Source organism: Xanthomonas codiaei (genome assembly GCF_002939785.1).
GTDB classification, from domain to species: Bacteria; Pseudomonadota; Gammaproteobacteria; order Xanthomonadales; family Xanthomonadaceae; genus Xanthomonas; species Xanthomonas codiaei.
Window position 1 is genome coordinate 171,810 of sequence record NZ_MDEC01000004.1, and the last position, 53,505, is coordinate 225,314.

The window sequence follows — 53,505 nt, forward strand, 5'->3', positions numbered from 1 at the left end:
CAGCACCTGCGGCAAGCAGGGTCTTGCGTTCGTCGGCAGTGACATGCAGTCGTTGCCCCAGCAGCGATCCGAGTGCGCCGCCGGTGGCGATGATGGGTCCTTCCGCACCGAATGGCCCGCCGGTGCCGATCGCCACGGCCGACGATGTCGGTTTGAGCCAGGTCATGATGGGCGGAATGCGGCTGTCGTTACGCAGCACCTGTTCCATCGCCTCGGGAATGCCGTGCCCCCGAATCGCACGCGACCCGTAGCGCGCCATCGCACCGACGATCACGCCACCGACCACCGGCACCGCAATCGCCCAGGCTCCCAAGACTTGCTTTGCCGGGCTGACCATCTCCACGCTCAGACGCCCGAAATACGCCAGGTTGGTGACCAACCCGATCAGCGCCGTCAGCACCTGCGCAACGCCCGCCACGACGAAGGCCAACATCAGGCAGAGACCGGCGATCCAGACCACGCGGCGATCCAGCGGCCGAAACCGAGCCGGCATCTGTGCCTGCGCCAGTGCTGGATCCAACGATGGGGCGAGCGGAATCGCCACGCGCGAGTGCGTGCTGGAGGTGGAATCAATCAAGGGGAGGACGCCAGAAGTGGGACGCGGCAAAGGCTACGCCGATCGTCTCGCAGTAGCTGGCTCAAACTTAAACCCGTGCGTCATGCGTCTGTCGGGACAAGCGTGCCTGGAACGGTCCGTGTGCATCCACCGCACCGCCACGATAGCCACTGCCGCAACACCGGCGGCGGCATCTGCGAAGGACCACATCGGCCTCGTCCTTGCCGCGTCTGTCGCGCCGCCTGCATCGAGGCACGCCGTCACGCCCATCCGTCTCCAGTGGTGCGCCGCGCGCCGCTCGTTCGGCGCCACAGCTCGCAGGGCAACCCGGCTAAGCTTGCGGTCCTGTTCCTCACTGGATTGACCATGAAGCTCTACACCAAGCCCGGCGCCTGCTCGCTCGCTGACCACATCGTCCTGCGCTGGTCCGGGTTGCCGTTCGACCTGGTGGTGGTCGATGCCTCCACCATGAAGTCGCCCGACTATCTGCAACTCAATCCGGCAGGTGCCGTGCCGTTGCTGGTCATCGACGATTGGGCGCTCACGCAGAACGCCGCCATCCTGAATTACATCGCCGATATCGCGCCGCTGACCGGCCTGGGCGGCGATGGCAGCGCGCGCAGCCGCGCCGAGATCAATCGCTGGATCGCATTTTGCAATGCCGATGTCCACCCCACCTTCAAGCCGATCTTCGGCAGCACCGCCTACCTGCAGGATCAGGCATTGATCGCGCGCAGCCACGACGATGCGCGCAGCAAGTTGCGCACGCTCTACGCACGTGCCGATGCGCATCTGCAGGGCCGCCAGTGGCTGGCCGGCGACAGCCATACCGGCGCCGATGCGTATCTGTTCGTGACCTTGCGCTGGGCCCGCAAGGCCGGCGTGGACGTGAGTGGGCTGACGGCACTGGATGCCTTCTTCCAGCGCATGCAGGCCGATGCCGACGTGCAGGCAGCGCTGAAGGCCGAAGGCCTGGAATAAGAGCGACTGACAGAACGACTGCAGCCGTGAGGCCTACACGGCCGGTACCCGGTGCGGCATGTACCACGCGCACCCTCCCGAGCGCGCCGTCCACACCCGCCTGCCGACGGCTCGCGACGTCCTGTTAGCCACTCCACGCGATGACGCGGCCAAGGCACGTACCTTGGCCGCCGAATCACCCAGCGCACGTGCGGCGCGTTGTCGCTGCACACAGCGCACTCCACGCAGCACCGCCGCGATGCCCACCCGCTGGTGTCACCGCTGGTGAGCAGACACAAAAAAACGCCGGGCAATGCCCGGCGTTCTGACTTGCAGCAACCCTGGTACTCAGCCCAGCAGATGCGACACGCCGCTGCGCTCTTCTTCCAGCTCGGCCAGGGTCTTGTCGATGTACTTCTGGCTGAAGTCGTCGATCGGCAGATCCTTGACCAGGGTGTACTGGCCATTCTCGGTGGTGACCGGGAAGCCGAAGATCACGCCTTCGGGAATACCGTAGGAGCCGTCGGACGGCACGCCCATGGTCACCCACTTGCCGTTGCTGCCCAGCACCCAGTCACGCACGTGATCGATGGCGGCGTTGGCGGCCGACGCAGCCGAGGACAGCCCGCGCGCTTCGATGATCGCCGCGCCGCGCTTGCCCACGGTCGGGATAAAGGTGTTGGCGTTCCATTCCTGGTCGTTGATCGCATCACCGATGGATGCGCCATCGGCGGTGGCGAAACGGTAGTCCGGGTACATGGTCGGGCTGTGGTTGCCCCATACCACCAGCTTCTCGATGCCGCCGACCGGCTTGCCGAGCTTGAGCGACAGCTGGCTCAGCGCGCGGTTGTGGTCCAGGCGCAGCATGGCGGTGAAGTTCTTCGGATTCAGATCGGGCGCCGACTTCATCGCAATGTAGGCATTGGTATTGGCCGGGTTACCGACCACCAGCACCTTGACGTCGCGCTTGGCCACCTTGTTCAACGCCGCGCCCTGCGCGGTGAAGATCTTGGCGTTTTCCAGCAGCAGGTCCTTGCGCTCCATGCCCGGGCCGCGCGGACGCGCGCCGACCAGCAGGGCCACGTCGATGTCCTTGAACGCCACTTCGGCGTCGTCGGTGCCGACCATGCCGGCCAGCAGCGGGAACGCGCAGTCTTCCAGCTCCATCATCACGCCCTTGAGCGCGGCCTGGGCCTTCTCGTTGGACAGTTCCAGCAATTGCAGGATCACCGGCTGATCCTTGCCCAGCATTTCGCCCGAGGCGATGCGGAACAGCAGGGCGTAGCCGATCTGGCCGGCAGCGCCGGTCACAGCAACACGAACAGGTGCTTTCATGGGGTGTTTCCTCTGCTAAAAAGCGTTGGTGGGGGTGGCGCGCTGGCGGGGCCGCAAGGCCTGGCGGCACGCATTGACAAGCAAACGGCCGCACGAGGCGGCCGTTCGACGGGGGTGGCGATCAGGCGGCGAGGATCTTGTTCCACTCCGCAACGCGGTCGGCCTTGGCGGCCAGCACGGCGTCGGTATCGCCTTCGATGGTGAGCGTGTTGATGGTGTCGCCCTGGGCAACGCTGTCCACCACGTCCAGGCCCTGGGTGACCTTGCCGAACACGGTGTGCTTGCCGTCCAGCCACGGGGTGGCGGTGTGGGTGATGAAGAACTGGCTGCCGTTGGTGTTGGGGCCGGCATTGGCCATGGACAGCACGCCGCGCTCGTGGCCCACGCCGTTATTGGTCTCGTCTTCGAAACGGTAGCCCGGGCCGCCGCGGCCGGAACCTTCCGGGCAACCGCCCTGGATCATGAAGTCGGCGATGACGCGGTGGAAGCTCAGGCCGTTGTAGAAGCCGCGCTTGGCCAGGTTGACGAAGTTGGCAACCGTCAGCGGAGCCTTTTCCGGGTACAGCTCGACAACGATCGGGCCGCGGGAGGTGTCGAAGGTGGCGATCAGGGACATGGAAATCCTTGCAGGTTCTGGGATGATCAACAGCCCATTAGGATACACCCGGGCGCGTGGCCGGCCGCGCGGTTACGACCATGGTCCAACGCTCGTGGCCGCCTGGAGACCAAGCCCGTCACGCTGGCTGAATGGGCGATCTGAACCGACTTGCGCCAATCCACAACGGCAACGCAACGAAACCGCTATAATGTCGGGCTTACCTCATCTCAAGACTGGCGCCAGACAGGGGCCCTTTCCGCATGTCCATCGAAAAACTCCGCAATATCGCCATCGTCGCGCACGTCGACCATGGCAAGACCACCCTCGTCGACTGCCTGCTGAAGCAGTCCGGCACCCTGTCCGAACGCACCGTCCTGGCTGAGCGCGTGATGGACAGCAACGACCAGGAAAAGGAACGTGGCATCACGATCCTGGCCAAGAACACCGCCATCACCTGGCAAGGCAACCGCATCAACATCGTCGACACCCCGGGACACGCCGACTTCGGTGGCGAAGTCGAGCGCGTGCTGTCGATGGTGGACTCGGTGCTGATCCTGGTCGACGCGATGGACGGCCCGATGCCGCAGACCCGCTTCGTCACCCAGAAGGCCTTCGCGATGGGCTTCAAGCCGATCGTGGTGGTCAACAAGATCGACCGTCCCGGCGCACGCCCGGACTGGGTGATCGACCAGGTGTTCGACCTGTTCGACAAGCTCGGTGCCACCGACGAGCAGTTGGACTTCCCGATCGTCTACACCTCGGCACTGAATGGCTACGCCAGCCTGGATTCGAACGTGCGCGACGGCGACATGACCCCGCTGTACGAAGCGATCATGCAGCACGTCTCGGCACCGGACGTCGATCCGGACGGCCCGTTCCAGATGCGCATCAGCCAGCTGGACTACAACAACTTCGTCGGCGTGATCGGCATCGGCCGCATCCAGCGCGGCGTGCTGAAGAAGAACATGCCGGTCAGCGTGATCGACCGCGAAGGCAAGAAGCGCCAGGGCAAGGTGCTGCAGGTGCTGGGCTTCCTGGGCCTGGAGCGCATCGAGCAGGACAGCGCCGAAGCCGGCGACATCGTCGCCATCTCGGGCATCCAGGAACTGACCATTTCCGACACCGTGTGCGCGCTCGACCACCCCGAGGCGCTGCCGGCGCTGACGGTGGACGAGCCCACCATCTCGATGACCTTCCAGGTCAACAACTCTCCGTTCGCCGGCAACAAGGACCTGTCCGGTGGCAAGTTCCTGACCAGCCGCCAGCTGCGCGACCGCCTGGACCGCGAGAAGGTGCACAACGTGGCGCTGAAGGTCGAGGAAGGCTCCGACGCCGACAAGTTCCTGGTCTCCGGCCGTGGCGAACTGCACTTGTCGGTGCTGATCGAGAACATGCGTCGTGAAGGCTATGAGCTGGCCGTGTCGCGCCCGGAAGTGATCATCAAAGAAATCGACGGCAAGCTGATGGAGCCGATCGAGCAGCTGGTGGTGGACATCGAAGAACAGCACCAGGGCGGCGTGATGGAAAAGCTGGGCACCCGCAAGGGCCAGCTGAAGAACATGGAACCGGACGGCAAGGGCCGCGTGCGCCTTGACTACATGATCCCGGCGCGCGGCCTGATCGGCTTCCAGAACGAGTTCCGCACCCTGACCCAGGGCTCGGGCCTGCTGTTCCACGTGTTCGACCATTACGGCCCGAAGGAACAGGGCGCCATCGCCAAGCGCCAGAACGGCGTGATGATCGCCAATGCACCGGGTGCAACCCCGGCCTATGCATTGGGGCCGCTGGAAGAGCGTGGCCGCCTGTTCGCCGCCGAAGGCGACAACGTGTACGAAGGCCAGCTGGTCGGCATCCACTCCAAGGACAACGACCTGACCGTCAACGCGATCAAGACCAAGCCGCTGACCAACATGCGCGCGTCGGGCAAGGATGATGCGATCAAGCTGACCCCGGCCATCAAGTACACGCTGGAGCAGGCCCTGGACTTCATCGAGGACGACGAGCTGGTCGAAGTCACTCCGAAGGAAATCCGCCTGCGCAAGAAGCACCTGACCGAGAACGAGCGCAAGCGCGCCGGCCGTTCCGGCTAAGCCCTGGCGTTCACGCTCGTGCAGCGCAAGCCCTATAGCCCGGATCCGCGTGCGCATCCGGGCCTTCATGCGATCGCCTTGCTCGAGGCGGTCAAGGGGGCGCTTGCGCTGTTGGCGGCGACGGGCCTGGAAATTCTGGGCCCACTCCCGCTGCAGAATGCGGTCAGTACGCTGATCCGCCGTTTCAATCTGGATCCCGAGCACGGCGCGCTGCCGTCGTTGCTCAAGACCATCAACCCCGATGCCGTGCATCTGGCTGCCGCAGCGATGCTGGCCTACGGCCTGCTGCATGTGGTGGAAGCCTGGGGCCTGTGGCGCGCCAAGGCCTGGGCCTCGCTGCTGGGCTGTCTGTCGGCCGCCATCTATTTGCCTTTCGATATCTACGCCATCGTCCGCCATCCCGGCTGGACCGCCTGGGCCGTGCTGGCGATCAACCTGATCGTGGTCGGCGTGCTGGCACGCGATCTGGTCCGGCGTCGCCGCTGACCCACCCTGCCCTGTCCACGCGGACGCGGCCATCCGTTGTCACCCCGATCCTGCGCCGTTAGCCTGCGCAGACTTCCCGGGGAACCCGCGCCGATGCGATCCACCACCTTGTCCCTTGCATTGCTGCTGGCGCTGTGCGGCTGTGCGCATGCCGACGCCCCGACGCGCCACACACCCGCCACGGCGGCCGGCGCCGAACCGCTCGATCTGGTCGAAGCCGATGTGGCCGGCCTGCAGGCGCGCATGCAGTCCGGCACCGCCACCAGCCTGGACCTGACCCGCGCCTACCTGCAACGCATCGCCAGCATCGACCGCGCCGGCCCGCGACTCAATGCGGTGATCGAACTCAATCCGCAGGCCGAAGCCGAGGCGCGCCGAATCGACGAGGAACGCCGCGCCGGCCGCGTGCGCGGCCCGCTGCACGGTATCCCGGTGCTGCTCAAGGACAATATCGACGCCGTGCCGATGGTCAACAGCGCCGGCTCGCTGGCACTGGCCGCGTTCCGCCCGGACCGCGATGGCTTCCTGGTGCAGCGCCTGCGCGCGGCCGGCGCAGTGATCCTGGGCAAGACCAACCTGAGCGAATGGGCCAACTTCCGCTCCACCCAGTCCAGCTCCGGCTGGAGCGCCCGCGGCGGGCTGACCCGCAATCCCTACGCGCTCGACCGCAACCCGTGCGGCTCCAGCGCCGGCACCGGCGCCGCCATCGCCGCCAGCCTGGCCACGGTGGGGATCGGCACCGAGACCGACGGCAGCATCGCCTGCCCGGCATCGGTCAACGGCCTGGTCGGACTCAAGCCGACCGTGGGCCTGGTCAGCCGCGACGGCATCATCCCGATCTCGGCCAGCCAGGACACCGCCGGGCCGATGACGCGCAACGTGGCCGACGCGGCCGCGGTGTTGCAGGCGATCGCCGCGCCCGATCCACAGGACCCGGCCACGCGCAGTGCGCCGTCGTCCCCTCCAGACTATCTCGCCCACCTCAAACCCGATGGCCTGCGCGGCGCGCGCCTGGGCCTGCTGCGCAATCCATTGCGCGAGGATCCCGCGATCGCTGCCGCACTGGATCGCGCCGTACAGACCTTGCGTGCGGCAGGTGCCACGGTGATTGAGACTGCCCTGGTCACGGATGGCAAGTGGGATGCTGCCGAGCAGATGGTCTTACTGGTCGAATTCAAGGCCGGCGTGAACGCCTATCTGCGCAGCCATGCGGCGCCGGTCAAGGACCTGGACGCGCTGATTGCCTTCAATCGCGCCAATGCGCAGCGCGAACTGCCTTACTTCGGCCAGGAGTTGTTCGAGCAGGCGCAGGCCGCGCCGGGCCTGGAAGACCTGGGCTATCTGAGCGCGCGCGCCAACGCCAGACGGCTCGCCGGCGAACAAGGTATCGACGCAGCCCTGAAGGCCGACCGCCTGGACGCGCTGATCGTACCGACCACCGGCGCTGCCTGGGTGACCACGCTAGGCAAAGGCGACACCTTTCCCGGTGCCGGCTACGGCGCCGCGGCAGTGGCCGGATATCCCAGCCTGAGCGTGCCGATGGGGCAGACCCAAGGCTTGCCGCTCGGATTGCTGTTCATGGGTACCGCCTGGAGCGAGCCACGGCTGATCGAGCTGGCCTACGCCTACGAGCAGCGTAGCCACGCGCGGTTCGCGCCCGGCTACGCGCCGAGCGCACCGCCAGCGACACCAGGCGCATCGCAACCGAAGACGGCAGACTGAGCGCACCGCAAGGCAGTACGCAGGCGGTACACGCATCGACGTCATGAGACAGCATCACCTGGACGTCGCGCTGCCAGCCGCCATGGCAGCTGCGCACCGCGAGCCGGCGACGTGCAGCATCGCGAACCGGTTGACCGCCCGCGCGCACCGACGCGACCACGCACGTCTGCGGGCAACGCTAGACCGATGCGGCAGGCTCGCCGTCTTCTGCGCCCGGCGAACGCACGCCGTCCGGCGCGATCGGCGCTGCGGCGCGCAGGGCCGGCTTTTCCTGCGCGGCGATCTCTGCACGGATCCTGGGCAAGGCGTAGGGATGTTCGCGGGTCAAAAAATCGATCATGCGCTCGCGCACCAGGCAGCGCAGGTCGAAGGCATCGCCGGAGTTGCGCGCACTCACCAGCAGGCGCACCTGGATGGTGTTGTCGCTGGTATCGGTGATCTGGGTGACGCACACGCGCCCGTCCCATAGCGGCTCGCCCTGGCAGATGCGCTCCAGCTCCGCACGCACCGCCGCGATCGGGGTGCGGTAATCCAGCCACAGGAAGGCGGTACCGAGCAGATCCGCGCTGGCGCGCGTCCAGTTCTGGAACGGGTTCTCGATGAACCAGGTGAGCGGCACCACCATGCGCCGCTCGTCCCAGATCCGCACCACCACATACGAGCTACCGATCTCCTCGATCCGGCCCCACTCGCCTTCCACGATCACCACATCGTCCAGCCGGATCGGCTGGGTCAAGGCGATCTGCAGGCCGGCGATCAGATTGCCGAATACCGGCTTGGCCGCGATGCCGGCCACCAGCCCGATGATGCCGGCCGAGGCCAGCAGCGTCTTGCCGATCTGGCGCACCTGCTCGAAGCCGAGCAGCACCACCGAGATGCCAAGCAGGATCACCGCGCCCATCACCACGCGGCTCAGCACCCGGGTCTGGGTCTGGATGCGGCGCGCGGTGAGATTGTCCGCTACTTCGATCGGGTTGCTGCGCAGGATCGCCGCCTCGCCAGCCGCCACCGCGCGCACCAGCAGCCAGGTCACGCAGCCGACGATGCCGACATGCAGCAGGTGCTGCACCGCCGCCAGTGCCTTGCCGGTCAATGGCGTGGCCTCGGTGGCCACGCCCAGAAACAGCAGCGGCAGGATGAAGGCCGCCGGCAAGGTGATCACGCGAATGATGCGTGCGCGTCGGTAATCGCGCCCTTGCATGCGGCGGAACAGCCACAGCATCAGCGACCAGGTGACGACGCCGGCAAGCAGCGCGGCGCCCAGCGGAATTGCGTATTCGCGAATGACGTTCCAATCGGCAGTCAAACCGTTCCTCCTGTGGGGGGAAAGAGGGATGGCTGCAGCAGCATGCCGCAAGCGGCATGAGCATCACGTCATGCGCACAGTCCGGTCAGCTTCCCAGCGGCTGCGATGCGGCCTGTTGCTGCTTGCGCACGATCGCCATCGCGATCTCCAGCGACTGCTCGTAGTTCAGGCGCGGATCCACGCTGGAGCGGTAGGCACGCTCCAGATCGCGCTCGGTCAACTCGCGCGCGCCGCCGGTGCACTCGGTGACATCTTCGCCGGTGAGCTCCAGATGCACACCGCCCAGCCGCGTACCGGCAGCGGCATGCAGGTCGAACGAGGTCTCCACCTCACCGCGGATGTTGTCGAAACGCCGGGTCTTGTAGCCATTCCCGGTGCTTTCGGTATTGCCGTGCATCGCATCGCACACCCACAGTACCCGGCGCCCGTCGCGCTTGACCGCATCCAGCAGCGGCGGCAACTTCTCGGCGATCTGTGCCGCGCCCATGCGATGGATGAAGCTCAGCCGTCCGGGTTCGTCCTCGGGATTGAGTACGTCGATCAACCGCAACAGCTGGTCCGGCTGCACCGACGGCCCCACCTTGATGGCGATCGGGTTGCGCACGCCGCGCAGATATTCCACATGCGCGCCATCCAGCGCCGCGGTGCGCATGCCGATCCACGGATAGTGCGTGCTGAGGTTGAACCAGCCCCATTGGCGCGGCACCTGGCGGGTCAGGCATTCCTCGTAGGGCAGCAGCAGCGCCTCGTGCGAGGTGTAGAAGTCGATGCGGTTGAGGTTGTAGACCTCGGCCCCGGACAGGGTTTCCATGAAGCGCACCGCATCGCCGATCGAGGACACCATCTTCTGGTAGTCCGCCGCCAGCGGCGAATAGCCCACCCAGTCCAGATTCCAGTATTCGGGGTGATGCAGGTCGGCAAAACCGCCATCGATCAGGGCACGCACGAAGTTCATCGTCATCGCCGAGCGCGAGTGCGCGGTGATCATGCGGCGTGGATCGGGCACCCGCGCGGCCTCGGTGAAAGCCGGTGCGTTGATCACATCGCCGCGATAGCTGGGCAAGGTCACCCCGTCGCGCGTTTCCGTATCGGCCGAGCGCGGCTTGGCATACTGCCCGGCAAAGCGCCCCACCCGCACCACCGGCAAGCGCAGGCCGTGCACCAGCACCAGGCTCATCTGCAGCAACACCTTCAGGCGGTTGGAAATGGTGCCCGATTCGCAATCGCTGAAATTCTCCGCGCAATCGCCACCCTGCAGCAGGAAGCGCTTGCCCTCCTGCGCTTCGGCCAGCTGGCGCTTGAGTGCGAAGATTTCCCACGAGGTCACCAGCGGCGGCAACTGACCCAACTCGTCCATTGCCGCCTGCAGCGCCACCTGGTCCGGATACGCTGGCAGCTGCAGCGCAGGTTTGCCACGCCAGCTCCCGGGTGCCCAGGTCAAGGCGGCGGGATCGCAGGCGGTTATCGGGGCGGAACGATTCATGACGGATCTCCTGGACAGCCTGCGATGGTGGCAGAGCCGGCGCGCCACGCAAAGCGCCGCCGCCGTGGCCGGGGCTTTGGCAGGGCGACGCCGTCCAGTCGCCGCCGGGTGAGCGCGACCGGACGGCAAGCGGCACACGGACACAGGCTCGGCGTTCGGCAGACACCACGCCGACCGCTGCGCGCCAGCGTCATGCCGCCGCGCCGTGCTGTCCGAAATGGCCCGCGCCAGCACAGGCCGTCGACCCACGCTATGGGCGCACAGGCGTCGTCAGCGGCGCCCCATCGACGGTGAGGCCATCGGTCCGTGTTCCTGGCGTGTCGCCGCACCCGACGGCAATCCAGCCATGCCGCGGCGACCTCACGCGACGTGCCGCATCCCGCTCCAGCCCTGCCGGCTTGGGACGACGCGCCTTCGCACCCTGCGCGGCGACGCACCGCCATCTGCTAGGTCTCTCACCAACCTGGCGCCTCTTGTGCGCCCGCAGCCAAACGCCCAGCCCAACGTCCTCCAGCCCCCCGGCCGGCGCCACCCCCAGGCATCGGGCCTCAGCGGTGCCCAGAACCGCGCCGTGCCCTGAAACCGGCGTACAGTGCCCACAGGGCCAATGCCACGAACCACACCATGCTCCACATCGGCATGCTCAGGCCCAGGAAGCGCCAGTCGATGTTGCCGCAGTCGCCGGTACCGGTCAGCACCGTGCGGAACACCTCGAACGGTCCCATCGTCTCGCTCAGAAAACTCAGCGGCGGGCCGCATGAAGACATCATGTCCTTGGGCCGGATCTGCACCCAGACGTGCCGCGTGGCGATGCCCATGCCCACGCCGGCGGCGATGAAGCTCAACACCCCATAGGCCTTATGCCCACCAGCTGCACGCGGCCCATGCAGGGCACCGAGCAGGAACAACACCGCCAGTGCCGCAAACGCGATCCGCTGGAAGATACACAGCGGGCAAGGCTCCAGCGCCAGATGCAGCTGCACATAGATCGCATAGGCCAGCAGTCCCGCACAGGCCAGAAAGCCCAGTAGAAACTGCGCCCGAAACCCCCAACGCAATGGATTCATCGTGACTGCTTGCCTAGGATCGAATCCGGATTATCAATCATCGCTGCGGCCCTGACCACGCATGCCCGGCCCTGCTCCGTCGCACACCGCAAAGCGCCATGCACCACCGCGGCTTCGCACTGCCAGGCGATGAGCTGCATGACCATCGGACAGGCATCAACGCGACCACGCCGGCAAGGAACCTTCGCATCCACCATCATGGCAACGCCACCGCCCTGGGCTCGGCCGGCACCCCAGGCGAGCATTGGCCAGGACGCCCCCACTTCCCCGAACGGCCGGTCCGACTCGGTGCCGCGCGTAACAAAAAGCCCGGCAATGCCGGGCTTTTTGGGAATCTTGATGGAGCGATCCTATTACTCGGCCACTTCCTCAGCCACGACCGGACGGTCGACCAGCTCCACATACGCCATCGGCGCATTGTCGCCAGCACGGAAACCGGCCTTCAGGATGCGCAGGTAGCCGCCGGGACGGGTCGCGTAACGCGGGCCCAGTTCGACGAACAGCTTGCCCACCGCTTCCTTGTCACGCAAGCGAGCGAACGCCAGACGACGATTGGCAACGCCATCGACCTTGCCGATGGTGATCAGCGGCTCGGCGACACGACGCAGTTCCTTGGCCTTCGGCAAGGTGGTCTTGATCAGCTCGTGCTTGAACAGCGAAGCGGCCATATTGCGGAACATGGCTTCGCGGTGCGCGCTGGTGCGGTTGAACTTACGACCGGATTTCTGGTGACGCATGAGTGTGATTTCCTAAGGAATGTTGAGACTGCTTGAGAGACGTTGTCGCCATCCTGGCGCTGTTGAATGGACTGCGGTTGGTCCGAACCGGCCGTCCCTCGACCGGTGTCACCGCGGGCTTCGGCCCGTCGATGAGGGAAAACGGCATGGGCGCCCGAAGACGCCCATGCAGTGACGCATCAACCAAGCATGCCGTGCTGGGCGACACCGGCCGGCGGCCAGTTCTCCAGCTTCATGCCCAATGCAAGGCCGCGCTGTGCCAGCACTTCCTTGATTTCGGTGAGCGACTTCTTGCCCAGATTCGGGGTCTTGAGCAGCTCCACTTCGGTCTTCTGGATCAGATCGCCGATGTAGTAGATGCTTTCGGCCTTCAGGCAGTTGGCCGAGCGCACGGTCAGCTCGAGGTCGTCGATCGGGCGCAGAAGCACCGGATCCACGCCGCTGGCAGCCGGCTTGGCCGCACCGCGATCGCGGTGGGTGAAATCGCCGAACACCGACAGCTGATCGCTAAGGATGTCGGCGGCGGTGCGCACGGCTTCCTCGGCATCGATCGTGCCGTTGGTTTCGATATCGATGACCAGCTTGTCGAGGTCGGTACGCTGTTCGACGCGCGCAGCTTCCACGGCGTAGGCAACGCGACGCACCGGCGAGAACGACGCATCCAGCATCAGACGACCGATGGTACGGGTCTCCTCATCCGGACGACGACGCGCAGCAGCCGGCTGATAGCCGAAGCCACGCTCGATCTTCAGGCGCATGTTCAGCGCGGTGTCCTTGGTCAGGTGGCAGATCACGTGGTCGCCGTTGATGATCTCAACGTTGTGATCGGTCCTGATGTCGGCCGCAGTGACCGTGCCCGGACCCTGCTTGGACAACGACAGCGTCGCGCTGTCGCCACTATGCATGCGAATGGCCACGTCTTTCAGGTTGAGCAGGACGTCCAGCACGTCTTCCTGCAAACCCTCGACCGTGGTGTACTCGTGCAGCACGCCGTCGATCTCGACCTCGGTGATCGCAAAACCGGGGATCGACGACAACAGCACACGACGCAGGGCATTGCCCAGCGTGTGCCCGTAACCGCGCTCCAAGGGTTCGATCACGACCTTGGCACGGTTGTCGGTAAGACGTTCGATCTGCGGACCACGAGGGCGCAGAACCTGGTTGGCGGTAACCGTCATGTTGCGGGGTCTCCTGCGAACCTCCGGCAGTGCCGGAGGTTCTCCAATGTGAATTACTTCGAATACAACTCGACGATCAGCGCTTCGTTGATATCCGAAGGCAGGTCAGCGCGATCCGGAACGGCCTTGAACACGCCGCTGAACTTCTTCGAATCGACTTCAACCCACGACGGCGTCATGTCGTGCTGCTCAGCCACGGTCAGGGCTTCCTGCACGCGGAGCTGTTTCTGTGCCTTTTCCGACAGCGTGATCGCATCGCCAGCCTTGATCTGGTACGAGGCCAGATTCACCGACTTGCCATTGACCAGCACGCCACGGTGCGACACCAGCTGGCGCGCGGCCGGACGGGTGACGGCAAAGCCCATGCGATAGCAGACGTTGTCCAGACGGGTTTCCAGCAACTGCAGCAGGTTCTCGCCGGTGTTGCCCTTCTTGGTCGAGGCCTTCTTGTAGTAGTTGCGGAACTGACGTTCCAGCAGACCGTAGATACGCTTGACCTTCTGCTTCTCGCGCAGCTGGGTGGCGTAGTCGGAGAGCTTGCCCTTGCGAGCCGCGCCGTGCTGGCCGGGCTTCTGCTCAAGCTTGCACTTGGAGTCCAGCGCACGCGCCGGGCTCTTGAGGGAAAGGTCGGCGCCTTCGCGGCGGGCGAGCTTACAGGTAGGACCGATATAACGAGCCATTTCTTATCGCTCCCTTTAGACGCGACGCTTCTTCGGCGGACGGCACCCGTTGTGCGGGATTGGCGTCACGTCGATGATGTTGGTGATCTTGTAGCCCACGTTGTTCAACGAACGCACGGCCGACTCACGGCCCGGACCCGGACCCTTGATACGTACTTCCAGCGACTTCACGCCGTAGTCGAGCGCAGCGCGGCCAGCCTTTTCGGCGGCAACCTGGGCAGCGAACGGGGTCGACTTGCGCGAACCACGGAAACCGGCGCCGCCGGAGGTAGCCCACGACAGCGCATTGCCCTGGCGATCGGTGATGGTGACGATGGTGTTGTTGAACGAAGCGTGGACGTGAGCAACGCCGTCGGTGATGACGCGCTTGATCTTCTTCTTCGTTTTCTTTTCTGCTGGCTTGGCCATGATCTATCCCTTACTTCCTGATCGCCTTGCGCGGACCCTTGCGGGTGCGGGCGTTGGTACGGGTGCGCTGACCACGCAGCGGGAGACCACGGCGATGACGCAGACCGCGATAGCAGCCCAGGTCCATCAGTCGCTTGATCGCGATACCGATTTCGCGGCGCAGGTCGCCTTCGACGACATACTTACCCACTTCGGCGCGCAGGCGCTCGATTTCGGGTTCGGACAGATCACGGATCTTCGTGGTCGAGGTCACACCTGCGGCTTCGCAGAGCTTCTTCGAACGGGTACGGCCGATGCCGTAAATGCTTTGCAACCCGACCCAGACATGCTTCTGGGCTGGCAGGTTGACGCCTGCAATACGCGCCATGACGCGATTCTCCAACTGAGTGATGGCCCGACGGCGCACAGGCGCCATCCGGCAGGATGGATCAAAAGTGAACTCGGAATTGTAGCAAGGCCTCGGATTGCTTTGAAGCCCGTGAAACCAGAGGTTCCATGGACCCGGCGTGGGGAGTGTGCCCTCGCTCCGGCGCCGGACGGTGTTGATCCAGAAAACTGCTCCGAATCGCCTGTGCTACTCCCGCACAGGACCACCCCGTCACACCCGCGCGCGAGACGTCGCGCGAGCCGCCCTTCTGATCGGAAGACCGTGGCCCGGGAACCAGGCCGTCTTCACGCAATGAAGATCTAGTGTACCACTTAACCGCGCGCAAGACCGCCGCGCGAGCCGCCCTTCAGGTTGGCCTTCTTCAGCAAGCTCTCATACTGGTGCGACATCAGGTGCGCCTGGATCTGCGCAATGAAGTCCATCACCACCACGACTGCGATCAGCAGCGAGGTGCCGCCGAAGTGGAACGAGGTGCCCAGCTGGGTCCGCATGATTTCCGGCAGCAGGCAGACGATCACCAGGTACAGCGAACCGGCCGCGGTCAGGCGGGTCAGCACGCCATCCACATAGTCGGCGGTCGCCTTGCCCGGACGGATACCCGGGATCAGCGCGCCCGACTTCTTGAGGTTGTCGGCGGTTTCCTGCGAGTTGAACACCAGCGCGGTGTAGAAGAACGCAAAACCGATGATCAGCGCAGCAAAGACCAGCATGTGCACCGGCTCGCCTGGCCCAAGCGCGTTGGCGATCTTCTGCAGCCACGATCCCACCCCACCCGACGCCGCCTGGCCCGACCACATCGACAGCGTGGCCGGGAAGGCCAGGATGCTGGAGGCGAAGATCGGCGGGATCACGCCAGCCATGTTGAGCTTGAGCGGCAGGAACGAGGTCTGGTTCATATACGCATTGCGACCGCCCTGTCGGCGCGCGTAGTTGACCGTGATGCGTCGCTGCCCACGCTCGACGAACACCACGAACAGCGTGAAAGCCAGAATGGTGATGACGATCAGCAGCAACGAAATGAAGCTCAGGTTGCCTTCGCGGAACGCTTCAACGGTCTGGATCGCTGCCGACGGAAGGCCTGCCACGATACCGGCGAAGATGATCAGCGACACGCCGTTGCCGATGCCGCGCTCGGTGACCTGCTCGCCGACCCACATCAGGAAGATGGTGCCCGCCGTCAGGGCGATCACCGCGGTCAGCACGAAGCCCATGCCCGGTGCATACACCACCGGAGCGCCGCCCGGGGCAGTCTGGTTCTGCAGTGCCAGCGCGATACTGCCGCCCTGCACCACCGCCAGCAACACCGCACCGATGCGCGAATACTGGGTGATCTTGCGCCGGCCCGACTCGCCTTCCTTCTGCATCGCCTTGAGGGCGGGAAAGATATGCGTGGCCAACTGGATCACGATCGATGCCGAGATGTACGGCATCACGTTCAACGCAAAAATACTGAAACGGTGCAGGGCGCCGCCCGAGAACATGTTGAACATGTCCACGATGCCGCCGCCCTGCGCCTGCATCAACGAAAGCATGGCATCGGGATTGACGCCCGGCACCGGCACGTAGCAGCCGATGCGATAGACGATCAATGCCCCGAGGACGAACAGTAGCCGCTGGCGAAGTTCCGTGAACTTGCCGAGCCCGCCACCGAGGTTACCAATGCCAGCCTGCGCCATCTGCCGATTACTCCTCTACGCTGCCGCCGGCAGCTTCGATTGCTGCCTTGGCGCCTGCGGTTGCCGCAACGCCCTTCAGCACGAACTTCTTGCTCAGCTCGCCCTTCAGCACGATCTTCGCCTTTTTGGCGCGGCTCGGGACCAGATTGGCCGCACGCAGCGCTGCGAAATCGACGTCACCGGCATCCAGCTTGTCCAGCTGGTAGGACAGCACTTCAGCGGTGTCGCGCGCCATCTTGGAGCGGAAACCGATCTTCGGCAGACGGCGCTGCATCGGGGTCTGGCCGCCTTCGAAGCCGGCCTTGATCTTGCCGCCACCCTTGCGGGCGAACGAACCCTTGTGACCGCGACCAGCGGTCTTGCCGAGACCCGAACCAATACCACGGCCGACGCGGGTGCGTTCGGTACGCGCGCCATCGGCGGGCTTGAGGTCATTAAGACGCAGAGTCATTGGATTACTCCTCAACCTTGACGAGGTAGTGAACCGTGTTGATCAGGCCACGCACCTGCGGGCTGTCCTTCAGTTCACGCACATCGTTGAGCTTATTCAGGCCCAACGCACGCACCGACAGCCGGTGACGCGACTGGGTTCCACGCAGGCCACGCACCAGGCGCACCTTCACGGTCTTGTTGGTGTCCTTAGCCATGGTTGAGCTCCTCCACCTTCTTGCCTCGCTTGGCCGCAACACGGGCCGGCGACTGCACTTCCGACAGACCCTTCAGGGTTGCGCGGACCAGGTTGATCGGATTACGCGAACCAACAGCCTTGGCCAGCACGTTCTTCACGCCAACCGCTTCGAGCACGGCGCGCATCGCACCGCCGGCGATGACGCCGGTACCTTCGGAAGCCGGCTGCATGTACACGCGTGCGGCGCCATGGCCGGACTTGACCGCATGCCACAAGGTGCCGTTGTTCAGATCCACAGTGGCCAGGTTCTTGCGCGCCTGCTCCATCGACTTCTGGATGGCGACCGGCACTTCGCGCGCCTTGCCATAGCCGAAACCGACCTTGCCCAGACCATCGCCGACCACGGTCAGCGCGGTGAAGGTGAACTGGCGACCGCCCTTGACCGTCTTGCTGACGCGGTTGACCGCGACCAGCTTCTCGATCATGCCATCGTCGACTTTCTCTTCGCGGTTACGGTCGCGATCACGACCCCGCGGCGCACGTTCTTCTGCCATCTTGATTCCTTGATTGATTGAGTATGTACGGCTCGAAGCCGCTTATGGTTGTGGAGTGACGCGGTGTTCCCGAATACCGCTGCAAAAGAGCGGGTCGGCCCGGCACTTACCTGCCGGCGGAACGCAGGGGCGGCCTGAGGCCACCCCTGCAGCAGTACTTAGAACTGCAGGCCACCTTCGCGAGCTGCATCGGCCAGCGCCTTGATGCGGCCATGGTAACGGTAGCCCGAGCGGTCGAAGGCGACCTTCTCGATGCCCGCCGCCTTGGCGCGCTCGGCGATCAACTTGCCGACCTTGGTGGCGGCGTCGCTGTTCTTGCCGTTCTTCAGGCCTTCCTTCACGTCGGCCTGCAGGGTGTTCGCCGCAGCGATCACCTTGGAGCCGTCGGCAGTGAAGACCTGCGCGTACAGGTGCTGACCGGTGCGCAGCACCGACAGACGCGCGACGCCCAGCTCGCGAATGTGTGCACGGGTCGACTTGGCGCGACGCAGGCGGGCGATGTTCTTGTTGATGCTCATGATATTTATCCTACGGAAGCTGAAGGAAAACAGGCTTGTACATTGAAAAGTCCGGCCATGGATGGCCGGGCTCCTCGCAGAGGGACCTGCCTTACGCCTTCTTGGCTTCCTTGCGAATGATGACTTCACCGGCGTACTTCACACCCTTGCCCTTGTAGGGCTCCGGCGGACGGAAACCGCGGATCTTGGCGGCAACTTCGCCGACGCGCTGCTTGTCGGCGCCCTGGACCACGATTTCGGTCTGGCTCGGGGTCGACAGCGTGATGCCTTCCGGCGCCACGAACACCAGCGGGTGCGAGAAACCGAGCGCCAGGCTCAGGTCCTTGCCCTGCATGGCAGCACGGTAACCGACGCCGACCAGCTCGAGCTTGCGCTCGAAGCCTTCGGACACGCCCTTGACCATATTGGCCAGGATGGCGCGCACGGTGCCGGTGATGGCGATCTGCGACGGGTCATTGGCCGACAGGGTCGCAACGTCGCCGTCGACGGCGATCTCGACGCCAACCGGCTTCGGCAGGGTCAACGTGCCCTTCGGGCCCTTGACGCTGACCAGGTCGGGCTGGACCTTCACTTCAACACCCTTCGGGAGGGACACGGGCTTCTTGGCTACACGGGACATGTTCGATTCCTTCCCTTAGGCCACGAAGCACAGGACTTCACCACCAACGCCGGCTTCGCGAGCCTGCGCATCGGTCATGATGCCCTTCGACGTGGAGATGATGGCGATGCCCAGGCCACCCAGGACCTTGGGCAGCTCGGTCTTGCCGCGGTACTGGCGCAGACCCGAGCGCGAGAAACGCTTCAGGGTCTCGATGACCGGACGGCCTTCGAAATACTTCAGCACGATTTCCAGCTCCGACTTGTTGTTTTCGGTGGCTGTAACGCGCAGGTCGGTGATGTAACCCTCGTCCTTCAGGACCTGGGCGATCGCAACCTTGATCTTGGACGACGGCAATTTCACCGTCTGCTTACCAACCGCTGCCGCATTCTTGATGCGAACCAGCAGGTCGGCGATGGGATCAGTCATGCTCATATGAGTACCTTTGAGTGCACCGATATCCGCTTTCGCGAAAATCTCGTGTTTTCCTGGGGACGGGCCAGGACCCTTGACGCAATGCCAGGCCCGAACGGGCAAGACAGGAGCGGGAGTATACGACAAAAGAGCCCGACTTGCGTCGGACTCCTTTGGTGAACAGAACAAACCTGTCCAGACCGGCCGCGAGCGGCCGGCGCGCTGTTACCAGCTTGCCTTGCGCAGCCCCGGAACGTCGCCGTTCATCGTGGCCTTGCGAAGCATGTTGCGACCCAGACCGAACTTGCGGTAGACACCGCGCGGACGACCGGACAGCTCGCACCGGTTGCGGTGGCGGCTCGGCGACGAATCGCGCGGCAGCTTCTGCAACTTGGTCGATGCATCGATCTTCTCTTCGTAGGACGCATCCTGGCTAGAGAGGATCTTCTTCAGCGCATCACGCTTGCCGGCAAATTTCTTCGCCAGCTTTGCACGCTTGATGTCGCGGTGGATCATGGAGGTCTTTGCCATTTCGGATGTCCTCTATGGTCAGTTACGGAACGGGAACTTGAACGCTGCCAGCAGCGCCTTCGCTTCCGCATCCGTCTTGGCGGTGGTGGTGATGGCGATATCCATACCGCGGATCGCGTCGACGGCGTCGAAGTCGATTTCCGGGAAGATGATCTGTTCCTTCACACCCATGTTGAAGTTGCCACGACCGTCGAAGGAGCGACCGGACACACCACGGAAGTCGCGCACGCGCGGCAGCGAGATGTTGATCAGGCGATCCAGGAACTCGTACATCTTGGCGCGACGCAAGGTGGTCTTGCAGCCGATCGGCCAACCGTCACGAATCTTGAACGATGCGACCGAAACGCGCGACTTGGTGACCACCGGCTTCTGACCGGAGATCTTGGACATGTCGGCGACCGCATTTTCCAGAATCTTCTTGTTGGTAGCCGCTTCGCCCACGCCCATGTTCAGCGTGACCTTGACCAGCTTCGGCACTTCCATCGGATTGGTGTAGCCGAATTCCTTCATCAGGGCCGGCACCACGTTTTCCTTGTAAAACTTTTCGAGACGAGTGTTCATGATCTCATTCCTCAGGCGTCGAGCGCCTCACCGCTGGAGCGGAACACACGCAATTTGCGTCCATCCTCCAGCACCTTGAAGCCAACGCGTTCGCCCTTGCCCGTTGCCGGGTTGACGACATTGACGTTGGAGATATGGATCGACGCTTCACGCTCGACCACGCCGCCGGCGACACCCGCCTGCGGGTTCGGCTTGGTGTGGCGCTTGATGACGTTGGCGTTGGAGACGATCACGCGATCGCCGTCCACACGCACCACTTCACCCTGCTTACCCTTGTCCTTGCCGGTGTTGATGACGACCTGGTCGCCCTTCTTGATACGGTTAGCCATGTGTATGTCCTCCGCTCACAGCACTTCGGGAGCGAGCGAGACGATCTTCATGAACTTCTCGGAACGCAGCTCGCGCGTCACAGGCCCGAAGATGCGGGTACCGATCGGCTCCTGCTTGTTGTTCAACAGCACAGCGGCATTGCCGTCGAAGCGGATCAGCGAACCGTCCGGACGGCGCACACCCTTGCGGGTACGCACCACGACGGCGTCGTAGACTTCGCCCTTCTTGACCTTGCCACGCGGAATGGCGTCCTTGACGGTCACCTTGATGATGTCGCCAATGTGTGCGTAACGGCGCTTTGAGCCGCCCAGCACCTTGATGCACATCACTTCCTTGGCACCGGAATTGTCGGCGACATCGAGGTAGCTCTGCATCTGGATCATGATTCAGATCTCCCTTATTCGGCCGAACGGGTGACGATTTCGACCACCCGCCAGTTCTTGGTCTTGGACATCGGAGCAATCTCGGTCACGCGCACGACATCGCCTTCGTTGCAGGCATTGTCGGCGTCGTGTGCGTGCAGCTTGGTCGAGCGCTTGATGTACTTGCCGTACAGAGCATGCTTGACTTGGCGCTCCACCAACACGGTGACCGTCTTGTCCATCTTGTTGCTGACGACACGGCCTTCGACCGTGCGCAGCGTTTGCTTTTCGTTGTTGTCGCTCATCGCGGCCGTCCTTACTTGGTGCTGCCGAGCAGGTGCTTGACGCGAGCGATCTCGCGGCGCACCCGGCGGGTTTCGTGGGTCTTCGGCAGCTGGCCGGTGACCTGCTGCATGCGGAGCGAGAACTGCTCCTTACGCAGATCGGTCAGGTGGGCCTTCAGTTCGTCAGCCGACTTTTCGCGGAGTTGTTTGATATCCATCAGCGCACCGTCCGGGTCACGAAAGTGGTGGTCACCGAGAGCTTGGCAGCGGCCAGGCGGAACGCCTCGCGTGCGGTCTCTTCGGGGATCCCCTCGATTTCATAGATCATGCGGCCCGGCTGAATCTGCGCGACCCAGTACTCCACGTTGCCCTTACCGGAGCCCATGCGGACTTCGATCGGCTTCTTGGTGATCGGCTTGTCGGGGAACACACGGATCCACATCTTGCCGCCCTTCTTGACGTGGCGGCTGATCGTGCGGCGTGCTGCTTCAATCTGGCGCGCGGTCAGCTGACCGTGCGCCGTGGCCTTGAGGCCGTATTCGCCGAAGCTGACGGCGTTTCCGCTCCATGCCAGGCCGTCGTTACGGCCCTTGTGCATCTTGCGATATTTGGTTCGCTTGGGTTGCAACATTGCCGTTACCTCGCTTCACGAGCCGGGCGCGACGGGCGGTCACCACGGTCGCCGCGATCGTTACGATCGTTGCGCGGGCTGTCGTCCTGCTTTTCCTGGCCAACCTGAGAGAAGTCGAAGACTTCGCCCTTATAGATCCAGACCTTGATGCCGATGATGCCGTACGTCGTGGACGCTTCGGCAAAACCGTAATCAATGTCGGCACGTAGCGTGTGCAGCGGCACGCGGCCTTCGCGGTACCACTCCGAACGGGCGATTTCTGCACCGTTGAGGCGGCCAGCCACGTTGACCTTGATGCCCAGGGCACCCAGGCGCATCGCGTTACCGACCGAGCGCTTCATTGCGCGGCGGAACATGATGCGACGCTCCAGCTGCTGCGCGATCGACTCGGCGACCAGCTGCGCGTCCAGCTCCGGCTTGCGCACTTCGGTGACGTTGATGTGCGCCGGAACGCCCATCAGCTCGCTCACTTCCTTACGCAGCTTTTCGATGTCCTCGCCACGCTTGCCGATCACCACGCCCGGACGGGCAGTGTGAATGGTCACGCGGGCGGTTTTGGCAGGGCGCTCGATCAAGATCTTGCTGATCCCTGCCTGCGCGAGCTTCTTGCGCAGCATTTCACGCACTTTCAGGTCGGCAGCCAGATAACCGGCGAACTCGGCCTTGTTTGCGTACCACTTGGAATTCCAGTCCTTGGCGATGCCCAGGCGAATTCCAGTCGGATGAACTTTATGACCCATGGTCTTTTCCTTTCCGCTTACTTGGCGGCGCCCACAACCACAGTGATGTGGCTGGTGCGCTTGAGGATGCGGGTACCGCGGCCTTTCGCCCGCGCCATGAAACGCTTCAGGGAGGGACCTTCATCAACCATGATGGTCTTGACCTTCAGCTCGTCGACATCCGCGCCCTGATTGTTCTCGGCATTGGCGATCGCCGACTCCACCACCTTCTTGATCAGGTGTGCAGCCTTCTTGTCCGAGAACTTCAGCAGATTGACCGCACGTTCGGCGGACAAACCACGCACCTGGTCAGCGACCAGGCGGGCCTTCTGCGGGGAGATGCGCGCGGTGCGCAGGATTGCTTTCGCTTCCATCGTCATCTCTCCTTACCTGCCCGACTTCTTGTCGCCACCGTGACCCTTGAAGGTCCGGGTGACGGCAAATTCGCCGAGCTTGTGGCCAACCATATTCTCGTTGACGAGCACCGGAATGTGGTTCTTGCCGTTATGCACGGCGATGGTGATGCCTACCATTTCCGGCAGGATCATCGAACGGCGCGACCAGGTCTTGATCGGCTTCTTGCTACCCGCAGCGGACTCCACCTTCTTTGCAAGGTGGTGATCGACGAACGGGCCCTTCTTGAGTGAACGTGCCATGGTCGATTAGCCCCTACGATCGCGGACGATGAACTGCTGGGTGCGCTTGTTCTTGCGCGTCTTGTAACCCTTGGTCGGAACACCCCACGGGGTGACCGGATGCGGATTACCCTGGCCAGCCTTCGCTTCACCACCACCGTGCGGGTGATCGACCGGGTTCATGGCCGCACCGCGAACGGTCGGGCGAACACCGCGCCAACGCTTGGCGCCGGCCTTGCCCAACTTCTCGAGGTTGTGCTCGTCGTTGCCGACTTCGCCGATGGTGGCGCGGCACTCGACCGGCACCTTGCGCATTTCGCCCGAGCGCAGACGCAGCGTGGCATAGATGCCTTCGCGAGCGACCAGCTGCACGGCTGCACCGGCAGCGCGTGCGATCTGAGCGCCCTTACCCGGCTTCAGCTCGATACCGTGGACCGTCGTACCGACCGGGATGTTGCGCAGCGGCAGCGTGTTACCGGTCTTGATCGGTGCATTGGCACCGGCAATGACCTGATCGCCAGCCTTCAGGCCCTTGGGGGCGATGATGTAGCGGCGCTCGCCATCGACGTAGCACAGCAGGGCGATATGGGCGGTACGGTTGGGATCGTATTCGATCCGCTCCACACGCGCCGGAATGCCTTCCTTGTTGCGCTTGAAGTCGATGATGCGGTAGTGCTGCTTGTGGCCACCACCGACGTGACGCACGGTGATGCGGCCATGGTGGTTACGACCACCGGACTTGCTCTGCGAATCGAGCAGCGCCGCGTGCGGTGCGCCCTTGTGCAGATCGGGAGTAACCACGCGCACGGCGGAACGACGGCCGGGAGAGGTGGGTTTGAACTTCATCAATGGCATGGGATGGACCTCAGGCCTTGGCCGTTACGTCGATGGACTGACCATCGACCAGGCGGACGTACGCCTTGCGCCAATTGCCACGGCTGCCAGCACGGTTACGGAAGGACTTGCTCTTGCCCTTGACGTTGACCACGTTGACTGCCTTGACCTTGACGTCGAACAGCTGCTCGACCGCGGCCTTTACATCGGCCTTGGTGGCTTCGTTCGAAACTTCGAAGACATACTGGTTGGAGATTTCCTGCAGGCGCGCGGTCTTTTCGGAGACTCGCGGAGCACGCAGCACGCTGAAGATTTTTTCGTTGCTGCTCATGCCAGCCACTCCTCGACCTTCTTGACCGCATCGGCGGTGATCACGACCGTATCGGCCCCGACCAGAGCGACCGGATCCAGACCCTGCACGTCACGCACCTGCACATACGGCAGATTGCGGGCGGACAGATACAGGTGCTCGGAGGCTTCTTCGGTGACGATCAGCGGGCGCTTGCCCACGTCCAGTCCCCTCAGCTTCTCGATCAGACCCTTGGTCTTGGTCGCTTCGAGGTCGAACGCGTCGACGATCATCAGACGACCCTGACGGTTCAACTCGGAGAAGATCGCGCAGATGGCCGCGCGGTACATCTTGCGGTTGACCTTCTGCTCGAAGCTGCGCGGCTTGGCCGCAAAGGTCACGCCGCCGCCGACGAAGATCGGAGCCGTCAGCGCGCCATGACGCGCACCGCCGCCCTTCTGCTTCTTCGACTTCTTGGTCGTGCCCGCAACTTCCGAACGCGTCTTCTGTGCCTTGGTACCGGCGCGACCGGCGTTGCGATAAGCGACGACGACCTGGTGGACCAGATCTTCGCTGAATTCGCGACCGAACACGGCATCGGAGACCGAGACCTTGTTGTTGCTACCCGTGATAACGAGTTCCATCGTCATCTCTCCTTATGCCTTGCTCGCCGGACGGACGATCACGTCGCCACCAGCTGCGCCAGGCACGGCGCCGCGGATAGCAATCAGACCACGCTCGACGTCGACCTTGACCACTTCCAGGTTCTGCGTGCTTTGCTGCACGGCGCCCATGTGGCCCGACATCTTCTTGCCCGGGAAAACGCGACCCGGGGTCTGGCGCTGACCCAACGAACCCGGCGCGCGATGCGACAGCGAGTTACCGTGGGTTGCGTCGCCCATACGGAAGTTGTAGCGCTTGATGGTGCCCTGGAAACCCTTACCCTTGGTGACGCCCTGGACGTCGACCTTCTGGCCGACCTCGAAGATGTCCGCCTTGATCTCGCCACCGACGGCGAAATCGCCGAGCTGAGCGTCTTCAACGCGGAATTCCCACAGGCCGCGACCCGCTTCCACCTTCGCCTTGGCGAAGTGGCCTGCAGCCGGCTTGTTGACCAGCGCGGCACGACGGGCGCCAACGGTAATCTGCACGGCGCTGTAGCCGTCGGTTTCGACGGTCTTGATCTGCGCGATGCGGTTCGGAGTTGCTTCGATCAGCGTAACCGGCACCGAGCGGCCGTCTTCAGTGAAGACGCGGCTCATGCCAGCCTTGCGGCCCACGAAGCCCAACGAATATTTCTTCGTCATGGTCGTAGTCCTCAGGTCAACTTGATCTGTACGTCGACGCCAGCCGCGAGTTCGAGCTTCATCAGCGCGTCCACGGTCTTGTCGTTGGGGTCGACGATATCGAGCACGCGCTTGTGCGTGCGGGTTTCGTACTGGTCACGCGCATCCTTGTCGGCATGCGGGGATACGAGGATGGTGTAACGTTCGATCTTGGTCGGCAGCGGGATCGGGCCACGCACTTGCGCGCCGGTCCGCTTGGCCGTTTCGACGATCTCGCTGGCCGAACGGTCGATCAAACGATGATCGAACGCCTTCAACCGAATCCGGATCTTTTGTTCCGACATGACGGAAGCTTCCTTCGTTAAAAGAGCGACGGGCAAGGCCTCTGGGATACCTGCCCCGATGTTCCTGCGTAGATGAGCGCCGCGCATCCTGCCGGCGAGGGCATTCCTCCGCCCAAAAACTGAGGCAGCCCGGTAAACCGGCCTGCCCAGACGGAAAAGTATAGTGCGCAACAAAAGCACGGTCAACAACGCGTGAGTTGTTGAGTGCTCCATGCAACGCGACCTTCCCGGTCTGGCGAACACGAGCGGCATCCTGCCGTTCTTTTCGCTGTAACTCAGCGCCCTACCCAGGGACACCGAGCCGCGCATTATAGCGAGCGTGATTCCGCCGTGCAAGCACCCTTTCAGCAGCTTGCGACCGCCCGCCCCGTCCGACTTTCCACGCAACAAAAAGGGGCCAGCTCGCGCTGACCCCTTCGCTGCATCGACTGCCGAAGCCGTCGAATTGCAGATGTCTTACTTGACGATCTTGGCAACCACGCCGGCGCCGACGGTGCGGCCGCCTTCGCGGATCGCGAAACGCAGGCCTTCGTCCATCGCGACCGGGTTGATCAGGGTCACGACCATCTTCACGTTGTCGCCCGGCATCACCATTTCCACACCTTCCGGCAGCTGGCAGGCGCCAGTGATGTCGGTGGTCCGGAAGTAGAACTGCGGACGGTAGCCCTTGAAGAACGGGGTATGACGGCCACCCTCATCCTTGGACAGCACGTAGACTTCGGCTTCGAACTCGGTGTGCGGCTTGATCGAACCCGGCTTGCACAGCACCTGGCCGCGCTCGACGTCGTCACGCTTGGTGCCGCGCAGCAGCAGACCGGCGTTGTCGCCTGCCTGACCCTGATCCAGCAGCTTGCGGAACATTTCCACGCCGGTGACGGTGGTCTTCTGCGTATCGCGGATACCGACGATTTCGATTTCGTCGCCCACCTTGATGATGCCGCGCTCGATACGACCGGTCACCACGGTGCCGCGGCCGGAGATCGAGAACACGTCTTCGACCGGCATCAGGAACGGACGATCCACGTCGCGGGTCGGCTCCGGAATGAAGCTATCCAGGGCATCGACCAGCTTCAGGATGGCCGGCACGCCGATCTCGCTCTGATCGCCGTCCAGCGCCAGACGGGCCGAACCGTGGATGATCGGAGTGTCGTCGCCCGGGAAGTCGTACTTGCTCAGCAGCTCGCGCACTTCCATTTCGACCAGCTCGAGCAGCTCGGCGTCGTCGACCATGTCGGCCTTGTTCAGGAACACCACGATGTGCGGCACACCGACCTGACGCGAGAGCAGGATGTGCTCGCGGGTCTGCGGCATCGGGCCGTCAGCGGCCGAGCACACCAGGATCGCGCCGTCCATCTGCGCCGCACCGGTGATCATGTTCTTGACGTAGTCGGCGTGGCCGGGGCAGTCGACGTGCGCGTAATGACGGGTCGGGGACTCGTATTCCACGTGCGCGGTCGAAATCGTGATGCCGCGCGCCTTCTCTTCCGGCGCTGCGTCGATCGCGTCGTACGCCTTGAACTCGCCACCGAAACGCTCTGCACCGATCTTGGTCAGCGCGGCGGTCAACGTGGTCTTGCCATGGTCGACGTGACCGATGGTGCCGACGTTCACGTGCGGCTTGGTGCGCTCGAATTTAGCTTTTGCCATGGGTGCAAGTTCTCGGTAATCGTTTGGAGTTAAGACGATTGAGTAATGGTGCTCACGAAAGGAATCGAACCTTCGACCTCCTCCTTACCAAGGAGGTGCTCTACCGACTGAGCTACGTGAGCGAGTTTTGCATTATGCCATGCATTTGCGTTCAATGGAGCGGGAGACGGGAATCGAACCCGCACCATCAGCTTGGAAGGCTGAGGTTCTACCGTTGAACTACTCCCGCGCCGGGAACTGCATGCCACAACGTGAAACTGGTGGAGGGAGGTGGATTCGAACCACCGAAGGCGTAAGCCAGCAGATTTACAGTCTGCCCCCGTTGGCCGCTTGGGTATCCCTCCAGCTTTTACTACCGGACCGTTGCGCCAGGAGGCGAATCGGTTCGGGGTGAAGCAGCCCGTTATTTTGTTGTGGGCGACGCCCGGTGTCAACAAAAATTTCGAGAAATCGTCACGACTGAATACGCACGCCGTGCAGGGCGGCGCGCTGCCGGTCAGACGTTGAAGCGGAAATGCAGCACATCGCCTTCCTGGACGCGGTATTCCTTGCCTTCCAGGCGCAGACGCCCGGCGTCGCGCGCACCGGCTTCGCCACGGTACTTGATGAAGTCGTCGAAGCCGATCGTCTCGGCGCGAATGAAGCCCTTCTCGAAATCGGTATGGATCACCGCTGCGGCCTGCGGCGCAGTGGAGCCCGCCCGAACCGTCCAGGCACGCACTTCCTTGACGCCTGCCGTGAAGTAGGTCTGCAGGCCCAACAGCGTGTAGGCCGCACGAATGACGCGATTGAGGCCGGGCTCGTCCAGGCCGAGATCGGCCAGGAAGGTGTCGCGGTCTTCGTCGTCGAGCTGGGACAGCTCTTCTTCGATGGCAGCCGAGACCGGCACCACTTCGGCGCCTTCGGCAGCGGCGTGCGCACGCACCGCATCCAGGTGCGGATTGTTCTCGAAGCCGTCTTCCAGCACGTTGGCGATGTACATCACCGGCTTGAGCGTCAACAGGAACAGGTCGCGCACCAGCGCCTTCTCTTCCTCGTCCAGACCGGCCGCACGCCCCGACTTGCCGTCGGCCAGCGCGGCCTGCAGCTTGGCCAGGACCGGCTTGCGCGCCGCTGCGTCCTTGTCGCCGCCCTTGGCGCTGCGCTCGGCGCGATTGAGCGCCTTTTCCACGCTGTCCAGGTCGGCCAGCGCCAGCTCGGTATCGATGGTTTCGATATCGGCGATCGGGTCGACCTTGTTGTTGACGTGGATGACGTCATCGTTCTCGAAGCAACGCACCACATGGGTGATCGCATCGACTTCGCGGATGTGCGCCAGGAACTTGTTGCCCAGCCCTTCCCCGCTGGCCGCACCGGCCACCAGGCCGGCGATGTCGACGAACTCGACCGCGGTGGGGATCAGCTTCTGCGGATTGACGATCTCGGCGAGCTGGTTGAGACGCGGATCGGGCACCGGCACGATGCCGACGTTCGGCTCGATGGTGCAGAACGGAAAATTGGCCGCAGCGATGCCCGCCTTGGTCAGCGCGTTGAACAGGGTCGACTTGCCGACATTGGGCAGGCCGACGATGCCGCATTTGATACCCATGGGTCACATCCGGGATTCGGGATTCGGGATTGGGGATTCGTCGCGACGCCTGGCCGCGAATCCCCAATCCCCAATCACGCGCCCCTGCTGGTATGCAGACGCTTCATCGCTTCGTTGAAATTGCCTTCCATCGCCAGCGGCAGCACGTCGATGGCTGCATCCACGGCCGCGCCGATCGCCGCATCGTCCTCGCGCCCTGCCCGCCCCAGCACCCATGGCACCACGCGGTCCTTGTGACCGGGATGGCCGATACCGACCCGCAACCGATGGAACTTGCCGTGCCCGAGCAGGCGGATGGTGTCGCGCAGGCCGTTCTGGCCGCCGTGACCGCCATCGAACTTGAGCCGTGCCGTGCCCGGTGCCAGATCCAGTTCGTCGTGTGCGACGAGCAGCTGCTCCGGCTCGATCTTCCAGAACCGCAATGCGGCGGTGATCGACTTGCCACTGAGATTCATGAAGGTGGCCGGTTTGAGCAGCCAGACCGGTTGCCCCGCAAGATCGACCTTGGCCGTCTCGCCGAACAGCTTGCTGTCCAGGCTCCAGCGGGCGCCACTGCGCTCGATGAGGGCATCGACGAAACGAAACCCGGCGTTGTGCCGGGTTTGCGCGTGTTCGGGACCGGGATTGCCCAGCCCGACGATCAGACGAAGTGCAGACATGCCAGTGACCGCAGCCGATTCCCCGCATGCGGCGAGGAATCGGCCAGCGGATTACTTGGTCTCTGCGCCTTCGCTGCCTTCTTCACCGGCAGCGTCTTCTTCCTCGACGCGCACGTGCTTGGCGGCGACCACGGCAACGTCGTGTTCCTTGCCCAGCTTCAGCTCGGGGATCTCGACACCGGCCGGCAGCTTGATCTCGGACAGGTGGATCACGTTGCCCACTTCCAGGTTGGCCAGATCGATCTCGATGAACTCCGGCAGGTCCTTCGGCAGGCACACCACCTGGACTTCGTTGAGCTCGTGGGTGACGACCACTTCGCTCGACTTGCCGGCCGGGGAGCTGGCTTCGTTGATGAAGTGCAACGGCACGGCGGCGCTGAGCTTCTCGTTGGCGCTGACGCGCTGGAAGTCGATGTGCATGATCAGCTGCTTGAACGGATGGCGCTGCATGTCACGCAGCAGCACCTGCTGCACGTCGCCATTGAGGTTCAGGTCCAGGATCGACGAGTAGAACCACTCGTTCTGCTGGGCGAGCCAGATCTGCTCATGGTTGAGCTGGATGCTGACCGGCTCCAGATCGCCACCGTAGACGATGGCCGGAATGACGCCAGCGTGACGCAGGCGGCGGCTCGCACCCTTCCCCTCGTCTGCGCGGCGCTCGACCTTGATTTCGTGAGTCTTTGCCATGTTGTTTCACTACCTAGATTGGAATACCGCCTCGCGGCGATGAAGCGTCTCACCCGCGACCAGGAGAGACGTGTTGCCGGCGCCCGCGCCTGCGGGCACCGAATGGGGTTAGTCGACGTAGAGCGAGCTGACCGACTCGCCGAAGGCGATGCGGCGGATGGTCTCGGCCAGCAGTTCGGCCACGCTCAGCTGGCGGATCTTCGCGCACGTGCGGGCGGCGGCGCTCAGCGGGATCGTGTCGGTGACCACCAGCTCGTCGAGCTGCGAATTGTTGATGTTGTCCACCGCCGGGCCGGACAGCACCGGGTGTGTGATGTAGGCCACCACCTTGAGCGCACCGCGCTGCTTGAGCGCTGCGGCGGCCGCACACAAGGTGCCGGCGGTATCGACCAGGTCGTCCACCAGCACGCAGGTCTTGCCCTGCACGTCGCCGATGATGTTCATCACGGTGGCGACGTTGGCGCGCGGACGGCGCTTGTCGATGATGGCCAGATCGGCATCGTCCAGACGCTTGGCGACGGCGCGCGCGCGCACCACGCCACCCACGTCCGGCGAGACCACGATCAGGTTGTCGGTGCCGTAGGCGCGCCAGATGTCGGCCAGCAGCAGCGGCGAGGCGTAGACGTTGTCCACCGGCACATCGAAGAAGCCCTGGATCTGGTCGGCATGCAGGTCCACCGTCAGCACGCGGTCGGCCTCCATCGCGCAGATCATCTTGGCGGCGACCTTGGCGGTGATCGGCACGCGCGAAGAACGCATGCGGCGATCCTGGCGCGAGTAGCCGAAGTACGGGATCACGGCAGTGACCGACGCGGCGCTGGCGCGCTTGAGCGCGTCGATCAGCACCAACAGTTCCATCAGGTTCTCGGCGCTGGGCGCGCAGGTCGGCTGGATGACGAACACTTCCTGCCGGCGCACGCTTTCTTCGATCTCGACCTGCACCTCGCCATCGGAGAAGCGGGTGACCAGCGCCTTGCCCATGCGCACGCCCAGTTCCTTGCAGATGCTCTGGGCAAGCGGCTTGTTGGCGTTGCCGGAGAACACCAGCAGGTTACGTTGGTCTTGCATGGGATCTCTCGGGCGGCGGCGAAGAGCGTGCGATGGTGGAGCTGGACAAAGCCGACCCAATGCCGGGCTTTTTGTCCAATCCCCGCACATGGATGTGCGGGCTTTTTGCAGAGGGACCTGCATCACTGCATCAATAACTGGCAGGGGCGGTAGGATTCGAACCTACGAATGCCAGGATCAAAACCTGGTGCCTTGGGCCTCTTGGCGACGCCCCTGCATCAAACCTGTCACGCGTCCAGTGCGTCGAGCAAGGGCGAGTGCACTGCACCCTCCACCACCCACGCCCGCAGGCTGCCCGGCAACTGCGCCAGCGCCTGCTCTGCAGCGGTGCGCGTGGCGAATTCGACGAAACAGCCGCTTCCCGACCCGGTCAAACGCGGCGTTCCGATCCTGGCCAGTGCCTGGAACACAGCCTCGACGGCAGGTTCCCGGCGCCGCAGGACCGGCTCGAACGCATTGTCGAGCAGAGAACCGGAAGCGAAGTCCGCTATTTTCGCGGGCGCGGCATCCCGCGTCAATTCCTGTGATCGAAATAGCGCCGGCGTGGGCACGTGAACGCCAGGATCCACCAGTACATAGGCCGCGTCCGCCAGCGTCATGGGAGTCAGCTTCTCCCCCACGCCCTCGGCCCAGGCGTTATGCCCGCGCACGAACACCGGCACGTCCGCACCCAGCTGCAAGCCCAGCCCGGCCAGTGCATCGACCGGCAAACCCAGGCCCCACAAGGCATTGAGCGCGACCAGCACGGTGGCCGCGTCCGATGAGCCGCCACCGAATCCGCCACCGGCGGGGATGCGCTTGTCGACGCGAATCTCGGCACCGGCCTGGGTGGCGGCGGCCGACTGCAGCAGGCGCGCAGCCCGGATCACCAGATCGTCGTCCTCAGCGATGCCCGGCAGGCTGTCGCCGATACGCCGGATCCGGCCGTCGTTGCGCACACGAAGATGAATGGTGTCCCCCCAGGCCAGCAGCCGGAATACGGTCTGCAGCAGGTGGTAGCCATCGGCGCGGCGCCCGATGATCCGCAGAAACAGATTCAGCTTGGCCGGCGCGGGCCACGCCGACCAGTCGCTACCCGGCGCGTCCATCAAGGCGACACTGTCCACTGGTCCACCAGCAGGCGCACCTTGGCCTCGCCCTGGCGAGCCTCGATGCGCTGCGGTAGTTCGGGCAGACCGTCGCCGGCCAGTGCCCAGGCCAGGAAATCGATGGTCCAGCCGTCCTGATGCACGGTGCGCAGGCGGCCGGCGGCGTCCAGGTCGACGCGCTGCGCGCCGGCCTCGGCGATCCGCAGCGCGCGCACCCAGTCCGGCATCCGGTTGACCGGGATGGTCCAGCCGGTGGCCTCGCGCAGCACCTGCTCGGCATCCGGCCCGCTGCGCGGCCCGCCGTCCAGCCCTTCGATGCGACCGGCACCGGTGGCACTATCGCCGGTGAGCACCCAGCTCTGCCGGGTCACTGGCGCACTGAGCTGGACGCGGTAGTGCGCGCCGTCCTGTTGCCAGTCGATGCGGCCACTGCCGCCGTCGCGGCCCTTGCTGATCGCCACCCGGCCCTGGAAGGACCACTGCGGATGCGCCTGCAGCCAGGCCTGGCGCGCCGCTTCCGCGGCGCGCGCGTCATCGGAGACGCGCTCGACCACGGCCGCACCGCTACCCTGCCCGCGCGGCACGCTGACGCAGCCGGACAACCCCGCCAGCACCAGTCCGCTCAGGGCCAGCGCCCGCAGCAAAACGCTCACAGGCCGAACTTCTCGATTGCGCGCTGCAAGGCGCGATTGTCCGGATCCAGCCGGCGCGCTTCGTCGAAGTAGCGCCGCGCCTCGTCCTGCCTGCCGCTGACCCACAGCACTTCGCCCACATGCGCGGCGATCTCCGGGTCCTTGACCAGCGCCCAGGCGCGGCGCAGCTGCACCAGCGCCTCCTTGGTACGACCCATGCGATACAGCACCCAGCCGTAGCTATCGACGATGGCCGGGTTGTCCGGATCGGCGGTGCGGGCGCGATCGATCAGCGCCAGCGCCTCCTTGTAGCGGGTGGTGCGGTCGGCCAGGGTGTAGCCCAGCGCGTTCAGCGCCGCGACGTTCTCTGGTTCGGCCACCAGGATCTTGCGCAGGTCGGCCTCCGCTCGCGGCACGTCGTCGCGCCGTTCCCAGGCCAGTCCGCGGGCGTACAGCAGCGCGCCGTCGTCCGGGTACGCGGCCAGGCCACGCTCGAAGGCGTCCAATTCGCCGGCGGCATCGTTGGCGCGCTGGTGCAGCTCGGCTTCCAGCACGTAGGCATCGCGGCGGGCGTCGTCGTCGGCGCTGGCATCGCCCTGCAGCGCGCGCACCTCGGCCAGCGCCTCGGGTTTGCGGCCCAGTTCGTACAGTGCGCTGGCGGCACGCAGGCGCGCCTCGCTCAGCTGCGGGCCACCGGGCACGCCGCGGTACCACTCCACCGCCTCGTCGTAACGCTTGAGGAATTCGGCGATCTTGCCCAGCAGCAGGCGGCGGTCCGGGTCCGGCTTGGTCGCGTTGCTCCTGAGCTCGCCGTACAACGCTTCCAGCGCGCTGCGGTCTTTCTCCTTGGCCAGCATGGAGGCACGCAAGCCGTAGGTCTGGGTGTCCTGCGGGCCGGTGGACAGCACCCGCGCGGCCGCTTCGGTCTGGCCCATGGCGTCATAGGCGAAGGCCAGTGCGCCGCGCAGTTCGGAGTCCTTGACCGCCTGCGGCTCGACAGCCTTCAGCAGCGCCAGGGCCTCGTCGTTCTTGCCCTCCTGCTGCAGCTGGGTGGCGTGCAGCAAGGCCACGCGCGGCTCTTCGGGGAAGCGGCGCACCACCTCGTCGACGATGCGCTTGGCCAGCGCCGGACGTTCCATGCGCAGCGCCAGCCGGCCGAATTCCTGCCAGGCCTCGATCTGGTTGGGGATGGCACCCGCCTTGACCAGGTCTTCGAGCACATCGGCCGAGGCCTCCGGCTCGCGGCCGCCATTGGCCAGTGCGATCAGCGCAAAGCGCCAGCCGCGCGGGTCCGGTTCCTTGAGCAGGCCGAGCAGATCGCGGCGCGCGGTGCGCAGATCGTTGCGGCGCAGGGCCAGCGAGGCCTCGGTGCTGCGCATGGACATCGACGAGGGCGCGCGGGCGCGCCACAGCGCCAGGGCTTCGATGGCACGCGGATCGTCGTTGGCCAGCATGGCGATGCGGGCGGCGCGCTCGGCCAGGCCGGCATCGCCGGCTTCGGCCTTGGCGGCGTCCAGGTAGGCACGGGCAGCCTCGTCCAGCTGACCGGCCTGCAAGGCGAACTCGCCTGCCAGCACGGGCTCCAGCGAGGAGCTGCCGGCACTGCCGGCGGCGGCGGTGGGCGCCGCTTTCTTCGGTGCTGCAGTGGCACTGGCGGAGACTGCGACCAGCAAAAGAACACACAGGATGCGAATCGGTACAGGCATCGGGAGCAACCGGGCCGTAAAATGGGGCCCTGAATGGCCGCCAGCTTATCGCAAGCAACTGAACAATGACGTTGTGGGTGCTCGGACTGAATCACCAGACCGCACCTGTGGACCTGCGCGAACGCGCGGCGTTCGCAGGTGATGCGCTGCCGCGCGCGCTCGAATCGCTGCGTGCGTTGCCGCAGGTGCGCGAGGCCGCGTTGCTGTCCACCTGCAACCGCACCGAGTTGTACGCGATGGCCGACGACGCTCACACGCTGGCCGGCTGGCTGGATGCGCAGGCGCCGGGATTGGGCGGCCATCTGTACCAGCACCAGGACGCCGCCGCGGTACGCCACCTGTTCCGGGTGGCGACCGGGCTGGACTCGATGGTGCTGGGCGAGCCGCAGATCCTGGGCCAGGTGAAGGATGCCTGGGCCGTGGCGCGTGCGCACGGTGCGCTGGGCAGCGGGCTGGATCGCCTGTTCCAGCAGACGTTCTCGGTCGCCAAGCGCGCGCGCACCGATACCCGCGTTGGCGCCAATCCGGTATCGGTGGCGTCCACCGCCGTGCGCCTTGCACAGGAGTCGTTTGCCCGGCTCAACGAATCGACCGTGCTGCTGGTCGGTGCCGGCGAGACCATCGAACTGGCCGCCAAGCACCTGAGCGAAGGCCGGGTGCGGCGCCTGCTGATCGCCAACCGCACCCTCGCCCATGCGCAGACCCTGGCCAGCCAGCATGGCGGCTACGCGCTGCCGCTGACCGACCTGGAGCGCCATCTGGCCGAAGCCGACGTGGTGTTTTCGGCCACTGCCGCGCGCGAGCCGGTGGTGACGCGGACGCAGGTGGAACAGGCGCTACGCGTGCGCAAACGCAAGCCGATGCTGCTGTTCGACCTGGCGGTGCCGCGCGATATCGAAGCCTCGGTGGCGGAATTGAGCGACGCCTACCTGTATACGGTGGACGACCTGGAGCGCGCGGTCGAAGACAACCGCCGCAGCCGTCGCGAGGCCGCCGACCAGGCCGAGGCCATCATCGACCTGCAGGTGGCGCGCTATGTCGAGACCGTACAGGCCAATGCGCGTCAGGCCCCGCTGAAGCGACTGCGCGCCTTCGGCGACAACACCCGCGACGAGCTGCTGGCCAAGGCGCGCCAGCAATTGCACAACGGCAAGCCGGCCGACGAAGTGCTGGAACAACTGGCGCATGCGCTGACCAACCGCCTGCTGCATCCGCCCACCGCAGCGTTGCGCGATGCCGCGCTCAACAACGACCTGGAACTGACCAGCGCAGCCGACCGGCTGTTCCCGGAAAAGCCCGGTTACCAACATCCCCCTGTAGCTACCCCGATCGTGAGGACTGATGACGCCGACCCTGCGCCGTAAGCTCGAAGCGCTGGCCGAGCGCCGCGAAGAACTGCAGCACCTGCTGTCCGATCCGGACGTGGTGGGCAACAACGACAGGTTCCGCACCCTGTCGCGCGAACTGTCGCAGTTGGAGCCGGTGGCCGTGGCACTGGAAGAGGAAGCGCGCGCCAAGGCCGATCTGAGCGCCGCCGAGGCCATGCGCAACGACCCGGAAATGCGCGAACTGGCCGAGGAAGAGATCGCCGCCGCACAGGCGCGCCTGGACGAACTGGACGCGCAGCTCGCGCTGCTGCTGGTGCCGCGCGACCCGCGCGACGACGGCAACCTGTTCCTGGAAGTGCGCGCCGGCACCGGCGGCGACGAAGCGGCGATCTTCGCCGGCGACCTGTTCCGCATGTACGCCCGCTATGCCGAGCGGCAGGGCTGGAAGGTGGAGATCGAATCGGACAGCCCCGGCGAACACGGCGGCTACAAGGAAGTGGTGGCGCGCGTGGTCGGGCGCGGCGCGTACTCGCGGCTGAAGTTCGAATCCGGCACCCATCGCGTGCAACGCGTGCCGGCCACCGAATCGCAGGGCCGTATCCATACTTCGGCGGCGACGGTGGCGATCATCCCCGAGGCCGACGACGTGGAAGAGATCGCGATCAATCCGGCCGACCTGAAGGTGGACACCTTTCGCTCCTCCGGCGCCGGCGGCCAGCACGTCAACAAGACCGAATCGGCGATCCGCATCACCCACGTGCCCAGTGGCGTGGTGGTGGAATGCCAGACCGAGCGCAGCCAGCACGCCAACCGCGACAAGGCGATGAAGCGGCTGAAGGCGCAGTTGCTGGAGACCGAGCGCAGCAAGGCCGCCGCCGCCGAAGCGCAGACACGCAAACTGCAGGTGGGCAGCGGCGACCGCAGCCAGCGCATCCGCACCTACAGCTTTCCGCAGGGCCGCATCACCGACCATCGCGTGGAAGGGCTGACCCTGTACGACCTGCCCAACATCATTGAAGGCGACCTGGATGGCTTGATCGGCCGGCTGATCCACGAGCACCAGGCCGACGAACTGGCGCGGTTGAGCGACAGCCCGTGAGTGCGCAGGTCCCGCGCGAGCTGCTGCAGCTGCGCGAGGCGGTACGGCACCGGCCCGGCGATTTCGTGGCCTGGTTGATGCTGGCCGATGCCGAACTCGGCATGGGCGCCATTGCGGCCGGTGAGCAGGCGGTGCAACGTGCAATGCTGCTGCAGCCGGGCCACCCGGAAGCGATCGCGCGGCTCGGGCGGGTGCGCTGGGCACAAGCGCGGCACGCCGAGGCGGCCGACCTGCTGCAGCAGGCGTCCGACCTGGTGCCGCAGCATCCGGGAATTGCGCTGTGGCTGGGCCATGCATTGGAAGATGCCGGCCAGCCGGAACAGGCCGCCGCGGCCTACGCGCGCGCGTACCGGCTGCTTCCCGACGAGCCCTACATCGCCGCGCAACTGCTCAACTGGCGGCGTCGCCTGTGCGATTGGCGCGATGTACAGGCGCTGTCCACGCAGGTACGTGCGGCAGTGGCGCAAGGCGCTGCGGCGGTGGAGCCGTTCGCGTTCCTCAGCGAAGACGCCAGCGCGGCCGAACAGCTGGCCTGCGCACGGACCCGCGCGCAGGCCATCGCGACGCTGTTGCAGCCGCTGCCGCCGGTGGCGCTGCGCCGCCAGGGCGCGTTGCGGATCGGGTTCGTCTCCAACGGCTTCGGTGCGCATCCCACCGGCTTGCTGACGGTGGCGCTGTTGGAAGCCTTGCAGCAGCGTCAGCCGGGGCTGCAGGTGCATCTGTTCGCCACCAGCCACGATGACGCAAGCGAGATCCGTGCGCGTCTTGCGCGTGCTACCACGCTGCACGATGTCACCACGCTGGGGCATGTGGATGCCGCCCGGCACATCCGTGCGCAGGGGATCGATCTGTTGTTCGACCTGCGCGGCTGGGGCGGCGGCGGACGCCCGGAAGTGTTCGCCTTGCGCCCGGCACCGCTGCAGTTCAACTGGCTGGCCTACCCCGGCACCTCCGGTGCGCCATGGATGGACTACGTGCTGGGCGATGCGTTCGCGTTACCGCCCTCGCTGGCACCGTTCTACAGCGAGCAGGTGCTGCGCCTGCCGCGCGTGTTTCAACCCTCGGATACCTCGCGCACGGTGGCCGCCCCGCCCTCGCGTGCGGAGTGCGGCCTGCCCGAGCACGGCGTGGTGCTGTGCTGCTTCAACAACAGCTACAAGCTCACTCCGCGCAGCATGGCGCGCATGCTGGCGGTGCTGCGTGCGGTACCGGGCAGCGTGCTGTGGCTGCTGTCCGGGCCAGGCCAGGCCGACGCGCGGCTGCGCGCGGCAGCGCAGGCGCAAGGCGTGGACGCGCAGCGCCTGGTGTTCATGCCGAAGCTGCCGCACCCGCAGTATCTGGCGCGTTACCGGCACGCGGATCTTTTCCTGGACACGCACCCGTACAACGCCCACACCACCGCCTCCGATGCGCTATGGGCAGGCTGCCCGGTGCTGACCACCCCGGGCGAGACCTTTGCCGCGCGCGTGGCAGGCAGCCTGAATCATCATCTGGGGCTGGACGAAATGAATGTGGTCGATGACGCTGCATTCGTGGCCAAAGCCACCGCGCTGGCGAACGATCCGGGCCTGCTGGCTGAGGTGCGGGCGCGTCTGGCCGAGCAACGACAGCGCAGCGGCGTTTTCGATATGGATGGGTTTGCCGACGATCTTGCGACGATGCTGCGGGCGCTGGCGCGGGAGCATGGTTGGTTGGGGGTTTAGAGCAGCCAACAGCATTCCCTGTGCAGCTGCTATGCAGTTGCCAGGCGCGCGGCGGATGATCGAAATTGTCGTGTGCCACGCGCACTCGGAGTCGGAAAGCGCTAACCGCGCTACTGACAACTGCTCGCTACGGTGTCGGCTGCGTTTGATGCGTGGTTGGTAGCTGGTGAAAAACTGCGCTGAAGCGGTGTTGCGGGTCGCCATGGCACTAGACGTCGCAATTGACTACATGCAACCTCTGCGACGGTTGCGCGACTAGTTCGTCCAGGAAATTCTCCATGCGGCTTCGCCCGTACCCTCACCCCAACCCCCGCTCCGCGCCCCAGCCCGCGCTTGCGGCGCGGGCGCTCCAAGGCACGCGCGCCAGTGGCGCGAAAAGCTGTGCCTTTCGCCCCGCAGGAGAGGGGCTTTGGTCAGCGTGCTACTGCCTGGCACGAGGGAGGCTTTGGTTACTGCGCTGGTGCCTGACCCGACTTCACACCGCGGCGCTGTACCCGGCTCGTCAGCCTCGCTAGGCTTGGCGCATGCCATCGACTCCCGACTTCATTCCCCTGCGCCTGTGCGTGCTGACCGTGTCCGACAGCCGCAGCCTGGCCGACGATCGCTCCGGCGACTACCTGGCCGATGCCCTCACCCGGGAAGGCCATCTGCTGCACGAGCGCGCGCTGTGTCCGGACGACCGTTACCGCATGCGTGCGATCGTGTCGGCCTGGATCGCCGATACGCAGATCGACGGCATCCTGGTCACCGGCGGCACCGGCTTCACCGGCCGTGACAGCACGCCGGAGGCGATCACGCCGCTGCTGGACAAGCTGATGCCCGGCTTCGGCGAGATGTTCCGTGCGGTCAGCGTGGACGAAATCGGCACCTCTTCGCTGCAATCGCGCGCGTTCGCGGGGCTGGCCAACCACAGCTTCGTGTTCTGCCTGCCCGGCTCCACCTCGGCCTGCCGCACGGCGTGGGAAAAGATCGTGCGCGCGCAGCTGGATGCACGCACCAGACCCTGCAACCTGGCGACACTGCGTCCACGTCTGGGGCAATAGCCTGCGCGCTCTGCACTTTTGCCGGAACGCGCATGTCGCATCTCAAACGCAAGGCCTACAAGAAACTGCTGGCGCCGCTGCAACTGGAACTGGTCGGCATGGCGCGCTGGCTGCAGCACACCGGCCAACGCGCCCTAGTGCTGATGGAGGGCCGCGACACCGCCGGCAAGGGCGGTGCGATCCAGACCATCGCCAGCCACCTCAATCCGCGGCAATGCCGGGTGGTGGCGCTGCCCAAGCCCAACGATCGCGAAAGCACGCAGTGGTACTTCCAGCGCTATGTCACCCATCTGCCGGCCGCCGGCGAGCTGGTGCTGATGGATCGCAGCTGGTACAACCGCGCCGGCGTGGAACGGGTGATGGGCTATTGCACCGATGCGCAGTACGAAACGTTCCTGCAGCAGGCGCCGGGCTTCGAGCAGATGCTGGTCGATGACGGCATCCTGCTGTTCAAGTACTGGTTGTGCGTGGATCAGGCCGAGCAGGAACAACGCTTTGCCGAGCGGCACGAAGACCCGCTCAAGGGCTGGAAGCTGTCGCCGGTGGACCTGCAGTCGCGCGACAAATACGAGGCCTACACCGAAGCGCGCGAGCGCATGCTCGAGGCGACCCATACCCCGGCGGCGCCGTGGACCCTGGTGGACTTCAACGACCAGAAGCGCGGCCGGCTGAGCCTGATCCGCAACCTGCTGGACCGGCTCCCGGACACCTCGGTACCCGAGGAACCGCTAGCGCTGCCGCCCTTGCACGGCAAGCCGCACAAGGAACGCTACGGCATGCTGGAACCGATCGACGATTACGCCGGCCAGTCCTGAGAGACTTCGTCGCTGGCCGCGGTGGCGCGCGGCAACGGATGCAGGCCGGCCTGACGTTCGGCCTGCTCGGCCTGCAGCACCAGCTGGCTCAGGCGCTGATTGAACAACTGCATGAAACCGCGATGCAGCGGACGCATCGCTTCCATGTAATCCACGTCGTCGGCCTGCGGGCCGAGCGGGCTGCACGACGACAGCAATACTTCGTCCAGGCGCAGCGCGCTGTCGGGCAGGCGCACCAGGGCGGCGCGGCGCAACCAGTCACGCATGCCTTCGCGGTATTCGGCGGCCAGGATGTAGGCCACTTCGACCTGGTCCAGGTCCACGTCCGGGTTCCAGGCCAGCACCTGGATCACCTGCGAGCGCTCGTCCAGCACGCGGCTCTCGGCCACCAGGGCGTGCAATTGCTGCAACAGGCGCCATTGTGTGCCGGCAGCATCGCGCTGCGTGGCGGGCATGGCCTCGATGGCCAGGGCCAGGCGGCGCGCGAACAATGCCGGCACATCGGCCAGCACGGCCGGGCCGGCGTCGGCGCCGAGCAGGAAACGTTCGGTGCGCAGCGCGGCCGTGTCGGGCAGATAGCCGTCCTGCAGCGGACGCATCACGCCGTGATCGAGCAGCGACAACACCACATCCAGCCAGTAGCGGCGCTCCTGTTGCAGCGCGCGGTTGGCAGAGGCGTTGTGCCAGGCACCACGCACCTCGTCCAGGCGGGCGATGCAGGCCTGGGCATCCATGCCGTCCCACGGCGTGCGGGTAGCGTCGTTGGGATCGAAGCTTTCCGCGCTGAGCATGCCGGCGCCGAAGCGATGCCAGGCCGCGCCGCGCTGGGTGCTGGTCGGGTCGAGCCTGGCCGCGCTCGCCGGGGCCGCAACCGCCGGGCGCAGCAATGCCGCGTAGGCATCGGCCCAGGACTCTGGCAGGCGCGCCGAGAGCGGATAGCTGGCGCTGGGCGCACCCAGACCATGCCGCGCCAGGCGCAGGCTCCACACCACTGCACCGATCACGATGCCGCCGAAGGTCCAGGCCAGCAGCCAACCGGCGGCCGCCTGCCCGGGGCGCAGCACCCGCGTCTGCGGCTGCTGGAACAACAGCCAGCCGATCCCCAGCAACGCAGCGAGATAGAGCCACGGCCCCCACTGCGCCAGGACCCGCGTGATGCCGTGGGCAGGCAGGTCGTGCCCGTGAGTGTGATCTTGAGATGGAGCAGCCATTGCATTCCCCTGAACGCCTGATCGCGTTGACAGGGTTATCGGCGAGGCGACCCAACTCTGTTGCCCCGCTGCGTTGGCGTGCGCTTAGCCAGTTACAAAGTCTTCAGACGGCGGCAGCGCACACGGCGTGCGCACCACCGTGGCCACGCTGGCCGCCGGTGGACCCTGCCACAGCCAGCGTTCCAGCGCATCCAGCGCCGCCGGGTCTCCGGCCGCGACGACCTCCACGCTGCCATCGGCCTGGTTGCGCGCATGCCCACGCAGGCCGAGCGCCCGCGCCTGCTCGCGGGTGGAAGCGCGATACCACACGCCCTGCACCACGCCGCTGACCACAAAGCGCGCGGCCTGCATCAGCCGGCCTTGCCGGTGATGCCCACCGCCGTTTCGATATCGCGTGCGGTGACCGGGCCGAGGAATTGCTTGGCCACCTTGCCGTCCGGGCCGATCAGGTAGGTCATCGGCAGGCCGCGCGGCGTGGCGAAGTCCTGCGGCGGCTGGTAGGGGTCGAGGATCGCCACCGGATAGGACACCGGGTGGTCCTTCAGGAATGCCTGCATATCGGCGGTGGTGATGTCTTCGTAGGCCAGGCCCACCACTTCGACGGTGTCGCGCATGGTGTGCAGGGCCGACAGCTCCGGCATCTCCTTCAGGCAGGGCGCGCACCAGGTGGCCCAGAAGTTGACCACCACCCACTTGCCGCGATGCGCGGCCAGGTCGTAGGTCTCGCCCGAGACGGTGGGCAGCGACAGCCTGGGCATCTGCGCGGTCTGCTGCACGACCGAGCTGCTGGCGGCGCCGGCAGGCTCCGGGGTGGCGGGCTTTTCCGCCGGCTGGGCAGGGGCCGCCGGCGCAGTGGTCGCCGGGCCGGCAGCGGGCGTGCCCTCGCCGGTGGGCTTGCAGGCGGTCAGCAACAACAGCGGCAACAGCAGCGCACAGGCGCCGCGCACGAGGCGCACGGTCATGGAGGATCTCCGGGGAGGTGGGTATAGAGGTCGCCGACCGGTTGCGCCAGCACGCTGCGCAGGGGTTGGCGCAGCTGTTCCAGCGCGGCGGCGGCGGCCTGGCCATAGGCATCGTCGCGGCAGGGCAAGGGGCGGTCTTCGATCGGCACGCGCAACTGGCAGTTCTCGTAGAGTTCGGCCAGCGGCACCACGTCCAGATCGCGCGCCAGCAGCCATTGGCCGCGCTCGTCGCGACGCAGCAGGCGGATGCGTTTGAGCTCGCACAGCAGCTCCTGCATCACGGTATCGGTCAGCATCGGTTCCAACGCCAGGATGCGGTCTTCGTCCAGGCCGTTGCCATGGATGCGTGCCTGGCGGAAGCGGCCCAGCAGACGCAGCAGGCCGTAGATCTCGAAGCCCGGCGGCAGGCGCATGGCCTCGGGCTGGTAGCGGAAGGCGGACATCGACGAGGCCAGCGAGGCGCCCAGCAGCACCGACACCCAGCTCAGGTAGATCCACAACAACAGGATCGGCAGCGCCGACAGCGCGCCGTAGATGCGCTGATAGGTCTGGAAATTGCCCAGGTAGAAGCCGAAACCCCACTTCACGATCTCCATCAGGATCACTGCCAGCAACGCGCCCGGCAGCGCATGCCGCAGGCGCACCGCATGCTGCGGCACCACGCGGTAGATCAGCACGATGCAGACGAACTCCACCGCCATCGGCGCCAGCCGCCAGGCGAATTCGGCCAGCCATTGGCCTTCGGTGGTGCGGAACAGCGGCAGCGCGAACACGTAGGCGGCCATCGCCATCGCAGCGGCGGCCAGCATCGTGCCCAGGGTCAGCACCGTCCAGTAAATCAGGAACCGCGTCACCTTGGGCCGTGCGGCGGCCACCCGCCAGATGCTGTTGAAGGTCTGCTCGATGCTGTGCAGGGTGATCAGCAACGAGGCCACCAGCGCGACCATGCCGGCTACGGTGAACTTGCCCAGGTCTTCCAGCGAGCGGTTGAGATAGTTCTGCACCGAACGCGCTGCGCCGGGCACGAAGTTGTTGAAGATGAAGTCGGTCAGTGCGTCCTTCCACTCGTTGAACGCGGGGAAGGCGGACAGCACGCCGAACACCACGATCGCCAGCGGTACCAGCGCAAACACCGTGGTGTAGGCCAGCGAAGCGGCGGCCTGGAACAGGCGGTCGTCCAAGAAGCGGCGCCACAGGAAGCGCCCGAAGCTCACCGTCCGCGCGCGGTCGTGCAGACGTTCTTTCCATTGGTGGAGTTTGTTCACACGCGCCATCGCGCAAGGGTACCCGATGCGCCGTCATCGCGGCCTTGCCGCAACCGCGGCGTGCAGTGGGGCAGCGGCTTGGCCGATACTGCGGCAACTCACACAGGCGGCAGGAACACGATGGCGGAGATTCTGGTGCTGTATTACAGCCGTGGCGGTTCGGTGGCGCGGCTGGCGCGGCAGATCGCGCGCGGCATCGGCGAAGTGCCCGGCATGAGCGCGCGCCTGCGCACGGTGCCGCCGGTGGCCGCGGTGACTCAGACCAGCGCCCCGCCGGTGCCCGACGAAGGCGCGCCCTACGTGGACCGCGCCGACCTGGCCGAGTGCAGCGGCCTGCTGCTGGGCAGCCCGACCCGCTTCGGCAACATGGCCGCACCGATGAAGCACTTCCTCGACAGCCTGGGCGCCGAATGGGCCAGCGGCACGCTGGCCGGCAAGCCGGCTGCGGTGTTCACCTCCACCGCCTCGATGCACGGCGGGCAGGAATCCACCCTGCTGTCGATGCACCTGCCGCTGCTGCATCACGGCTGCCTGATCGTGGGCATCCCGTTCACCGAGACCGCGCTCAGCCATACCAGCAGCGGTGGCACGCCGTACGGCGCCAGCCATGTGTCCGGCGCCGGCGGCGACCCGCAACCGAGCGAGGACGAAGCCCTGCTGGCGCGCGCGCTGGGCCGCCGGGTGGCCGATGTCGCGCGGCGGCTGGCCGCCGCATGAGCCTGCGCGCGGTGCACTGGTTGCTGACGACCGCCCTGCTGGCGCTGGCGGTGGTGTTCGTGGTCTGGTTTCACGACGATGCGCATCGCACCGCAGCGCTGCTGGTGTTCGCATTGCCAGCGGCGTGGATGGGCGTACTGGCGGTCCGTAGCGCGCGTGCGCGGTTCTGGGCCGGCGTGTTCGCGTTGGGCTGGTTCAGCCATGGCGTGATGGCAGCCTGGAGCCAGCCCGAGGCACGCGGCCTGGCCTGGCTGGAGCTGCTGCTCGCATTGCTGGTGATCGGGCTGGTGAGCGGGCCGGGCGTGGCCGCCCGCTTCGGCGGCAGGCGCAAGGCGCGCTGACCCGCACACCGCGCAGGCGGCCGCCGCCGACAGCCGCGCATGAGCGCAGGTTTTCGACCTCCCCGCCCTGATGACCACAGCGTGCGCACTGCCAGCATCTCGGGCGGGCGGTATCATGACCGCCCTCGCGCGGTCTGCACCGCGTTGGCCCTACAGGATTGGCAGCAATGGAAGACCTTCTGATCGTCACCACCGGTGGCACGATCGACAAGATCTACTTCGACGACAAATCGGACTACCAAATCGGCGACCCGCAGATCGGGCAGATCCTCAAGGAACTGGGCGTGACCTTCCGCTTTTCGGTGATTCCGATCATCCGCAAGGATTCGCTGCACATCACCGATGCCGACCGCGAGCTGATCCGCGCCACCATCGCCGCCCAGCCCACCCGCCACGTGCTGATCACCCACGGCACCGATTCGATGGTGGAGACCGGCAAGGTGCTGCAGTCGATTGCCGACAAGACCATCGTGATGACCGGCGCGCTCAACCCGGCGCGCTTTCGCGGCTCGGATGCGGAATTCAACATCGGCTGTGCGGTGGGTGCGGTGCAGTCCTTGCCGGCCGGGGTCTATATCGCCATGAACGGGCGCGTCTGGAACCCGCAGAAGGTCCGCAAGAACGTCGCCGCCAACCGCTTCGAAGCGATTTGAGGCCATGAGCAAGGCGACCCGCGCCACCGGTGCGCTGGACGCGGCGGGCGTGGCATACGTGCTGCATTCATACAACTATCAGGCCGATGCCGATGCCAAGGGCCTGCAGGCGGCCACGGCGCTCGGCCTGGCACCACAGACGGTGCTCAAGACCCTGATGACCTGGGTCGACGACCAGGCGGTGTGCGTGGTGATTCCCTGCAACCGGCGCCTGTCGCTGAAGAAACTCGCCAGCGCGCAGGGCGGCAAGTCCGCCCGCATGATGGACGCGGCCGACGCCGAACGCCGCACCGGCTACAAGGTGGGCGGGATCAGCCCACTCGGCCAGCAGCGGCAAGCACCGGTGCTGGTGGAAGCCACGGCGCTGGACGCGCCGGCGCTCTGGATCAATGCCGGCCAACGCGGCTTGCTGCTGGAATTGCCCGCTGCCCGCTTGTTGCAGGCCCTGGATGCGCGGGCCTGCACGCTCTGCGAATGTGCCTGATCGACGCGTGCCGTCCACGCACGCACTGATGCTGTGCAGTCACTGCCGTGCATTGCACGGCGCACGCCGATCCGCGCGCTCCCGCGTCGGCATCGAGCCGACGCGATGGTGCGCACGCCGCTGATGGCGCTTTGCCTGCGTGCGCACGCGGCACTCAGTACGCTGCAGTGACGCTGACGCCCGAAAATGCCAGCGTCGCTTTCAACCGCACGTAGTACGTACCGGCCGCCGGCGCGTTCACCGTGCAGCTGTCGGCATTGCCGGGCAGCATGCTGCGACAGCTGTACGCGCTGTCGCTGGGCAACGCGCCTGCGCGCAGCGACAGATCGGCGTTGCCGCTGCCACCGCCCAGCGTCACCTTCAGTGCGCGCGTGCCGGCCGGGACGTTGACCTGGTAATACAGCACGTCCGACTGCGCAGCGCTCAGCCCGGTGCGCGCCACATTGCGGGCAAGCGTGGTCGATGCGATCACCGCTGCCAGCGCCCCGTCGGCGTTCACCAGGCCCGCGCCGCAGCCCTGGGTGCAGGCGACCGGCAACGGCCGTGCGCTGCTCCTGAGCAAGGCCTTCACCGTTGCCGGCGTGAGCGGGTTCAAAGCCACCGACTGCATCAACGCCACCACACCGGCCACATGCGGTGCGGCCATCGAGGTGCCGCTGTACGACGCATACGCCGCATTGCCCGGCACCGTGGTGCCGCTGTTGAGCGTGGACACGATGGCCTGACCCGGCGCCGCGATATCCACGCCCTTGCCGAAGTTGGAAAAACCGGCCTTCGCACCGGCCGAGGTGGTGGCCGCCACCGCGATCACATTCGGGCAGTTGGCCGGCACGCTGGTGGACACATCCAGGTTGTTGTTGCCCGCGGCCACCACCACCGAACTGCCACGTGTCACTGCGGCGGCGATGGCATTGCTCATCGTCGCCGAGCAACTGCCGTAGCCACCCAGCGACAGATTGATCACCGTGGCAGGAGTCGGATTGGCAGGCAACCCGGTCACCTTGCCGCCCGCTGCCCAGACGATGGCATCGGCGATATCGGACATATAGCCGCCACACCTGCCCAGCACACGCAGTGGCAGCACCTTGGCATTGAACGCAGTACCCACCACGCCGGCGCTGTTGTTGCCGACGGCGGCGACGATGCCGGCCACATGGGTGCCATGCCAGCTGGAACTGGATGCGGACGCCCCGGAACCGCACTCGTTCGCGGCCGTCCAGTCGCCCTGGTCGGCTGCGTTCGCGTCGCGCGCGTTGCCGTCGCGGGCGGTTGCCGGATCGGTGATGAAGTCGTAGCCGGGCAAGACATTCGCGGCCAGGTCCGGATGCGCGGCGATGCCGGTGTCGACCACCGCCACCACGATGCCCCTGCCGGTGGAACGGTCCCAGGCCGGACGGATGTTGAGGCCGGCGTTACTGGTGCCCATCGCCCACTGCTGCGGAACGCCAGGGTCGTTGGGCACCAGCAAGGGGCGCATCAGCACATCCACTTCCACGCGTTTGACCGCCGGGTCGGCGGCGAGCCGCCGCATCAGGCTTTCGGCGTCCACGCGGTCGAGCTTGCGGTCGGCCACCAACAGCATCGGGCCGGTGCTGAGCCGGCGCGTGGTCGACAGACCCAAGGCGCGTCCCTGCCGCGCGGGCACGGCGCTGGCAATCTCGCGCCACGGCGCAGACAGCCCGGTGGCGCGGCTGGTGCCGACACGGTTGGTGTAGCTGACGATGAAGCGCTGGTGCGTGGTACTGGACCCCAGCCCTTGCAGACTGACCTCGCCCGCAGCGGCGTGGAACGTACAAGACAGTGCACAGACGAACACGGCGCGGCGCAGCACGCCAACCGATGCATGCGACATGGATCAATCCCTCCCCAAGGACCTGAAACCCGGAAAGACAAGGCGCCGATGCCACCGGCGACGCACCCTGCCCGATCGTGTGGCGGCTGATGCTCCGGCCATGCCTCACGTGCGGTGGCTATCGGCGTGCCGCACCCGGCGCTGAAGCGCCCTGAAGCAAGGCATCGGCGCGTTGTTCAGCCATCGCTGCGGTAGGCGGCCTGCCGCCCAGCAACGACCGGCGCCCCAAACGCACACTGCCCCGCCGAAGCGGGGCAGTGCGGAATTCAAAACACCGACAGACCGGTCGGGACCGGCCCGACGGCGATGCCGGCGGTCATGCCGGCATCGCCGCGCGAGGGTGGGGTCACGGGGTCTGGCTGACCGCTCCCGCCGCGTTGACGATGCCGGCGCCACAGCCGCCCGAGCAGGCGCCCGGCAGCGGACGGGCGGTGTTCTTCAGCAGGGTTTCCACTGCCGCCGGGGTCAGCGGACGGCTCGCCGCCGACTGCACCAGCGCCACCACGCCGGCGACATGCGGCGCCGCCATCGAGGTGCCGTTGTAGCTGGCGTAGCTGGCCGAGCCCGGGGTGGTGGTGCCGCTGTTGAGCGTGGACAGGATCGCCGAACCCGGGCCGGAGATGTCGATGGTGCTGCCGAAGTTGGAGAAGCTCGAACGCGCGCCGGCCGAGGTGATCGACGCCACCGAGATCACGTTGGCGCAGCTGGCCGGGGTGAAGTTGGCCACGTTGGCATTGCTGTTGCCGGCCGCCACCACCACGGTGGTCCCGCGCGACACCGCGCCGTTGATGGCGTTTTGATAGGTGCTCGAACAGGCGCCGTTGCCGCCCAGCGACATATTGATCACCTCGGCCGGGTTGGCATTGGCCGGCACGCCGGACACGCTGCCGCCGGAGGCCCAGACGATGGCATCGGCGATATCCGACGTGGTGCCACCGCACAGACCCAGCGCACGGATCGGCACGATGCGCGCGTTGAAGGCGGTGCCGGCAACGCCGCTGTTGTTGTTGGTCACCGCGGCGATGGTGCCGGCCACGTGGGTGCCGTGCCAGCTGGAATTGGCCGCCGGCGCACCGGGGCATTGATTGGCCGCACGCCAGTCGCCCTGGTCGGCCGGGTTGCTGTCACGGCCGTTGTTGTCGCGCGCACGCGCGGCATCGCTGATGAAATCGTAGCCGGGCAGTACGTTGGCGTTGAGGTCCGGATGGCTGGTGATGCCGGTGTCGATCACCGCCACCACCACGCCGGTGCCGGTGGCGGTGTCCCAGGCCGGACGCACGTTGATGCTGGAGGCGCTGGTGCCGAAGCCCCACTGCTCGGACAGGCGGGTGTCGTTCGGGGTCAGCACCGGGTACATGATCTGATCGACTTCGACATAGTCCACGCTCGGATCGGCGGCGATGCGACGCATCAGCGTCTCGGCTTCGGCGCGGTCCAGGCCACGGGTGGCCTTGAGCACTTCCGAACCCAGCGCGGTGCGGCGCACATGGTTCAGGCCCAGTGCGCGGCCCGCACGTGCCGGCACGGCAGTAGCGACCGAGTTGAGCGAGGCGCGCATCGAGGTGGGGCTCACCGCCGGGCTGCTGCCGTCCTTGTACTTGACGATGAAGCGATCCAGCGTCGGCTGCGAATCCAGGCCGGACAGGTTGACCTGACCGGCGAACGCCGGCACGGCCAGCAGGGAGGTCAGCGCGGAAACACCCAGCACCACCAGTGCGCGTGCAGGTGCACGACGTTGCGACACATTGGACATCGATCGTTCCTCAGATTTTTTAGGAAGTACCGCGGTTGCGGCGAGATGGCCGGCCGTTACCGCAGACCGCGGGTCGGGCCGGAATGGACGGGCGCTGGCGCCCGTCGAAACGACTGACCGGTGTCCATCCCGGCCGAGCGGCAATGCGCCGCCTGCGCCGGCCGCAAGGGCAGACGTGGGCGAGACATCGCAGATGGGTGGCGCGGCGCCTGCGCTGCCTGGCACATGCCCAGACAGCGCAGACCGCGCCGAGCGGCCGGCCTTGGAGCGGCTACCAAAACGTCGCGAGCGGTCGTCAGTGGGTGCGGACGGCGCGGAGGAAGCGGCGTGTACGAGTGGTACATGCCGATTCCGAATACCGGCCGCGCCCGCCTGACGGACGCGCAGTAGTGTTGTCAGCTGCGCTTAGTAGCTGGCCCGCAGGGTGACGCCGGAGAACGTGCTGAACGCCTTGACCCGCACGTAATACGTGCCCGACGGCGCACTGATGCTGCAGGTTTCGGTGTTGCCGGTGCGGTACGGGCGACAGGTGTAGGTGGCGTCGGTCGGCGCACTGCCGGCACGCACGTACAGGTCTGCATCGCCGGTGCCGCCGCTGATCGCTACGGTCAGCGTGCCGCTGCCGGCTGGCACGGCGATGGTGTAGTTGAGTTCCGCGCCGGTTGCAGCGCCCAGGCCGGTCACCGGGGTACCGTTGGTCAGGGTGTTGCCGCTGCCGCCACCTCCGCCGCCATTGCTGCCGTTGATTGCGGCGGTCACCGCGGCATCGGCGTTGACGATGCCGGCGCCGCAGCCACCGGAACAGGCACCCGGCAGCGCGCGGGCGGTGTTCTTCAACAAGGTTTCCACCGCCGCAGGCGTCAGCGGCGAGGGGGCCGCGGCTTGCACCAGGGCCACGACACCGGCCACGTGCGGCGATGCCATCGAGGTGCCGTTGTAGGACGCGTAGCTGGCGCTTGCCGGCGTGGTGGTGCCGGTGTTGAGTGTGGACAGGATGGCCGAGCCCGGCGCGGAGACGTCGATGCCGGCACCGAAGTTGGAATAGCTGGCCTTGGCGCCGGACGAGGTGGTCGCCGCCACCGCGATCACGTTGTTGCAGTTGGCCGGCAACGAACTGGATACGTTGGCCGACTCGTTACCCGCCGCCACCACGACCGTGGTACCGCGCGAGACCGCACCATTGATCGCGTTCTGCATGGTGGCCGAACAGGCGCCACCGCCGCCGAGCGACATGTTGATGACGTCGGCCGCATCGGTGGACGACAGGCTGGGCACGCCCGAGACGGTGCCGCCCGAGGCCCAGATGATGGCGTCGGAGATATCCGACAGCGAACCGCCGCACTTGCCCAGGACGCGCACCGGGATCACACGGGCGTTGTAGGCCGTGCCGGCCACGCCGGAGTTGTTGTTGGTCACCGCCGCCACGGTGCCGGCGACGTGAGTGCCGTGCCAGCTGGAAGTTGCCGCCGGAATGCCCACGCCGCACTCGTTGGCGGCGTACCAGTCGCCCTGGTCGGCCGGGTTGCTATCGCGCCCGTTGCCGTCGCGCGCGGTCGCCGCGTCGCTGATGAAATCGTAGCCCGCCACGACATTGGCGTTGAGGTCGGCATGGCTGACGATGCCGGTATCGATGACCGCCACGCGCACGCCCGCACCGGTGGACTTGTCCCACGCAGAGCGGATGTTGAGGCCGGCGTTGGTGGTGCCGAACGCCCACTGCTCGGACAGGCGGGTGTCGTTGGGTGTCAGCGTGGCATGCAGGATCTGGTCGACTTCCACACTCTGCACATTGGGGTCGGCGGCCAGCTGGCGCATCAGGGTTTCGGCTTCGGCGCGGTCCAGCGCCCGATCGGTCTTGACCAGTTCCGGCCCCAGCGCCAGCCGACGAACCGGGCTCAGGCCCAACGCCTTGCCGGCCTTGGCCGGTACCGCGCGGGCAGCGGCGCGCAGCGAAGTGGTCAACGCATTCGGGCTGGCCAGCGCGGTGCTGCCATCCTTGTAGGTGACGATGAATTTCTGGTGGGTCTGGGCGGTGGCCAGACCGTCCAGATAGACCTCACCCGCGAAGGCGGGCGTTGCCAGCAACAGGGAGGTCAGCGCAGCGGCGCTGAGGATGGTGAGCGTGCGAGGACGCTTGCGAGACGCGTTCGACATCGAATTCCCTTCCAGATCAAAGAGAACCGCCTGGGCGGTGTATGCCGACGCCGCCTTCCGTAGGCCAGCGCCGGTTCCCCGGATCGAGCCCCTGTTATCGATCCGTTCAGCGAACCTATCTCACTAAAACCGAAGTGAACAATACGAGATCGACACTTTTGAAACTTAAATATCATTTTTGTGACACAGCGCACTCCTGTTCAGCCCGCTTGACACAGTTTTTGACCTGTTCAAGACGCTTTTTGCTGCACAGCAGGCCAAAAAAAACCCCCGTGCTGCCACACGGGGGCCATTTTTGACGATGTATGTCGGCTTACGACAAACGCACCAGCCAACCGTGACGGTCCGGCACACGACCGTACTGGATATCGGTGAGCTCCTGCCGCAGCGACATGGTCACCTCACCCGCCGGCGCTGCTGGGTCGCCCACCGCGAATCCGTCGCCCTTGAGCTCGCCGATCGGGGTGACCACGGCGGCCGTGCCGCAGGCGAACACCTCGGCGATCTCGCCGGAGGCCACGCCCTGCTTCCACTCGTCGATGGCGACCTTGCGCTCCACCACGCGCATGCCACGGTCGCGGGCCAGCTGCAGGATGCTGTCGCGGGTGATGCCTTCCAGGATGCTGCCGGACAATTCCGGCGTCACCAGCGTGCCGTCCTTGTAGACCAGGAACACGTTCATGCCGCCCAGCTCTTCGATGTATTTGCCTTCCACCGGGTCCAGGAACAGCACCTGCGAGCAGCCCTGGGCCTGGGCCTTCTGCTGCGGCAGCAGGGAAGCGGCGTAGTTGCCGCCGCACTTGGCCGCGCCGGTGCCGCCCTTGGCCGCACGCGCGTACTCGGTGGACAACCAGATCGACAC

The 53,505-nt window shown here is 65.8% G+C and carries 62 protein-coding genes, 4 tRNA genes and 1 other RNA gene (2 of these 67 running past the window's edge); 13 read left to right on the forward strand and 54 right to left on the reverse strand.

The annotated features are described in order from the left end of the window. A protein-coding gene (locus XcodCFBP4690_RS04455) for a chloride channel protein (protein WP_104539892.1) crosses the window boundary here: on the reverse strand, window positions 1-493 show its 5' portion. Its footprint begins 1,301 nt before the window's first position; only the first 493 of its 1,794 coding nucleotides appear in the window; the start codon lies at window positions 491-493; its stop codon lies beyond the left edge, outside the window. A gap of 429 nt (window positions 494-922) precedes the next feature. Between XcodCFBP4690_RS04455 and XcodCFBP4690_RS04460 the strand changes: the two genes are divergently transcribed. Further along, window positions 923-1,537, forward strand: coding sequence for a glutathione S-transferase family protein (locus XcodCFBP4690_RS04460; RefSeq protein WP_104539830.1), 615 nt, complete (start codon window positions 923-925; stop codon window positions 1,535-1,537). 327 nt (window positions 1,538-1,864) lie between these two features. Here the strand turns inward: XcodCFBP4690_RS04460 and XcodCFBP4690_RS04470 are convergent, their stop codons facing one another. Further along, window positions 1,865-2,851, reverse strand: coding sequence for a malate dehydrogenase (locus XcodCFBP4690_RS04470; RefSeq protein ID WP_104539831.1), 987 nt, complete (start codon window positions 2,849-2,851; stop codon window positions 1,865-1,867). Window positions 2,852-2,972: 121 nt separating this feature from the next. Beyond that, window positions 2,973-3,467, reverse strand: coding sequence for a peptidylprolyl isomerase (locus XcodCFBP4690_RS04475; RefSeq protein WP_039413197.1), 495 nt, complete (start codon window positions 3,465-3,467; stop codon window positions 2,973-2,975). 242 nt (window positions 3,468-3,709) lie between these two features. Here XcodCFBP4690_RS04475 and typA point away from each other — a divergent pair, with 242 nt between their 5' ends. The 3 genes from typA to XcodCFBP4690_RS04490 all read left to right on the forward strand — a co-directional run bounded on the left by typA (window position 3,710) and on the right by XcodCFBP4690_RS04490 (window position 7,747). After that, a complete protein-coding gene (gene typA / locus XcodCFBP4690_RS04480; RefSeq protein WP_104539832.1) occupies window positions 3,710-5,539 on the forward strand; it encodes a translational GTPase TypA in 1,830 nt (609 codons plus the stop codon). 18 nt (window positions 5,540-5,557) lie between these two features. Next, window positions 5,558-6,025 (forward strand): DUF2127 domain-containing protein, encoded by a 468-nt coding sequence (locus XcodCFBP4690_RS04485; protein ID WP_104539833.1) that lies wholly within the window; start codon window positions 5,558-5,560, stop codon window positions 6,023-6,025. A 108-nt stretch (window positions 6,026-6,133) separates the two neighbouring features. Next, entirely contained in the window at window positions 6,134-7,747 is a 1,614-nt protein-coding gene (locus XcodCFBP4690_RS04490; RefSeq protein ID WP_208622690.1) for an amidase, read from the forward strand. Between the two features lie 178 nt (window positions 7,748-7,925). Here XcodCFBP4690_RS04490 and XcodCFBP4690_RS04495 read toward each other — a convergent pair whose 3' ends face one another. The 42 genes from XcodCFBP4690_RS04495 to XcodCFBP4690_RS04700 all read right to left on the reverse strand — a co-directional run bounded on the left by XcodCFBP4690_RS04495 (window position 7,926) and on the right by XcodCFBP4690_RS04700 (window position 35,263). After that, a complete protein-coding gene (locus XcodCFBP4690_RS04495; protein WP_104539835.1) occupies window positions 7,926-9,053 on the reverse strand; it encodes a mechanosensitive ion channel family protein in 1,128 nt (375 codons plus the stop codon). An 85-nt stretch (window positions 9,054-9,138) separates the two neighbouring features. Further along, window positions 9,139-10,536 carry a class II 3-deoxy-7-phosphoheptulonate synthase gene (locus XcodCFBP4690_RS04500; protein WP_104539836.1) on the reverse strand — a complete coding sequence of 466 codons (1,398 nt, stop codon included), beginning with the start codon at window positions 10,534-10,536 and terminating at the stop codon, window positions 9,139-9,141. A 548-nt stretch (window positions 10,537-11,084) separates the two neighbouring features. Beyond that, entirely contained in the window at window positions 11,085-11,603 is a 519-nt protein-coding gene (locus tag XcodCFBP4690_RS04505; protein ID WP_104539837.1) for a disulfide bond formation protein B, read from the reverse strand. A 353-nt stretch (window positions 11,604-11,956) separates the two neighbouring features. Continuing rightward, window positions 11,957-12,340, reverse strand: coding sequence for a 50S ribosomal protein L17 (rplQ, locus tag XcodCFBP4690_RS04510; RefSeq protein ID WP_003486665.1), 384 nt, complete (start codon window positions 12,338-12,340; stop codon window positions 11,957-11,959). 179 nt (window positions 12,341-12,519) lie between these two features. Then, on the reverse strand, window positions 12,520-13,518 hold the full coding sequence (locus tag XcodCFBP4690_RS04515; RefSeq protein WP_002811635.1) for a DNA-directed RNA polymerase subunit alpha: 999 nt from the start codon (window positions 13,516-13,518) through the stop codon (window positions 12,520-12,522). 53 nt (window positions 13,519-13,571) lie between these two features. Then, the gene (rpsD, locus tag XcodCFBP4690_RS04520) at window positions 13,572-14,198 is read right to left on the reverse strand and encodes a 30S ribosomal protein S4 (protein WP_002811641.1); all 627 of its coding nucleotides are present in this window, start codon (window positions 14,196-14,198) and stop codon (window positions 13,572-13,574) included. A gap of 15 nt (window positions 14,199-14,213) precedes the next feature. Further along, window positions 14,214-14,606: a 30S ribosomal protein S11 gene (gene rpsK, locus XcodCFBP4690_RS04525; RefSeq protein WP_003486671.1), complete on the reverse strand. Its 393-nt coding sequence runs from the start codon at window positions 14,604-14,606 to the stop codon at window positions 14,214-14,216. A gap of 10 nt (window positions 14,607-14,616) precedes the next feature. Further along, window positions 14,617-14,973: a 30S ribosomal protein S13 gene (rpsM, locus tag XcodCFBP4690_RS04530; protein WP_104539893.1), complete on the reverse strand. Its 357-nt coding sequence runs from the start codon at window positions 14,971-14,973 to the stop codon at window positions 14,617-14,619. A 332-nt stretch (window positions 14,974-15,305) separates the two neighbouring features. Then, window positions 15,306-16,670, reverse strand: coding sequence for a preprotein translocase subunit SecY (gene secY / locus XcodCFBP4690_RS04535; protein WP_008571664.1), 1,365 nt, complete (start codon window positions 16,668-16,670; stop codon window positions 15,306-15,308). A 7-nt stretch (window positions 16,671-16,677) separates the two neighbouring features. Then, a complete protein-coding gene (gene rplO, locus XcodCFBP4690_RS04540) occupies window positions 16,678-17,121 on the reverse strand; it encodes a 50S ribosomal protein L15 (RefSeq protein ID WP_003486676.1) in 444 nt (147 codons plus the stop codon). 4 nt (window positions 17,122-17,125) lie between these two features. Continuing rightward, entirely contained in the window at window positions 17,126-17,317 is a 192-nt protein-coding gene (gene rpmD / locus XcodCFBP4690_RS04545; RefSeq protein ID WP_003486678.1) for a 50S ribosomal protein L30, read from the reverse strand. Next, complete coding sequence (gene rpsE / locus XcodCFBP4690_RS04550; RefSeq protein ID WP_003486682.1) at window positions 17,310-17,852, reverse strand: 30S ribosomal protein S5; 543 nt, start codon at window positions 17,850-17,852, stop codon at window positions 17,310-17,312. The genes rpmD and rpsE overlap by 8 nt, the downstream gene beginning before the upstream one ends. Before the next feature lie 158 nt (window positions 17,853-18,010). After that, complete coding sequence (gene rplR, locus XcodCFBP4690_RS04555; RefSeq protein ID WP_104539838.1) at window positions 18,011-18,370, reverse strand: 50S ribosomal protein L18; 360 nt, start codon at window positions 18,368-18,370, stop codon at window positions 18,011-18,013. Window positions 18,371-18,461: 91 nt separating this feature from the next. Beyond that, on the reverse strand, window positions 18,462-18,989 hold the full coding sequence (gene rplF, locus XcodCFBP4690_RS04560) for a 50S ribosomal protein L6 (RefSeq protein ID WP_104539839.1): 528 nt from the start codon (window positions 18,987-18,989) through the stop codon (window positions 18,462-18,464). A gap of 15 nt (window positions 18,990-19,004) precedes the next feature. After that, window positions 19,005-19,403: a 30S ribosomal protein S8 gene (gene rpsH, locus XcodCFBP4690_RS04565; RefSeq protein WP_010371096.1), complete on the reverse strand. Its 399-nt coding sequence runs from the start codon at window positions 19,401-19,403 to the stop codon at window positions 19,005-19,007. Window positions 19,404-19,607: 204 nt separating this feature from the next. Next, entirely contained in the window at window positions 19,608-19,913 is a 306-nt protein-coding gene (rpsN, locus tag XcodCFBP4690_RS04570) for a 30S ribosomal protein S14 (RefSeq protein WP_005917137.1), read from the reverse strand. Between the two features lie 18 nt (window positions 19,914-19,931). Further along, window positions 19,932-20,474 carry a 50S ribosomal protein L5 gene (rplE, locus tag XcodCFBP4690_RS04575; protein WP_010371090.1) on the reverse strand — a complete coding sequence of 181 codons (543 nt, stop codon included), beginning with the start codon at window positions 20,472-20,474 and terminating at the stop codon, window positions 19,932-19,934. 11 nt (window positions 20,475-20,485) lie between these two features. After that, window positions 20,486-20,803: a 50S ribosomal protein L24 gene (gene rplX, locus XcodCFBP4690_RS04580; RefSeq protein WP_104539840.1), complete on the reverse strand. Its 318-nt coding sequence runs from the start codon at window positions 20,801-20,803 to the stop codon at window positions 20,486-20,488. A 15-nt stretch (window positions 20,804-20,818) separates the two neighbouring features. Beyond that, entirely contained in the window at window positions 20,819-21,187 is a 369-nt protein-coding gene (rplN, locus tag XcodCFBP4690_RS04585; RefSeq protein ID WP_003486699.1) for a 50S ribosomal protein L14, read from the reverse strand. Window positions 21,188-21,201: 14 nt separating this feature from the next. Beyond that, window positions 21,202-21,471, reverse strand: coding sequence for a 30S ribosomal protein S17 (gene rpsQ / locus XcodCFBP4690_RS04590; protein ID WP_003486701.1), 270 nt, complete (start codon window positions 21,469-21,471; stop codon window positions 21,202-21,204). Window positions 21,472-21,482: 11 nt separating this feature from the next. After that, window positions 21,483-21,668, reverse strand: a complete 186-nt coding sequence (gene rpmC, locus XcodCFBP4690_RS04595) for a 50S ribosomal protein L29 (protein WP_003486703.1) — start codon at window positions 21,666-21,668, stop codon at window positions 21,483-21,485. After that, on the reverse strand, window positions 21,668-22,081 hold the full coding sequence (gene rplP / locus XcodCFBP4690_RS04600; RefSeq protein ID WP_003486706.1) for a 50S ribosomal protein L16: 414 nt from the start codon (window positions 22,079-22,081) through the stop codon (window positions 21,668-21,670). Before rplP ends, rpmC begins: the two co-directional genes overlap by 1 nt. Before the next feature lie 5 nt (window positions 22,082-22,086). Then, window positions 22,087-22,821: a 30S ribosomal protein S3 gene (rpsC, locus tag XcodCFBP4690_RS04605; protein ID WP_033898118.1), complete on the reverse strand. Its 735-nt coding sequence runs from the start codon at window positions 22,819-22,821 to the stop codon at window positions 22,087-22,089. Between the two features lie 17 nt (window positions 22,822-22,838). Beyond that, complete coding sequence (gene rplV, locus XcodCFBP4690_RS04610; RefSeq protein ID WP_003486710.1) at window positions 22,839-23,174, reverse strand: 50S ribosomal protein L22; 336 nt, start codon at window positions 23,172-23,174, stop codon at window positions 22,839-22,841. A gap of 12 nt (window positions 23,175-23,186) precedes the next feature. Next, window positions 23,187-23,456: a 30S ribosomal protein S19 gene (gene rpsS, locus XcodCFBP4690_RS04615; RefSeq protein ID WP_005917128.1), complete on the reverse strand. Its 270-nt coding sequence runs from the start codon at window positions 23,454-23,456 to the stop codon at window positions 23,187-23,189. 6 nt (window positions 23,457-23,462) lie between these two features. Continuing rightward, complete coding sequence (gene rplB, locus XcodCFBP4690_RS04620; RefSeq protein WP_003486715.1) at window positions 23,463-24,290, reverse strand: 50S ribosomal protein L2; 828 nt, start codon at window positions 24,288-24,290, stop codon at window positions 23,463-23,465. A 10-nt stretch (window positions 24,291-24,300) separates the two neighbouring features. Next, entirely contained in the window at window positions 24,301-24,600 is a 300-nt protein-coding gene (rplW, locus tag XcodCFBP4690_RS04625) for a 50S ribosomal protein L23 (RefSeq protein WP_002811694.1), read from the reverse strand. Beyond that, window positions 24,597-25,202 (reverse strand): 50S ribosomal protein L4, encoded by a 606-nt coding sequence (rplD, locus tag XcodCFBP4690_RS04630; protein ID WP_104539841.1) that lies wholly within the window; start codon window positions 25,200-25,202, stop codon window positions 24,597-24,599. Before rplD ends, rplW begins: the two co-directional genes overlap by 4 nt. Before the next feature lie 12 nt (window positions 25,203-25,214). Continuing rightward, on the reverse strand, window positions 25,215-25,865 hold the full coding sequence (gene rplC, locus XcodCFBP4690_RS04635) for a 50S ribosomal protein L3 (protein WP_005993363.1): 651 nt from the start codon (window positions 25,863-25,865) through the stop codon (window positions 25,215-25,217). A gap of 11 nt (window positions 25,866-25,876) precedes the next feature. After that, window positions 25,877-26,188 carry a 30S ribosomal protein S10 gene (rpsJ, locus tag XcodCFBP4690_RS04640; RefSeq protein WP_003486723.1) on the reverse strand — a complete coding sequence of 104 codons (312 nt, stop codon included), beginning with the start codon at window positions 26,186-26,188 and terminating at the stop codon, window positions 25,877-25,879. A gap of 456 nt (window positions 26,189-26,644) precedes the next feature. Beyond that, complete coding sequence (gene tuf / locus XcodCFBP4690_RS04645; RefSeq protein WP_064508646.1) at window positions 26,645-27,835, reverse strand: elongation factor Tu; 1,191 nt, start codon at window positions 27,833-27,835, stop codon at window positions 26,645-26,647. A gap of 46 nt (window positions 27,836-27,881) precedes the next feature. Further along, window positions 27,882-27,957 (reverse strand) — tRNA-Thr (locus XcodCFBP4690_RS04650). A 33-nt stretch (window positions 27,958-27,990) separates the two neighbouring features. Continuing rightward, window positions 27,991-28,064: transfer RNA gene (locus XcodCFBP4690_RS04655), tRNA-Gly, on the reverse strand. A 29-nt stretch (window positions 28,065-28,093) separates the two neighbouring features. Then, window positions 28,094-28,179 (reverse strand) — tRNA-Tyr (locus XcodCFBP4690_RS04660). A 152-nt stretch (window positions 28,180-28,331) separates the two neighbouring features. Then, window positions 28,332-29,423: a redox-regulated ATPase YchF gene (ychF, locus tag XcodCFBP4690_RS04665; RefSeq protein ID WP_104539842.1), complete on the reverse strand. Its 1,092-nt coding sequence runs from the start codon at window positions 29,421-29,423 to the stop codon at window positions 28,332-28,334. 74 nt (window positions 29,424-29,497) lie between these two features. Next, complete coding sequence (pth, locus tag XcodCFBP4690_RS04670; protein WP_104539843.1) at window positions 29,498-30,082, reverse strand: aminoacyl-tRNA hydrolase; 585 nt, start codon at window positions 30,080-30,082, stop codon at window positions 29,498-29,500. A 51-nt stretch (window positions 30,083-30,133) separates the two neighbouring features. Further along, a complete protein-coding gene (locus XcodCFBP4690_RS04675) occupies window positions 30,134-30,769 on the reverse strand; it encodes a 50S ribosomal protein L25/general stress protein Ctc (protein WP_104539844.1) in 636 nt (211 codons plus the stop codon). A 108-nt stretch (window positions 30,770-30,877) separates the two neighbouring features. Then, entirely contained in the window at window positions 30,878-31,837 is a 960-nt protein-coding gene (locus XcodCFBP4690_RS04680; protein ID WP_104539845.1) for a ribose-phosphate diphosphokinase, read from the reverse strand. Window positions 31,838-31,975: 138 nt separating this feature from the next. Beyond that, window positions 31,976-32,052, reverse strand: a tRNA-Gln gene (locus XcodCFBP4690_RS04685). A gap of 12 nt (window positions 32,053-32,064) precedes the next feature. Continuing rightward, complete coding sequence (gene ispE / locus XcodCFBP4690_RS04690) at window positions 32,065-32,943, reverse strand: 4-(cytidine 5'-diphospho)-2-C-methyl-D-erythritol kinase (protein ID WP_104539846.1); 879 nt, start codon at window positions 32,941-32,943, stop codon at window positions 32,065-32,067. Then, window positions 32,925-33,578, reverse strand: a complete 654-nt coding sequence (gene lolB, locus XcodCFBP4690_RS04695) for a lipoprotein insertase outer membrane protein LolB (protein WP_104539847.1) — start codon at window positions 33,576-33,578, stop codon at window positions 32,925-32,927. The genes ispE and lolB overlap by 19 nt, the downstream gene beginning before the upstream one ends. Continuing rightward, window positions 33,575-35,263, reverse strand: coding sequence for a tetratricopeptide repeat protein (locus XcodCFBP4690_RS04700; protein WP_104539848.1), 1,689 nt, complete (start codon window positions 35,261-35,263; stop codon window positions 33,575-33,577). The genes lolB and XcodCFBP4690_RS04700 overlap by 4 nt, the downstream gene beginning before the upstream one ends. A gap of 65 nt (window positions 35,264-35,328) precedes the next feature. On the opposite strand from XcodCFBP4690_RS04700, the gene hemA reads away from it, so the two are divergent. The 5 genes from hemA to ppk2 all read left to right on the forward strand — a co-directional run bounded on the left by hemA (window position 35,329) and on the right by ppk2 (window position 41,251). Beyond that, the gene (gene hemA / locus XcodCFBP4690_RS04705) at window positions 35,329-36,627 is read left to right on the forward strand and encodes a glutamyl-tRNA reductase (protein WP_104539849.1); all 1,299 of its coding nucleotides are present in this window, start codon (window positions 35,329-35,331) and stop codon (window positions 36,625-36,627) included. Continuing rightward, entirely contained in the window at window positions 36,605-37,690 is a 1,086-nt protein-coding gene (prfA, locus tag XcodCFBP4690_RS04710; protein WP_104539850.1) for a peptide chain release factor 1, read from the forward strand. The genes hemA and prfA overlap by 23 nt, the downstream gene beginning before the upstream one ends. Beyond that, entirely contained in the window at window positions 37,687-39,393 is a 1,707-nt protein-coding gene (locus XcodCFBP4690_RS04715; protein WP_104539851.1) for an O-linked N-acetylglucosamine transferase, SPINDLY family protein, read from the forward strand. Before prfA ends, XcodCFBP4690_RS04715 begins: the two co-directional genes overlap by 4 nt. A gap of 524 nt (window positions 39,394-39,917) precedes the next feature. Next, window positions 39,918-40,436 (forward strand): molybdenum cofactor biosynthesis protein B, encoded by a 519-nt coding sequence (moaB, locus tag XcodCFBP4690_RS04725; protein WP_104539853.1) that lies wholly within the window; start codon window positions 39,918-39,920, stop codon window positions 40,434-40,436. Between the two features lie 32 nt (window positions 40,437-40,468). Then, window positions 40,469-41,251 carry a polyphosphate kinase 2 gene (ppk2, locus tag XcodCFBP4690_RS04730; RefSeq protein ID WP_104539854.1) on the forward strand — a complete coding sequence of 261 codons (783 nt, stop codon included), beginning with the start codon at window positions 40,469-40,471 and terminating at the stop codon, window positions 41,249-41,251. Here ppk2 and XcodCFBP4690_RS04735 read toward each other — a convergent pair. The 4 genes from XcodCFBP4690_RS04735 to XcodCFBP4690_RS04750 all read right to left on the reverse strand — a co-directional run bounded on the left by XcodCFBP4690_RS04735 (window position 41,233) and on the right by XcodCFBP4690_RS04750 (window position 44,698). Next, window positions 41,233-42,462, reverse strand: coding sequence for a hypothetical protein (locus XcodCFBP4690_RS04735; protein WP_104539855.1), 1,230 nt, complete (start codon window positions 42,460-42,462; stop codon window positions 41,233-41,235). The genes ppk2 and XcodCFBP4690_RS04735 overlap by 19 nt on opposite strands. Before the next feature lie 84 nt (window positions 42,463-42,546). Then, a complete protein-coding gene (locus XcodCFBP4690_RS04740) occupies window positions 42,547-42,813 on the reverse strand; it encodes an acylphosphatase (RefSeq protein WP_104539856.1) in 267 nt (88 codons plus the stop codon). Continuing rightward, window positions 42,813-43,424: a TlpA family protein disulfide reductase gene (locus XcodCFBP4690_RS04745; RefSeq protein ID WP_104539857.1), complete on the reverse strand. Its 612-nt coding sequence runs from the start codon at window positions 43,422-43,424 to the stop codon at window positions 42,813-42,815. Before XcodCFBP4690_RS04745 ends, XcodCFBP4690_RS04740 begins: the two co-directional genes overlap by 1 nt. Beyond that, window positions 43,421-44,698, reverse strand: a complete 1,278-nt coding sequence (locus tag XcodCFBP4690_RS04750; protein WP_104539858.1) for a YihY family inner membrane protein — start codon at window positions 44,696-44,698, stop codon at window positions 43,421-43,423. Before XcodCFBP4690_RS04750 ends, XcodCFBP4690_RS04745 begins: the two co-directional genes overlap by 4 nt. 51 nt (window positions 44,699-44,749) lie before the next feature. Here XcodCFBP4690_RS04750 and wrbA point away from each other — a divergent pair, with 51 nt between their 5' ends. The 4 genes from wrbA (at window position 44,750) to ybaK (ending at window position 46,884) form a co-directional block, all read left to right on the forward strand. Next, complete coding sequence (gene wrbA / locus XcodCFBP4690_RS04755) at window positions 44,750-45,406, forward strand: NAD(P)H:quinone oxidoreductase (protein ID WP_208622686.1); 657 nt, start codon at window positions 44,750-44,752, stop codon at window positions 45,404-45,406. After that, window positions 45,403-45,747, forward strand: coding sequence for a DUF2069 domain-containing protein (locus XcodCFBP4690_RS04760; protein WP_104539860.1), 345 nt, complete (start codon window positions 45,403-45,405; stop codon window positions 45,745-45,747). The genes wrbA and XcodCFBP4690_RS04760 overlap by 4 nt, the downstream gene beginning before the upstream one ends. Window positions 45,748-45,914: 167 nt before the next feature. After that, the gene (locus XcodCFBP4690_RS04765; RefSeq protein WP_104539861.1) at window positions 45,915-46,400 is read left to right on the forward strand and encodes an asparaginase domain-containing protein; all 486 of its coding nucleotides are present in this window, start codon (window positions 45,915-45,917) and stop codon (window positions 46,398-46,400) included. Window positions 46,401-46,404: 4 nt separating this feature from the next. Beyond that, window positions 46,405-46,884 (forward strand): Cys-tRNA(Pro) deacylase, encoded by a 480-nt coding sequence (gene ybaK, locus XcodCFBP4690_RS04770; protein WP_104539862.1) that lies wholly within the window; start codon window positions 46,405-46,407, stop codon window positions 46,882-46,884. 154 nt (window positions 46,885-47,038) lie between these two features. Here the strand turns inward: ybaK and XcodCFBP4690_RS04775 are convergent, their stop codons facing one another. The 5 genes from XcodCFBP4690_RS04775 to XcodCFBP4690_RS04795 all read right to left on the reverse strand — a co-directional run. Next, window positions 47,039-48,736: a S8 family peptidase gene (locus XcodCFBP4690_RS04775; protein WP_104539863.1), complete on the reverse strand. Its 1,698-nt coding sequence runs from the start codon at window positions 48,734-48,736 to the stop codon at window positions 47,039-47,041. A 346-nt stretch (window positions 48,737-49,082) separates the two neighbouring features. Next, on the reverse strand, window positions 49,083-50,489 hold the full coding sequence (locus XcodCFBP4690_RS04780; RefSeq protein WP_167394471.1) for a S8 family peptidase: 1,407 nt from the start codon (window positions 50,487-50,489) through the stop codon (window positions 49,083-49,085). A 269-nt stretch (window positions 50,490-50,758) separates the two neighbouring features. Then, window positions 50,759-50,833, reverse strand: a non-coding RNA gene (locus tag XcodCFBP4690_RS04785) — sX9 sRNA. Between the two features lie 61 nt (window positions 50,834-50,894). Continuing rightward, on the reverse strand, window positions 50,895-52,643 hold the full coding sequence (locus tag XcodCFBP4690_RS04790) for a S8 family peptidase (RefSeq protein WP_104539864.1): 1,749 nt from the start codon (window positions 52,641-52,643) through the stop codon (window positions 50,895-50,897). A gap of 313 nt (window positions 52,644-52,956) precedes the next feature. Continuing rightward, window positions 52,957-53,505, reverse strand: the 3' portion of a protein-coding gene (locus XcodCFBP4690_RS04795) for a branched-chain amino acid aminotransferase (RefSeq protein WP_064508623.1). Its footprint extends 537 nt past the window's final position; 549 of the gene's 1,086 nt are visible here — the last part of the coding sequence; the start codon falls outside the window, past its right edge — the gene reads right to left on this strand; the stop codon is at window positions 52,957-52,959.

What these genes read in the sequence shown, in the direction of transcription:
- XcodCFBP4690_RS04460 (WP_104539830.1), top strand. Translation starts at nt 923, where the DNA reads ATGAAGCTCTACACCAAGCCCGGCGCCTGCTCGCTCGCTGACCACATC.
- XcodCFBP4690_RS04470 (WP_104539831.1), bottom strand. Translation starts at nt 2,851, where the DNA reads ATGAAAGCACCTGTTCGTGTTGCTGTGACCGGCGCTGCCGGCCAGATC.
- XcodCFBP4690_RS04475 (WP_039413197.1), bottom strand. Translation starts at nt 3,467, where the DNA reads ATGTCCCTGATCGCCACCTTCGACACCTCCCGCGGCCCGATCGTTGTC.
- typA (WP_104539832.1), top strand. Translation starts at nt 3,710, where the DNA reads ATGTCCATCGAAAAACTCCGCAATATCGCCATCGTCGCGCACGTCGAC.
- XcodCFBP4690_RS04500 (WP_104539836.1), bottom strand. Translation starts at nt 10,536, where the DNA reads ATGAATCGTTCCGCCCCGATAACCGCCTGCGATCCCGCCGCCTTGACC.
- XcodCFBP4690_RS04505 (WP_104539837.1), bottom strand. Translation starts at nt 11,603, where the DNA reads ATGAATCCATTGCGTTGGGGGTTTCGGGCGCAGTTTCTACTGGGCTTT.
- rplQ (WP_003486665.1), bottom strand. Translation starts at nt 12,340, where the DNA reads ATGCGTCACCAGAAATCCGGTCGTAAGTTCAACCGCACCAGCGCGCAC.
- XcodCFBP4690_RS04515 (WP_002811635.1), bottom strand. Translation starts at nt 13,518, where the DNA reads ATGACGGTTACCGCCAACCAGGTTCTGCGCCCTCGTGGTCCGCAGATC.
- rpsD (WP_002811641.1), bottom strand. Translation starts at nt 14,198, where the DNA reads ATGGCTCGTTATATCGGTCCTACCTGTAAGCTCGCCCGCCGCGAAGGC.
- rpsK (WP_003486671.1), bottom strand. Translation starts at nt 14,606, where the DNA reads ATGGCCAAGCCAGCAGAAAAGAAAACGAAGAAGAAGATCAAGCGCGTC.
- rpsM (WP_104539893.1), bottom strand. Translation starts at nt 14,973, where the DNA reads ATGGCGCGTATTGCAGGCGTCAACCTGCCAGCCCAGAAGCATGTCTGG.
- secY (WP_008571664.1), bottom strand. Translation starts at nt 16,670, where the DNA reads ATGGCGCAGGCTGGCATTGGTAACCTCGGTGGCGGGCTCGGCAAGTTC.
- rplO (WP_003486676.1), bottom strand. Translation starts at nt 17,121, where the DNA reads ATGACTCTGCGTCTTAATGACCTCAAGCCCGCCGATGGCGCGCGTACC.
- rpmD (WP_003486678.1), bottom strand. Translation starts at nt 17,317, where the DNA reads ATGGCTAAGGACACCAACAAGACCGTGAAGGTGCGCCTGGTGCGTGGC.
- rpsE (WP_003486682.1), bottom strand. Translation starts at nt 17,852, where the DNA reads ATGGCAGAAGAACGTGCGCCGCGGGGTCGTGATCGCGACCGTAACCGC.
- rplR (WP_104539838.1), bottom strand. Translation starts at nt 18,370, where the DNA reads ATGAGCATCAACAAGAACATCGCCCGCCTGCGTCGCGCCAAGTCGACC.
- rplF (WP_104539839.1), bottom strand. Translation starts at nt 18,989, where the DNA reads ATGTCCCGTGTAGCCAAGAAGCCCGTGTCCCTCCCGAAGGGTGTTGAA.
- rpsH (WP_010371096.1), bottom strand. Translation starts at nt 19,403, where the DNA reads ATGAGCATGACTGATCCCATCGCCGACCTGCTGGTTCGCATCAAGAAT.
- rpsN (WP_005917137.1), bottom strand. Translation starts at nt 19,913, where the DNA reads ATGGCAAAGACCTCCATGATCCACCGCGACATCAAGCGTGCAAAGCTG.
- rplE (WP_010371090.1), bottom strand. Translation starts at nt 20,474, where the DNA reads ATGAACACTCGTCTCGAAAAGTTTTACAAGGAAAACGTGGTGCCGGCC.
- rplX (WP_104539840.1), bottom strand. Translation starts at nt 20,803, where the DNA reads ATGGCTAACCGTATCAAGAAGGGCGACCAGGTCGTCATCAACACCGGC.
- rplN (WP_003486699.1), bottom strand. Translation starts at nt 21,187, where the DNA reads ATGATCCAGATGCAGAGCTACCTCGATGTCGCCGACAATTCCGGTGCC.
- rpsQ (WP_003486701.1), bottom strand. Translation starts at nt 21,471, where the DNA reads ATGAGCGACAACAACGAAAAGCAAACGCTGCGCACGGTCGAAGGCCGT.
- rpmC (WP_003486703.1), bottom strand. Translation starts at nt 21,668, where the DNA reads ATGGATATCAAACAACTCCGCGAAAAGTCGGCTGACGAACTGAAGGCC.
- rplP (WP_003486706.1), bottom strand. Translation starts at nt 22,081, where the DNA reads ATGTTGCAACCCAAGCGAACCAAATATCGCAAGATGCACAAGGGCCGT.
- rpsC (WP_033898118.1), bottom strand. Translation starts at nt 22,821, where the DNA reads ATGGGTCATAAAGTTCATCCGACTGGAATTCGCCTGGGCATCGCCAAG.
- rplV (WP_003486710.1), bottom strand. Translation starts at nt 23,174, where the DNA reads ATGGAAGCGAAAGCAATCCTGCGCACCGCGCGCATCTCCCCGCAGAAG.
- rpsS (WP_005917128.1), bottom strand. Translation starts at nt 23,456, where the DNA reads ATGGCACGTTCACTCAAGAAGGGCCCGTTCGTCGATCACCACCTTGCA.
- rplB (WP_003486715.1), bottom strand. Translation starts at nt 24,290, where the DNA reads ATGCCATTGATGAAGTTCAAACCCACCTCTCCCGGCCGTCGTTCCGCC.
- rplW (WP_002811694.1), bottom strand. Translation starts at nt 24,600, where the DNA reads ATGAGCAGCAACGAAAAAATCTTCAGCGTGCTGCGTGCTCCGCGAGTC.
- rplD (WP_104539841.1), bottom strand. Translation starts at nt 25,202, where the DNA reads ATGGAACTCGTTATCACGGGTAGCAACAACAAGGTCTCGGTCTCCGAT.
- rplC (WP_005993363.1), bottom strand. Translation starts at nt 25,865, where the DNA reads ATGACGAAGAAATATTCGTTGGGCTTCGTGGGCCGCAAGGCTGGCATG.
- rpsJ (WP_003486723.1), bottom strand. Translation starts at nt 26,188, where the DNA reads ATGTCGGAACAAAAGATCCGGATTCGGTTGAAGGCGTTCGATCATCGT.
- tuf (WP_064508646.1), bottom strand. Translation starts at nt 27,835, where the DNA reads ATGGCAAAAGCTAAATTCGAGCGCACCAAGCCGCACGTGAACGTCGGC.
- ychF (WP_104539842.1), bottom strand. Translation starts at nt 29,423, where the DNA reads ATGGGTATCAAATGCGGCATCGTCGGCCTGCCCAATGTCGGCAAGTCG.
- pth (WP_104539843.1), bottom strand. Translation starts at nt 30,082, where the DNA reads ATGTCTGCACTTCGTCTGATCGTCGGGCTGGGCAATCCCGGTCCCGAA.
- XcodCFBP4690_RS04675 (WP_104539844.1), bottom strand. Translation starts at nt 30,769, where the DNA reads ATGGCAAAGACTCACGAAATCAAGGTCGAGCGCCGCGCAGACGAGGGG.
- XcodCFBP4690_RS04680 (WP_104539845.1), bottom strand. Translation starts at nt 31,837, where the DNA reads ATGCAAGACCAACGTAACCTGCTGGTGTTCTCCGGCAACGCCAACAAG.
- XcodCFBP4690_RS04700 (WP_104539848.1), bottom strand. Translation starts at nt 35,263, where the DNA reads ATGCCTGTACCGATTCGCATCCTGTGTGTTCTTTTGCTGGTCGCAGTC.
- hemA (WP_104539849.1), top strand. Translation starts at nt 35,329, where the DNA reads ATGACGTTGTGGGTGCTCGGACTGAATCACCAGACCGCACCTGTGGAC.
- prfA (WP_104539850.1), top strand. Translation starts at nt 36,605, where the DNA reads ATGACGCCGACCCTGCGCCGTAAGCTCGAAGCGCTGGCCGAGCGCCGC.
- moaB (WP_104539853.1), top strand. Translation starts at nt 39,918, where the DNA reads ATGCCATCGACTCCCGACTTCATTCCCCTGCGCCTGTGCGTGCTGACC.
- ppk2 (WP_104539854.1), top strand. Translation starts at nt 40,469, where the DNA reads ATGTCGCATCTCAAACGCAAGGCCTACAAGAAACTGCTGGCGCCGCTG.
- XcodCFBP4690_RS04735 (WP_104539855.1), bottom strand. Translation starts at nt 42,462, where the DNA reads ATGGCTGCTCCATCTCAAGATCACACTCACGGGCACGACCTGCCTGCC.
- XcodCFBP4690_RS04740 (WP_104539856.1), bottom strand. Translation starts at nt 42,813, where the DNA reads ATGCAGGCCGCGCGCTTTGTGGTCAGCGGCGTGGTGCAGGGCGTGTGG.
- XcodCFBP4690_RS04745 (WP_104539857.1), bottom strand. Translation starts at nt 43,424, where the DNA reads ATGACCGTGCGCCTCGTGCGCGGCGCCTGTGCGCTGCTGTTGCCGCTG.
- XcodCFBP4690_RS04750 (WP_104539858.1), bottom strand. Translation starts at nt 44,698, where the DNA reads ATGGCGCGTGTGAACAAACTCCACCAATGGAAAGAACGTCTGCACGAC.
- XcodCFBP4690_RS04760 (WP_104539860.1), top strand. Translation starts at nt 45,403, where the DNA reads ATGAGCCTGCGCGCGGTGCACTGGTTGCTGACGACCGCCCTGCTGGCG.
- XcodCFBP4690_RS04765 (WP_104539861.1), top strand. Translation starts at nt 45,915, where the DNA reads ATGGAAGACCTTCTGATCGTCACCACCGGTGGCACGATCGACAAGATC.
- ybaK (WP_104539862.1), top strand. Translation starts at nt 46,405, where the DNA reads ATGAGCAAGGCGACCCGCGCCACCGGTGCGCTGGACGCGGCGGGCGTG.
- XcodCFBP4690_RS04775 (WP_104539863.1), bottom strand. Translation starts at nt 48,736, where the DNA reads ATGTCGCATGCATCGGTTGGCGTGCTGCGCCGCGCCGTGTTCGTCTGT.
- XcodCFBP4690_RS04780 (WP_167394471.1), bottom strand. Translation starts at nt 50,489, where the DNA reads ATGTCCAATGTGTCGCAACGTCGTGCACCTGCACGCGCACTGGTGGTG.
- XcodCFBP4690_RS04790 (WP_104539864.1), bottom strand. Translation starts at nt 52,643, where the DNA reads ATGTCGAACGCGTCTCGCAAGCGTCCTCGCACGCTCACCATCCTCAGC.